Origin of the sequence: Mucilaginibacter sp. (assembly GCF_036568825.1) — a bacterium.
Classification (GTDB): Bacteria; Bacteroidota; Bacteroidia; order Sphingobacteriales; family Sphingobacteriaceae; genus Mucilaginibacter.
In genome coordinates this window covers 115344-173014 of the sequence record NZ_DATCRU010000026.1, presented here as the reverse complement: position 1 = coordinate 173014, position 57671 = coordinate 115344, and the positions used below count along the sequence as shown (strand labels likewise).

The window sequence follows — 57671 nt, the reverse complement described above, 5'->3', positions numbered from 1 at the left end:
TGACGCCTAAGACCACTATAGCCATAATGTCTGATGACATATGGTTAAACATCGTTACAAATGCCCCACCACTGTCTTGTAAATCCTTATTGTAATAGAGCCCTTCAAGCGCGTGCATAGATTGGGGTGGCTTTTTGCTTTCAACCACAAGAGTAAAAATCTTATCACCCTGGATACGAAGGAACCCCTCAGTCCCCCAGCGCCCAAGAGTAAAATAACTTAAGGCGTCCACATTGACACTCCGAAGATGCTCTACCACACCTGCCAGCATGATCTGCGGCATCAGGGCAATAGGAACAACCGTTAGCACTTTCTCCGTAGTGGTAAAATAAGCTGACAGGAAAAGCCCGAAGAGGGTTGCCGATGACGCGATGTAAAACATATAAGCTATATTCTGAGAGTAACTACCTAATGATTCATCACTATGAAACCGCAAGTGGATGATTGAAATAAAAATAACCACCTGCACAAGCGAAATGATCGACAACACTACCCACTTAGAGAGTATGTAAGTATGAATGTTCAGGTTGAACATACGCTCGCGTTTATAAATGGCAAACTCGCCGACGATCTCTTTGGATGAATTGCTCACGCCAAACCAAATAGCCGAGATCGCTATCAGCATCATCACCTGCACATTTAACCCATGAAATATCACGGCCACCAAACCAGCGATAATAAATGGCTGCGCCAGCAGCAGGTACATATTGTATTTATCGCTGATCTTGATTCTTAGGTATCGGAGTGTTAGCCAGTAAAATTGCAGCAACAGGTTATTTTGCTTATCTGCTGCGATCATTTTTTCAGGCTCGCGGCGGGTGATGGCGCCTCGCGGTGCTATGTAATAACCTTTCGGATCAAATTTTTTATCGTCACCGCATATTTTATATACTTCGAGGATATTAGATGCTTTAAATTTTTCCAGCAAACCATTTCTTTCGCCATAATAAACAAAGTACCCTTTAATGGCCATAAAGATGATTTTATCCGCATAAAGCAGATCTTCAGGCTTGTGGGTCACCATTACGATAGTTGTTCCGTTAGCGGCCAGTTCCTTTAAGGATTTAAGGAATTCATCGATACTTTCCGGATCGAGCGGAGAGGTTGGTTCATCCAAGAACAAAATAGTTGGGCGACTTAGCAGCTCTACCGCAATACAAACCCTTTTGCGCTGTCCACCTGAAAGTCCGCCTACTTCCTTATGCCGTATTTCATCATCAAAATTCAGGCTGGCCAGTACTTCGGTTATTCGTTTGCTGATCTCCGCATCACTGGTATCATCGGGCAGCCTAAGTTTGGCGGCCATGTACAGCGTTTCTTCTACTTTTAGCTCTTTATGGATGATATCATCCTGCGGCACATAACCGATCTTCCGCTTTAAAAGCTGGTAGTTCTCGCGCAGTGAAAGCCCATGGATATAGATATTACCCGAAGTAGCAGGGTTATCGCCATTAAGCGCCTTCAGCAAGGTAGATTTACCGCAGCCCGACGGTCCCATCAGCGCCACTATCTTTTTATAAGGTATCTCCACACTCATCGGGTTCAGGCCGACAAACTTGTTGGCATACACTTTTCCAATACCTTCAGCACGAATGGCAACTTCTTCACGCAAATCGCGGTAGCCATCTACCAGGCTGAAACAATGCAGGTGTATTAATACGATATCTTTATCTTCCAGTAGTTTAGGCTGATTTGATTCCAAACGGGTGTCATTCAGAAATGTGCCATTGGTTGAACCTAAATCTTTTACCCAATATCTGCCTCCCTCAAAATAGATCTCCGCATGTTTGCGAGACACAGTCCGGTCATCCGGTGCCTTGTCGGGCAGTACAATATCATTGTCATCCGCGCGACCGATCTTTATCGGCAATTTCAAATTCAGCAGGCTGTCAAACTTTTTATTCAAATCCTCTGCTCCTTGCTTCTTTTCCTGTGGCTTTGGTTCGGGTTTGGGTTGTGGTTTAGGCTCGGGCCTGGGTTCAACTAACTCAGATTCTTTTGCATCTCCGAATTTCAGATGATAACTCATTATACTCACTTGGTCGCCGTTGGCAATGGCATACCATTGCTCAGGTGCGATCTTGTTCCCGTTAATCAATACCCCATTGGTACTTTTAGTGTCCATGATATGGACATTCCGGCCTTCCAGTTTAACCTGTGCGTGCTTACGAGAGATACTTTGATCGTCGATCTCCAAATCTGCACCGGCACCTTTTCTGCCGATAGAAATGGTTTGCCCATCGTTCAGTTCGTAATTAATGCCTGTATGATCTACTTTGATTATCATGTCCGGTTTATTATTTTTTGCCGATCATTTTATTTAAACATGCCCTGCGGTGAGCCGATGTTGGATGGGTAGAAGTAAAGCGTGCCAATAGTTGTTTCTTCTCCAGTCTTTCAAACTTTTGGAACAAGCCATTGAAAGCAGTTTCGTCATAACCTGCCTTTTTTGTCAGGGTTACTGCACCACGGTCGGCATCGTATTCGTCTATCTGGTCAAAAGGAGCAGATAATGTCAGGTTAAGATTTAGTGCTATTTGCTGAAACTGCTGCATGTTCAGCTTTTGTCCTGCATAAGCCAGCATGGCCATTTTCTTTATTTTGCGAACCACATGCTGATTGATAATATGAGTAAGCTCGTGCCCTAACACAAATGCCATTTCGTCATCCGAATCCACATAATCGAACAAAGCGGTAGTCACATAAATATACCCGCCGATAGTTGAAAAGGCATTGATCTCATTCGACTGAATAAGGTAAACATGATACTGACGATCAGGGAACCGTGACTGAGCAACCAGTTTGGTAACAATTTCTTTGATCTTTTGCAGATCACGCGGCCGGTTGGCAACATGGGCCTCCATCTGGGCTTGAAATTCCCGCTGCCCCAAATCATCCTGCTGTTGCGGGGTGATCGGCATTACATGATCCAGGAAATGGTTTTCGGTTTCCTTATAAACATAAACGGGACCATCAACCGGACTGCCACAGGTTTCAAAGGTCATAAACCTCTTGATACCATTTTTGTACGCCATGAGGATTTTGGATTCGCTGACCTGCGAAAAAGCTTTTGAAAAGCTTAGCAAAGCCACGGTCAGAATGAAGAATGATTTCGTTTTCATATCCTTTTTTATGGATGTATCGGACAATTTTTCCGATGTCATCTGTTTTTTTAAAAAATTTTTTTTGACTAGTTATCCGGGTATAGAAATGCTGCCGGAAGAATCAATACATCGCGCAATGTAGTTCCGGTTAGCTTTTAGTTCGGCAGGCCCGATGATACCTTAAAGATGGATTGCAGGATAAACGTTCCTCAAATCTGCACTACTTCAACTGCTAATATTTAACGAACTGTATATAAGGCACAAGGGGTACATAAAAATAAAGCAATAAAATTTGAATGCCCAACTTTTACAGGCGTTTTTTAAGTAAAGATTTTATTAAGATGTGCTGTTGCAAGGCCCGTAGCAGATGGCGCTAAAAGATGTATTGAAATGACGTGAAATTTTTTTTTATTTTTTTAGATGACGTCTGAAAATCCCTCCGATATAACTACAAAAAGCATTAAACATTCACACTTTAAAAACAACGTTATGAAAAAGTTTCTTTTTGTTATCGGAATGCTGATCGCATTTGCTTCAGCTTCACACGCACAGGGTTATGCTTATTCTTACATCAGGAATTATGCACAGGGCATGGGTTACGGCATCGGCCAGGAATGGAACTGCGGTCTTGAACAGGGCCAGGCTTTTACTAAAACCTTTACATTTAATGCTGGCGTAACCTATGACATTATCGCATTATCTGATGATGGCAATGTATTGGATGTAGACGTGGAAATATTAACCCCATCAGGTTATTTGTACGACAGAAACAGCCGCACCGGCAAATTTGCCGAAGTAGTTTTCACCCCAACTTACGATAGCACGCTCACTATTAAAGTAAAAAACACCAGCTCTGAAACGCCTTATTACGCATCTAAGGTTTATTTTATGATAGCCTATAAATGAGCATCGATAATGGTTCGTCAATAAAAAACCTGCTTGCAAACTAAGCGGGTTTTTTATTGCACTATAATTCCTATATTTCGATACTTATGTTTTTTACAATTCAAGAGCTTTTGGGATCCAAATACTTCATAATTATCCTGGGATTAGCACTTTTTTATTGTATGTACAGGCTGGCTAATTGCAAGCGGCGGTATTTTTTAAAACACGGTTATCCTGCAGTAGCAACTGTACTTTCTATTTACAAAACTGGTTTTAGTAAGGGTAATTATGACAAGATCTATGAAATCAAGCTTCAAATTGACAATGAGGATAAAACAACACGAGTTGTAACTACAACTAATAGTTATGACACCCGCTTTGATGAAATACCACAACCAGGCGACCAAATCAATATTTTGGTAGATTCTAAAAATCCTGACAGAGTAATGGTAACACCAAAGTGGTACAAAGCTCACCAGGATAGCTAAAAATAAGGCCTTTAGTCAAGAAATATTTATCTCCTCATTTTAATAAATATATCAGTTTTAAATTGATATATTAGATGTGTAAAGCCCTGATTTTCTGGTAGTACATCTTGTCTTTTGTGTTGTCACTAATAGGGGCGCATACTTCATTTTTTAATCATTCACAATTAAAAACCTAACAAAAATGACAAGGATCAGAAAAGTTCTTCAACTCCTGCCTGCATTGCTTATTGCGGCAGCTCTTGTTTCATGCGGAGGCTCGGCAAACAAGAGTACCGGCGACACCACTAAAACGGCTGACACTACCAAAAAAGCCGATACTGCAAAAAAGGCTATGCAATCTGCATTGACACCGCCATTTGATATGGTGGAAGTTGTACACGACGTAAAAGATTATAGCAAATGGAGGTCACTTTTCAATGCCGATTCAACCAATCGCAAAGGCGCGGGGCTGATGGATCTTGCAGTAGGCAGAGGCGCTGACAATCCTAACCATATCGCAATCTTCTTCAAGGTTTCGGATATGGCCAAGGGAAAAGCATTTGCTGCTGATCCGAAGTTGAAAGAAACAATGGACAAAGCCGGGGTGGTTTCAAAACCGGAAATGACTTACTATCATGTACTCAGGGTTAACACGGAATCGAAAGAAAAACAATGGTTTGTTGTTACTCATAAGGTAAAGGATTTTGATGCCTGGCTGAAAGTGTATGATGGAGAAGGTAAAGATAAAAGGGCAAGCGAAGGCTATGTAGATGTGGCTCTGTCACGCGGCATCGACGACCCTAACCTGGTACAGCTGGTATTCGACATCACTGATATGGCAAAAGCAAAAGCTGCAATTACCTCGGACGCAAAGAAAAAGCTGATGGAAAGCGGCGGTGTAATAGGCAAACCTTCTATCGAATTTTATACAACGGGCGAATGATTTATTAACGTTAATCCGGAACCCGCTTGTGTGCCAAGCGGGTTTCTTTTTTTTAATGAGTTCCGTCTGCAAACTGCAAACCCTTAACTGCCAACTGAATCACGCAGCTACGTTCCTATACTTAAGCGGCGTAGTCTGATAGCGGTTACGGAACAAACGAATAAAGGAACTAGTGCATTTAAACCCTACCATATTAACAATTTCATACACGGGGTATTCTGTTTTAGCTAATAACAACTGGGCCCTTTGCAAACGTATCTGAATAAGATATTGATGCGGCGACTGGTTATATGCCAGCTTAAATGTCCGGAGCAAATGATTTACTGAAAGACAAGCATAATTAGCCAGGCTTTCCAGGCTTACATTCTTATCGTAATTGGCATATAAATATTCTTTGGCCAGATTAAGTCGACGCAATATCTCTACGCGGGTATTTATATTCAAAAAGTTAAGTTTTTTGGCCTTCAGCGATATTTCCTCGTTATAAATGCGGCAGCAGTTTTGGAGGCAACGCTGTAATAATTCATTTATCTGTACTTCATCTGGATTCTCATCTTCTATCAGGCTTTTCAATCTGCTGATAGTCAGTTTCAGATCAGCCTTAAGCAGATAGATTGTTTCCCGAAGCTGGTAAGCCAGGTGCTCGGTATCAAATAAACCACCTTTCTTGCCTTTGAAAAACTTCTCACTAAATTCACTCAAAAACTCTTCATCAAACTCAACATACAGCACATTTACAGGCAAACGTGGATCGCTGCTGCTGGTAAATTGCGTCCCTTTATTCAGCATAATAAATGAATCGGTATGTAGCGATAACTGACGTCTGCCGATTGAGCAGGTTTCTGTTCCGCTAAAAACGAACCTGATGCTGAAATTCGCGGCCGTTTCTGAATATGACCGGTGATCGGAGGTGGTACTGGTTATTTTGTTTTTATTTTTTAGTATCCTCAGGTATTCCATATCGCACTGGCTAAAACCATTTTATGTTATGTATAAAGATACAATGGTGATTTTAGCACATTATCACCCCTATAGGGTGATTTATGAAATAATGGAGCTGACCACTACAGAATCATAAAGCCCCTCTCCCTTGGAGAGGGGTTGGGGTGAGGCTACTGCTGTTCGTTCACAACGCCGTGAACGCTCGTGAACGCCGACATAAAACACCATGTTACTGGCAAAACACTGTCACCACATTATTCAGTTAGGCATTATATATTTGTATATATGCATCACTGCATATTTATTTATTGTATGTATCAAATAACTTTTACACAATTTTAGCTAATTTGCCCTATCTAAGCCTAAATTGCTAAATGACCATATCTCAGTACGTAAGTCAGGTAAATAAACTTTACAAAACAGGGCTCTCAAGCGAACACAGTTATAGAGGTGATTTAAGAACATTACTTGAAAGCATCGTTCCTTCAGTTATAGTTACTAATGAGCCAAAACGTATCGCTTGTGGTGCGCCTGACTACATTATCACATTAAATGAAATCCCTGTTGGTTATATCGAGGCTAAAGACATCGGTAAAGACTTAGCCAGCAAGGACCACAAAGAACAATTCGAAAGGTATCGGAAGTCGCTCAATAACTTAATAATAACCGACTACCTTGATTTCTGGCTTTACATTGATGGTGAGCTAAAAACGCAATTAAAAATAGCCAAAATCGCAGGTCATGAAATAGTGCCTGTCGCTGAAAATTTCGATCAATTTACAGCGCTGATAAAAAGCTTTTGCACCCATGTGGGGCAAACCATTAAGTCGGCGTCTAAGCTGTCTGTCATGATGGCGGATAAAGCGAAATTGCTTGCCGAAATCCTTGAAAGGGCATTAAATAGTGATGAAGAAAATGAACAGGACAGCCCACTTAAAGACCAAATGCAGGCTTTCAAGGATATTTTAATACATGATATTAAACCGAAAGAGTTTGCAGATATATATGCTCAAACTATTGCTTACGGGATGTTCGCTGCACGTTTGCACGACACTACGCTTAACACTTTTACCCGGCAGGAGGCTGCCGAGTTAATACCAAAGACAAACCCATTTCTGCGCAGGCTATTTCAGCACATAGCCGCGTTTGATTTGGACGAACGAATAGCTTGGGTAGTAGATGCTTTGGCCGATATTTTCAGGGCGACGGATGTAGCGGCTATTCTGCAAAATTTCGGAAAAACCACTCAGGCAAATGATCCGATCATTCACTTCTACGAAACATTTTTGGCTGAATATGATCCCGCTTTGCGGAAGGCAAGAGGCGTTTGGTACACGCCCGAGCCGGTTGTTAATTTCATAGTTCGCGCAGTTGATGATATTCTAAAAACTGAGTTCAATTTGCCCAACGGCTTAGCGGACAATAGCAAAATAAAGATCAGGAAAAAGAGTGTTACCAAAGCGACTGCTGATCAACGGTCAAAGCTAAAAGAAATTGAAACCGAAATAGAGGTCCATAAAGTGCAGATACTAGACCCGGCGACCGGCACCGGAACATTTCTGGCTGAAGTAGTAAAGCAAGTTTACAGCAAGTTTAAGGGGCAGCAAGGGATTTGGAGTAACTACGCAGAAAATCATTTGATACCCCGTTTAAATGGCTTTGAATTATTAATGGCAAGCTATGCCATGGCTCATTTAAAACTGGACATGCTTTTAACGGAAACGGGGTTTAAATCAACAAAGAATCAACGTTTCCGGGTTTATCTGACAAACTCGTTAGAGGAGCACCACCCGGATACAGGCACCTTGTTTGCCAGTTGGCTGAGTGGGGAAGCTAATGAGGCGAATCATATAAAACGTGATACGCCGGTGATGGTCGTAATGGGAAATCCGCCCTATAGTGGCGAAAGTGCTAATAAAGGCGAGTGGATTATGGGCTTGATGGAAGATTACAAAAAGGAACCTAATTCATTAAAAAAATTGAATGAAAAAAATTCAAAATTTATTAATGATGATTATGTTAAATTTTTAAGATACGGTCAACACTTTATAGAGAAAAATGGTGAAGGTGCTTTAGCATTCATCAATCCACACGGCTACCTTGATAATCCTACATTTAGAGGCATGCGTTGGAACTTGCTTAAAACCTATGAAAAAATATATACGATTGATCTACACGGGAATAGTACAAAAAAAGAAATATCACCCGATGGAACTGCTGATGTGAATGTATTTGATATAAAGCAGGGAGTAAGTATCAATTTATTTGTTAGAACGGGAAAAAAGAGAGCGGGCGATCTGGCAAAAGTGTTTCATAAAGATGTGTATGGACAAAGAGAATTTAAGTACAATTTCTTGCTAAATAACAATTTAACAACAATAGACTTTCAGGAATTAAGTCCGATCGATCCTTATTATTTTTTCTCAAGAAAAGATCTGACCAAACCTAATGATTATGTATTAACATTTTCATTGCCTGAATTGTTCCCTGAAAACTCTTTGGGGGTGCTTTCTAAAAATGATGATCTTACAATCGCATTTGAAAAAACATCACTTTTCAATAGAATCAATTACTTAGTCGAAAATGAAGAATCGACCATAAGATCAAAATACAACATAAAAAATGACAGCCGAGATTGGGTACTATCAAAGGCCATTTCTGATTTAAAAAATAATTCCGGAACTGGAAACTTTAAGGAGATAGCCTATAGGCCTTTTGATAATCGACATACTTACTTTACAGGGGTGCCGAAAGGCTTTTTTGCCTATAGTCAAAAACGGATTATGTCAAATTTCAAGTCTCAAAATTGGGCTATCATATCTGGACGACAAGGCCAAGCAGTTGGAAGCATGACTTGGAATCTGGCGTTCATTACAAATACGATATCAGATCAAAATATTTTTTACAGAGGCGGTGGTTCGGTCTTTCCATTATACCTATACCGGCAAACAGACTCTCAATTAAGCACAGATTTAGGGCAGGTTAGGATTCCAAACTTAAAACCTTCAATACTGCAAAAAATTGCAAGTCTCTTAAATTTGGAATTTGTTAATGAAAAACAAGTTTCGAGTAAGACGTTTTCGCCAATAGATATAATGGATTATATATATGCTATTTTATATGCACCAGCATATCGGGAAGAATATAAAGAGTTTTTAAAAATTGATTTTCCACGCATACCCTATCCAAAAGACACCTCAACGTTTTGGGAATTAGTAAAATTAGGCGGTCAGCTTAGAAAATTGCACTTATTAGAAAGCGAAGAAGTAAACGATTACATAACCAGTTACCCGGAAGATGGCACCAATATAGTTTCCAGTATAAAATACGAAGCCGGACGGGTTTACATCAACGATACCCAATATTTTGATAGAGTGCCCTTAACAGCCTGGGAGTTCTATATCGGCGGCTATCAGCCTGCGCAAAAATGGCTTAAAGACCGTAAAGGCCGTGAGTTAAATTTTGATGATATTTTACATTATCAAAAAATGATAGTTGCACTGTTTGAAACTGATAGGATAATGAAAGAGATTGATTTGATTGATTTCTCTTAAAACATCCGGCAATCTTTATTTAATCAGCTTATTTTCTTTAGCCAGCCTGATCGCATCCGCACGGGAATTGACATCCAGTTTCAGGTAGATATTTTTGATATGGCTGCGTACAGTCTCCAGGTCGATAAACAGCTCTTTTGCTATCTGGCTGCGACTTTTGCCATCGGCTATTTGTTCCAGTATCTGGGTTTCGCGTTTTGATAATGGCGACTCCTGGTTACGCTGGAAAGATTTGATAACCATGCGGGCGATATTCACACTCATCGGACCACCGCCCTCCCGCACTTCTTTTATCGATTCGATAATTTTAAAAGCAGGCGTATTTTTAGTCAGATAGCCCGATGCCCCATTTGCCAGTGCTTCAAATATCTGTTTCTCTGATTCATAAACGGTCAATATCAGGATATGTGCACTGGGCAAAATTTTTTTGAGTTTAGGTATCGCAGCAATTCCATTGGTACCCGGCAATTCGATATCAAGCAATATCACATCCGGAGAATCCTCCCCTATGGTTTTAACGGCCTCATCAAAGGATGAATAGCTTCTCACTACGCTATATCCGTCAACCTGGCTGATTAGCAGGCTATATCCTTCCCTGATGATCTCATCATCCTCTATCATCACTATCCTGATATTGCGTTCCATATGCTATGATTTAATGTGTTAATGCTGGCTTTAGTTTGATCTTCAGGCCAACCACCGTACCCTTTCCCTTTTCAGAACTGATATCGATAGCTCCGTTGATCCGTTTTGTCCGCGTAATAATATTATTGATACCCTGCCCTTTGCGAATCTCATTTTCATCAAACCCACAGCCGTTATCTGTTAGTGTCAAGTGAATCCCGTTTTTATGAATTTCATCAAGACTGATATTCACTTTAGTAGCATGCGAGTGCTTTAGGATATTGTTCAGCAACTCTTTAAATATCATCGGGATATTGCGGCTGTATTCCATCGGCAGTTTTATTTCGTTCAGCGATTCATCAATGTTTTTAAATTCAAACTCAACCTGGGTGTCCAGAAACAGTTCTTTACCAAAATCGCTGATATGATTCAGTATTTCATACAGATTATCGCTTTGCGGATCAAGCGCCCAAAGAATATCCTTGGTTCCATTATATAATGATGCTGCATTTTGTTTGATCTGTTCCAGCAATTTCTTCTGATCGCATTGTGTGGTATCCATTTTGGTTCCCAATATTTCCGACAGCACCGTGATGCGTGTTAGCTTATTCCCCAGCTCATCATGAAAATCTTCGGCTGTTTGCTGGCGTATTTTCAGGCTTTCTTCGCGCTTAGTTGCTTCTATTATCCTTTGCCGGTTTATTTTCACCTGGTGGCGGTAGCTTTGTATGGAAACACCGATTAACACAAAAAATATGATAGCAAGGAAACGGAAGGTGCCCGTTTGATAAAACGGCGGTGTGATGGAAAAAGAGAAACTGGCGGTATTGGCTGAGGGAGTGCCGTCCATGCCGATTGCTTTTACTTCGAATGTATAATTGCCCGCAGGCAGCGAAGGGTAATCCACTACATTATTTTTTACAGGCATTGAATAAGCGGTGTCCAGCCCTTTTAATTTATAACGATAGGATACATTAGCCGGATCCTTCAGATTGATGCCTAAAAAGGCAATGGACAAATGCCTGTTGCTGAACGAAAGTTTTGTACCATTAGCGATTGTTGTAGTACCCTTTTCTCCGCTTTGGGGCAATAGTTTTACCGATTGAATAACAATATGCGGCGGCGTTTTTTGTGCAGGAACAATATTGGTATTGTAAACCACAACGCCTTTTGTGGTACCGATCCACACTTTACCATCATTATATAATACGGCATTTTGATTCGATTCGAGTATCGGATTTTTTGAACTACCGTTACCTCTTACCGTAAAAGTCTTATTCCTATCATCATATAAAAATCTATTCGCTCCGCGACCGGTTCCTACCCATATTGCGCCATGGTCGTCAGTTACCAAACTATAGATCGTATTTGAATTCAGGCCGTCTTTAGTGTTGTAGTTTTTAATGCTACCGGTTACTTTGTTCCAAACAAAAATGCCGCGATCATCTGTACCAATGATAAGCATTCCCTTAAAGTTCAGCATGCTGAATACGGTAGAGGTGCGCACCGCGTCCAACTTAAAACTCTTTACAATCTTTTGGTTGACTGCAAGCGTGACACCATCCTGTGTACCTATAATTACCGAGTCTTTCCCGGTGCTGATTATCGCTGATGAAAAGCCTGAAAACTGATCTAAACGTTTCAGCGCATTGTTCTCAACATAAAAACATCCACCCGGAGTCACCGTCCAGATTATACCATCACTATCCTGTGCTATGCCATTAATAGCGTAGTAATCGCTGCTTTTAATTATGATAAAGCGGTTGCCGTCGTATGTCCACAAACCAGCATTGGTACCTATCCATATCAGGCCATTCTTATCAGTATACAGGCATTGTATACCATTCAAGTCCGGGTGATCTTTTGGCAATGGTATGCTTCTTAATTTTTTGCCATCGTAACGGAATAAGCCTGCACCGTTGATCCCCAATAGCACATGTCCGCTTTTGTCTTTTGCAATGGCCCATACCACTTCGTTGTCCGGAAGCCCCTGCGTCCGGTCAAAGATCACATAGCGGTCGCCTTCATATTTGTACAAACCGTTACCCTGGCTGGCCAGCCATAAATTATTGTCAGCATCATTATAAATATCTGTGATCGCATTATCCGATAAACCATTTAAGCCGACAAAATGCGTGCTGTTTTGCTTCTTAAGGTCAAGATAATATGCCCCATTATTGGTACCCACCCATAAGTTGGCAGCGCTATCCTGCGCCATACTCAGGAACGATTCTTTAATACCTTTTACAAGGTGATTTTGATAGAGCTGCATTACCCCATCTTTCACTGCATAAATGCCGTTGAACGACAACAATAAAAGCCGGCTTTTATCTATCCGATCGAACAGCATTTTAATGACAAAAAGACCCTTGTCGTTTTTTGGATACGAAACAAAGTCGGTCCATTTCCCCTTATCCCGGTAATAGATACCCTTTTTATGAACCGACGCATACAATTTGCCTTCATGATCGACAGCCAGGCAAAGCAATGGCTCCTTAATAGTATCCTGTATCACTTCTTCTTTCCCGGAATTGCCCGATACTTTGAATAAACGATTATTCATGATGAACCAAACAGTGCCATCGCCGTCCTGAACAATACTGCGCACGCGGTTGTTTTTGAGCTTAACAGCCACCGGACAATTTACCAATTTGTTATTCACCAGCTTCATCAACCCGCTTTGGGTGCCGAACCAAACCACGTTGTCTTTATCTACAAAAACGTTATTGATAAAGTTGGTTGGCATACCATTTTGCCGGGTATATGACGTAAATTCCTTGCCATCAAAGCGACATGCTCCGCCCAAAGTGGTTATCCATAAACGATGTTGTTGATCAAGCGCGAGGTTATTCACCTGTGATTGGATCAGGCCGTCCTCAATATCATAGTGCGAAAAGGTGTATTTCTGGGCCTGAGTAGTTAGATGACAAAAGAGGATAAGAAACAAAACACAAAAAAGCCTGCATACAGCCGGTCTGGTTTTTATAATATGTTTTGTCAGAATTTTAAACGTCATTTGTAACAACACACCTTTTTCGTAAATCTACTATCAAATTACGTTTATTTGAGGTATAAAATAGTCACCCTAATAGGGTGATTAATCCGGCAAACCTAAGTAAATCTGCAACCATGCACAAATCGCACAATTATAGTTTAACCGTTAAATGGACCGGCAACCGCGGCACCGGCACCAGTGATTACCGCTCGTATGACCGCAATCATGTTATTCAATCTGAATTGAAGGCTGATATCGATGGTTCATCCGATCCGGCATTTCGGGGTGATAAAACGCGTTATAATCCGGAAGACTTAATAGTGGCTTCCCTTTCTGCATGCCATATGCTGGCTTATTTGCATTTATGCGCCGTTGGTGGGGTTGTGGTGACTGATTATGTCGACAATGCTTCAGGCATTATGGTAGAAACACCCGATGGAGGCGGTCATTTTACGGAAGTAATTTTAAAACCTGTAGTGACGGTAAAAGATAGTTCGATGATCGACAAGGCTAATGAATTGCATCATAAAGCAGGGGAGCTTTGCTTTATAGCCAGTTCGGTGAATTTTCCAGTGAAACATGAGCCGGTGGCGGTTGCTGAGAATAGCTAATTAATTATGTCATTTCGACGAACTCGGGATGGGCTGAGCGTCCGGGAGTGAGGAGAAATCTTATACGATTATCCCTCTCCGCCATGCAGAGTGGTATAAGTTTTCTCACCCGCCACATTACATGACCCTACCCTGCGGATTCGAAATGACATAGTTTAAAAAAATCGAAAAAAGTGCCCTATAAATCCACCGGCTTCATCTTCGAAACCAAAAAGTGCATAATACACCAGGCCAGCAAATAAGCACCGCCGCAAACAAAAAACATGATGTAATAAGCCACCTCGATGTGATGAATAGAACGGTAATGCACAAACAAGTTCTTCTGTACAAACAGTGATAAAAACACACCGCCCACAGAGCCAAACATACCGCCGATACCGGTTATGGAGCCTACTGCCTTCTTAGGAAACATATCCGAAACGGTAGTAAAAATATTGGCACTCCAGGCCTGGTGAGCTGATGCTGCCAAGCCTATAATAACAACCGCCAGCCACATATCGATGCTGCCCAATATCTGTGCGAAAATGATCGGCACCACTGCAAAGGCATAGATTAACATAGAAGTTTTTCGTGCCCTGAACACCGGCCAGTTTTTCTCGATCAGACTTTTAGGCAGATAGCCACCGTAAATACTCCCGAAAGTGGAAATAAGGTAAACTGTTGAAACAGGCATTACCAATGCATTGCCCTTTAATCCATATTGACTTTGCAAAAAGTCGGGCAACCAAAAAAGGTAAAACCACCAGATTGGATCAGTAAGAAATTTCCCTATTGAAAATGCCCAGGTTTGTTTGTATCTAAGTAGCTTACCCCAGGATATTTTTTCGCCTTCCTGTGTTTGAGCTGTGTGATCTGATTCATCAGCATCACTGTTTATGTAATCAAGCTCCGGTTTATTGAGACGCTTTTGCCGGGTTGGTATTTCATAAAAGATTAACCACAAAACCAGCCAGATAAGACCTATTGAACTAGTGATCACAAATGCCCAACGCCAGCCCCAGGCCGTATTTATGTAAAGAACAGTCGGGGCTAGTACAGCGCCGATGTTTGCTCCTGAGTTGAATATACCTGTTGCTAACGCACGTTCTTTTTTAGGAAACCATTCTGCAACAGTTTTAATTGCGGATGGGAAATTGCCAGCTTCACTCAATCCCAGTGCCGACCGGACCGCGATAAATCCAAAAGTACTGCTTACTAAGGCATGGAGTGCTGCAGATACACTCCACAACATAGTAGAAAAGAAGTAACCCATCTTTGTCCCTAGTCGGTCAATTAGTCGCCCGGCATATAATAAACCTATTGAATACGCTATTTTGAAGGCGATCTCGACATTGGCATAATCGCCGTCATCCCAACTTAAATCCTTGCTTATTGAAGCTTTTAACAGACTGATGACCGCCCTGTCGAGGTAATTAATAGTGGTGGCAAAAAATATGAGTGCACAGATTACCCACCTGTAATTTCCCGGTTTCTCATTCATATTTGCCTGGCCGATTGAATCAATTGTAAAGCATGAACAGTGTTGTTATACAACTCATCATAACGCTGGTTCCACAAAACATCTTTGGTGATCAACTTGCTGCCCATACCTACCGCACAAACACCGGCCTTAAACCAGCCATTGATATTTTCATAATTCAGGTCGACACCACCTGTAGGCATAAATAATTGTCCACGGAAAACATCTGATACGGCGCTAATAAAGCCCGGACCTACTACATTAGCCGGAAATATTTTTATTAGTGCCACCTTGTGTTGTTGGGCAAGGTGAATCTCAGTCGGGGTCATACATCCGGAAATATACAAGCCACCCAACTCATTTACCATATCCGCTATAGCGGGGTTAATTGTTGGAGCAACTATAAAATCGGCGCCCGCATTGATGTAACTATCTGCGTCCTCTACAGTCTTCACCGTACCGATTCCTAAAAACAGATCGGGCATCTCCGCTTCCTGTACCGACTTCAAAACCACAAAATTCTCGAAAGCTTCTTTAGCCCGGTTGGTATATTCCATCACGCGGACGCCCGCCCTGTACAGCGTGCGCATGATCTCCGCACTTACCGTTGCGTCTTCATAAAAATATAAAGGCAACATGCCCTGCTTTATAATGCTGTCCAGAACTGCTTGTTTTGCTTTCATTTTTTGTGTTTGTGATTATAAACCTAATCAACTAATCAACCACTTAACCATTCAACTTACTTAATATCTCCGTTGCCGGTATGTTAGTTGTATCGCTTTCAATAAATAACTTTTCAAAGGCCGCCGCTGTTGCAAATTCTAAAGTTCTCTGCGGATCGAAATCATTATAAAAGCCGTAGATCAATCCCGCCATAAAACAATCGCCGCTACCTACTTTATTAATGATCTCCGACGAGCAATATTCGTCAGAAGAATAGAGATCATCCCCTGTATACAGCGCAGCATAATAGCTTATTTCCTTTTTCGCATCAAACCTGAAGGTATTAGCTACCGCTTTGCATTTAGGATACTGTTTTATCAATTCTTGAGAAGTTTTTAAAGCTTCTTTCAGATAAATACTCTTTTGCCCTGATTCATGAATATCCGGCGTCACCGGGATACCCAGCATAGTTTCCGCCGCCCATACATTGCCCATGATCAGATCGCAATATTGCACCAGGCCGGGCATAATTTCTTCAGGCTTTTTGCCGTATTGCCAAAGTTTGGAGCGATAATTCAGATCCACAGAAACGATAATATTCTTTCGTGAAGCTGCCTCAAGGGCTTCTTTGCAAACATCAGCTACATTTTGATTAATAGCCGGGCAAATCGCGCTGAAATGAAACCAGCTTACTCCATCGAAATGTTTGTCCCAATCGATCATTCCGGGTTGTAATTCAGAAAATGATGAATGTGCCCGGTCGTAGATCAGTGCATCATTTTTCAGGTCTCTTCCTTTGGTCAGGAAATACAAGCCGAGCCTGTTGCCGTGGTAGTGAACATCAGAAAGGTCGATGCCTTGATTCTCCAGGAAATCCACAATTTGGTGAATCATACCATTATCTGGAAGCGCAGTAATATATTTTGATGGAACGCCCCAAAGCGCAAGAGCAGTAGCGACATTCAATTCAGCACCGGCAATAAAAAACGGGAATGAATTTTCTTTGAGCCAGTCGCCGCCTTCGTCAGGAGAAATACGTAACAGCAACTCTCCGAATGAAAGAATTTTACCCTGCTTTTGTATTTTCAAAGGTTCGCCCATAATTATTGATAAAGTGCGTTTTTGATACCCATTTCCAAACCCCTTAACTCGGCAAGTCCTTTAAGGCGACCAATAGCCGAATAACCGGGGAAAGTATCGTAGTTAAAATCGTCTAATAATTTATGACCATGATCGGGGCGCATGGGTATGGCAACATCATCGCGACCACTGTCAACCCTGTTTTTCTGTTCCTGTAAAACAGCCTTCATCACGGCATACATGTTTGTACTGCCATTTAAATGATCGGCTTCATAAAAGCTTCCGTCATTTTCGCGCTGAACATTACGCAGATGCAGGAAGTGGATATGTTTACCTAATCTGCCTATCATCGCAGGCAGATCATTATCCCCCCTTGCTCCTAGTGAACCTGTGCAAAACGTAATGCCATTGCTTACTGAAGGTGCGGCATTAACGACATCCGATAAATCGTTTTCAGTGGATACGACCCTAGGCAAACACAATATCGGAAATGGCGGATCATCCGGGTGGATACACATCCTGATGCCCAGTTTCTCAGCATCAGGAATAATGGTTTTTAAAAACCATGCTAGGTTCTGTTTTAATTGGTCAGCATCAATCCCTTTGTATTTTTCCAGGTGACCTTTAAACTGATCTATCGTCAACACATCTTTAGTGCCCGGTAAACCCGCCATAATATTGGTGACCAACTGCTTCCTTTGTTCATCAGTCAGGCTATCTAAATAAGTCTTAGCTTTTTGCTGCTGATCCGGGGTAAAATCTTTATAAGCTCCTTCACGTTCTAAAATATAAAGATCAAACGCAGCCAAAGCCGAAGCATGAAAACGCAATGCCGATGCACCGTTTGGCAAACGATAGTCGATATCTGTACGTGTCCAATCCAATACGGGCATAAAATTGTAGCATACCGTTTTTATACCAGCTTCCGACAAGCTCTTTAAAGTCTCAATATATTTTTCGGCATATTGCTCCCGGTCAGGGCTGGCTGTTTTAATGCTCTCGTGAATGTTCACACTCTCAACAACCGACCAGGTTAACCCGGCAGCCTCAATAAAGCTCTTGCGCTTTTCAATCTCTTCTTTTGACCACACTTCACCGCTCGGAATATGATGTAATGCGTTCACTACGCCACTAGCGCCGGTTTGCCTAACGGCTGTTAAAGTCACAGGGTCGGACGGTCCGTACCACCGGAAGGTTTGTTCGAGATCACTAAACATCAGGCAGATGGTTTATATATTCAGCGCTTAAAGATAAAATTTATTGCAGACAAATCTGATCTGCGCGGTAGATTACTTCCATAAAAAAATAGCGATGGTTATATGCCACCGCTATTCTATCACTTTTTGATTAAGTTTTCTTACCAGAAGATAGTATAAAGTGCAGTTAAAATGCCGCCAATAATAAGCGCGCCTACTGCAAAACTATTCGATACCTTAAACATTTTGGTATCTACTTCGAGGCCATGTGAACGGTCGCCGCGCGGGTTTTCAATGTTTGAAATGATCCACATGCCGATAACACATATCACGAATACGATACCCATACGATCCAGGAAAGGTATCTCGTATAGTTGAGTTTTTCCATCAGACTGGGTTACCAGTGTAGAGAAACCTATGCCCTTCAGGAACGCAAGATCCATGAACTTTGGTAGTACCTTAAATATTACTGACATTATAAAACCGCCAATGGTCGCGAATAAAGCCGCATTTGAAGTGGTCTTTTTCCAGAAAAATCCAAGGATGAACATGGCGAAAATACCAGGCGATACGAAACCGGTATATTCCTGTATAAATTGGAAACCACCTTTTTTATCAATGCCCAGGAATGGAGAAATAATGATACCTAATATCATAGCTACCACAACAGCTACCTTTCCGGTAACTACCAATTGATGGTCTGTAGCCTCAGGTTTGATTTTCTTTTTATAGATATCAAGCGTAAATATCGTTGCTATACTATTGGCCTTACCTGCCAGAGATGCCACAACAGCAGCAGTCAACGCAGCAAATGATAGGCCTTTAAACCATGGCGGTAACAGGTTTAGCAATGAAGGGTAAGCATTATCCGGGTTAACTTCTCCGTTCACCATCATTTGTGAATGGAACACATTTTCCTTATACAATATAAATGCTGCTATGCCCGGCAATACCACGATAACCGGCATTAATAATTTCAGGAAAGCTGCAAATAAAATACCACTGCGGGCAGTTTTCAGGTCGGCACCCAAAGCGCGCTGGGTAATGTATTGGTTACAGCCCCAGTAGTTCAGGTTGGTGATCCATAAGCCACCCAGCAATACTGTTAAACCTGGTAAATCAGCATAATGCTGGTTATCACGTTTAAATATCATTTCAAAGTGATCGGCAGCATGGCTTTGCATTAGTTTTAAACCATTTATAAGACCAGGAGAACCGAAATGTTCTGCTACTTGTGTCACGGCAATATAGGTAGTTACCAAGCCTCCAAGTATCAGGAAGAATACCTGGATAACGTCGGTATAACCAATCACCTTCATACCACCCAATGTGATGATAACGGCGAATATGGCCAATCCCCAAATACAAACCTGGAAGTTGATGCCTGAAATACCGTGGACAGCTATCGCACCGAGATACAGGATAGAGGTCAGGTTAACGATGATATAAAGTAATAACCAGAACACCGCCATAATCATTGCCACTGTGCCGTTATACCGCTGGCTAAGGAACTGCGGCATCGTAAATATCTTATTTTTAAGATATACAGGTATAAAGAATATGGCCACCAGTACCAGTGTGGCTGCTGCCATCCATTCGTAGGCTGATATAGCAAGTCCCATTGAAAATCCGGAGCCGCTCATCCCCACCATTTGCTCAGCAGAGATATTGGAGGCGATTAATGATGCACCAATTGCCCACCAGGTAAGGGAGCCTTCGGCTAGAAAATAGTCTTTTGAAGTGGCGTCGGCATTATGTTTACGTTTATATACCCAGTAGCCGTAGCAAGCAACGATTATAAAGTATATTACAAATACGATATAATCGCCAGTGGTTAAAGTGTGCATTTAATTCAGGTGTTTAGTTTAATTTGGTTTTATGTGTTAATTTAACAATTATAAATTATATATATCGGTTTATCAAATTTTCGAGATATTCCTGTCTGCCGCTCGACGTTTTAGGTTCTCCGTTAGCTACAGCATAATCTCTCAATTCTTCCAGGGTCACTTTTCCTTCTTCAAAAGATTTGCCTGTACCACTGTCGAATGATGCATAACGATCTTTTCTTACTTTCTTATAATCTGACTTTTGCAGTACCTGATCAGCAATAACAAGCGCCCTCGCAAATATGTCCATACCTCCAATGTGGGCGTAGAACAGATCAGCCGGATCAGTTGAGTTTCTGCGGATCTTTGCATCGAAGTTGATGCCACCACCAGCAAAGCCGCCTGCTTCGAGGATGATAAGCATGTATTCCACCACTTCGTTAATATTGTTCGGAAACTGGTCGGTATCCCATCCATTCTGTGCATCGCCGCGGTTAGCATCAATCGAGCCTAATAAACCTGCATCAGCAGCTACCTGCAGATCGTGCTGGAAGGTATGACCAGCCAAAGTAGCGTGGTTTACTTCCAGGTTTAATTTCATATCTTTCAGCAGATCGTATTTCTGTAAAAAGCCTAGTACGGTTGCTGCGTCGTAGTCATATTGGTGCTTGGTTGGCTCGCATGGTTTTGGTTCGATGAAGAACGTTCCTTTGAAGCCTTGCTTACGAGCATAGTTAATTGATGCATGTAAAAACTGCGCCAAATGTTCCTGCTCACGTTTCATGTCGGTATTCAGCAAGGTCATATAGCCTTCACGGCCTCCCCAGAATACGTAGTTCTCACCTCCTAATGCTATGGTAGCATCCAAAGCAGCCTTAACCTGGGCTGCGGCATGAGTCAGCACATGAAAATCCGGATTTGTTGCTGCACCGTTCATGTACCTGCGGTGAGAGAACAGGTTGGCTGTTCCCCAAAGCAGTTTTACACCGCTGGCAGCTTGTTTTTGCTTGGCGTAATCAACCATGGCTTGCAAGCGGCGATCATTCTCTTTTATATCGTTGGTATAATCCACCACATCCACGTCATGGAAGCAGTAATATGGCAGGTTCATTTTGGTGATGAACTCAAAAGCCGCATCCATTTTATCTTTTGCACGCTCAACAGCATCAGCTTTCTCATCCCAGTGGAACAGATGAGTAGGTCCGCCAAACGGGTCGGCGCCTGAACCGCAGAACGAATGCCAGTAAGCGCAGGCAAACCGCAGATGGTCCTTCATCGATTTCCCGGCTACTATCTTATCGGCATCATACCAGCGAAATGCCAGCGGGTTGTCGCTTTGCGGCCCTTCGTATTTTACCTGGCCTATTCCTTTAAAAAATTCTTGGTCTCCTGTAAGTATCATAATTATTCAATGAGTGAATTAGTGAGTTAGTGAATTAGTGAATTAGTGATTGATGTTTTGTAATTAAGACTTACGAAGTTTTTAAAACTTCGTAAGTCTGTTAGCTCGTTCCTGATAATTCTTTTTCTAACAGTTTTTTCCAATCGTGGTAAACGGGTTCAAACTTGTTTCCTGTTGGTTCTACTACCTTTAGTCTCTTCATTTGAGCGAACGCTTCTGCTGGTGACGCATAAATTTGCGAACCTATCCCAGCTCCTAACGCAGCTCCGGTGCTGCCATCATTATTATAAAGCTCAACGGGAACTCCGGTTGCGTTAACGAAGCAATGGGTGAATAATTCGCTAAGGAACAGATTGGCATTTCCTGCCCGGATCACTGAAGGGTTCATCCCATTGCTGCGCATAATATCCAATCCATATCTGAATGCGCAGGCAATGCCTTCATGAACAGCCCTTAAAATATGTGCCTGGCTGTGAATATTAAAATCGATATGGTGCATTTGCGAACCAATAGGTTTGTTGCAAAGCATACGTTCAGTACCGTTACCGAATGGCAGTATCCTCAAACCATAGCTCCCTAAAGGCGCATCCGCAGCTTTTTCATTCATTTGGGCATAACTTAAGGTTGAGCCGAAGACGCTTCTGATCCAGCTATATAGTCTGCCTGTGCCGTTGATGCAGAGCAATACGCCTAATCGCTTTTGCCGTTCTGTATAATTCACATGGGCAAAGGTGTTCACCCTTGATTGCGGATCATAAGCCAGTTTATCGCTTACGCCATAGATCACCCCCGAAGTTCCTGCTGTTGCTGCTACCTCACCCGGATTCAATACATTTAGTGAAAGCGCATTATTAGGTTGATCGCCTGCTTTATAGGTAATGGGGATGCCTGCCTTTAATCTTAATTTCTCTGCAACAGACCTGGATAAAGTGCCGTGATTGGAGAATACCGGCTTTATAACCGGGAACAGGCTTTTGCTGAATCCAAAATATTTAAGTACGTCAGGTGAAATACTATCGCTTATAAAATCGTAAAAAATACCTTCTGATAAGGCGGATACCGAAGTAGTGATATCGCCGGAAAGCTTCATGGCGATAAAGTCGCCGGGCAGCATGATCTTATCGATCTGATCGTAAATAGCAGGTTCATTTGCCTTTACCCAGGCCAGCTTGGATGCCGTAAAATTTCCGGGAGAATTGAGCAGATGCTTCAGGCTTTTCTTTTCACCAATGGCTTCGAAAGCCTTGTTGCCGATTTCCACAGCCCGGCTATCGCACCAGATGATGCTATCGCGAAGCACATGCTGATTTTTATCCACCAATACCAAACCGTGCATCTGGTAAGCTATACCAATAGCTGCAATATCATGCGGATTGTATTTGCCGCTGTTGTTGCATAACTGGATTGCATGCTGCAATTGCTGCCACCACATATCAGGCGATTGCTCGGCCCAACCAGGCTGATGCGCCAATATCGGGCTTTCGGTGTCCGGGTATTGCGCAGAGGCTATAGCAGTTTGCGTAGCCGAATCAACAACGGTTACCTTAACGGATGATGTTCCAATATCAATGCCCAACAAAAGCATACGGCGTAATCGTTTTTTTAGATGGTTTATAGAGCCAACTAATTTAAATTTTTTTTATTGCCTTGGTATTAATTTAATTCAGGTTTTCTGCGGTTATAAATGTATAAATTACACTTATAAATTATCAAATTTATTTTAAACAATAATCACGGACAGCTTAAAAACAAAAAAAGCCTCCTGTCCAGGGAAGCATTTTTCTCATTAATCAAGGTAACTATAGAGTCGTTTATTTTGGAACGTCGGTGATATGGATCAATTTTTTTCCTTTGATCAGCATTTTCATCCGGCGGCGTTTGAGCGATATTTGGGTGTTTGCAGTCTCATTTTCTTCTATATGATGCCTGTAGGCTGTCAATACATCCGGATAGGTTAGCATACCCATTATCTTACCGCCCTTTGCAGCTATAACAGGGAGTGCTTCGGTATGATGTTTCGCCATTATTTCTACCGCAGTACGCAAGCTGTCATTATTTTTCAGGAAGAAATGCACCGGTTTTAAGATGTCTTTTATGGTATGATCGCTTTTTACTCCGGGAGAGAACAGATCAGTCCGCTTCAAAATACCAGAATAAGAACCGTCATTATCTACCGTCATAAAGTAGTTGCTTTGATCGTGGCTTTCTTCCAGCCATTGTTTTACTTCCTTGATAGGGTTTTGCGAGGCTAGTACTACGTTGCTTTCGTTCATCAATTGCGCTACTGTTAAAGCCTGCAACAGATCTGGCTCGAAAGAATCCGGCGTAAAAACTCCGCGGCGGGCAATTTTTTCGGTCATGATGGTATTTTCCATCAGGAAGAATGAGATAAGGTAGGATGCTGTACATGCCCCCAATAAAGGTAACAATGCGTGCGATTGCATAGTAGCCTCAAGCGCAAAAGTGATACTGGTAAGGTAAGCTCTTGATGCACCTGCAAACATAGCCGACATACCGATCAATGCTGCCATGGGTATGCTGATCCCTACTTCCGGAAAGTTTTTTGAAACCACGATGCCTAGAATTGCGCCTGCTGCTCCGCCCATAGTTAACAATGGCGCAAGTGTACCACCTGAGGTTCCACTGCCCAATGCAATTGCCCATGAGATAAATTTAAAGAAGCACAAACTCAATATAATGGTTAGTGGAAAGCTACCGGATAAAAGATTGGTAATATTATCATAACCTACACCCAGCGTATGCGGCGCGAAATAACCTACAGCACCAACAGCCAAACCGCCAATTGCAGGCCACCACGCCCAGTGTATAGGTAATCGTTCAAATGCATCTTCAATCCAGTAAACGGCTTTTGTGAGCCACATCGCGAGGAAGCCAATAATGACACCCATAAAGCTGTAAATGGCCAGTGCAATATTGTTCGGAACCGCAACGTCCGGCATAGGGAATACTGGTCCTGATTCAAACAGCAGGTGGTGTCCCGCAGCGCCGGTAATACATGCCAAAGCAACCGGCAGAATAGCTTTAGGAGAAAATTCGAACAGCAACAATTCAATAGCAAGGAAAACCGCTGCAATCGGCGTACCGAATATAGCCGCCATACCTGCAGTTGCACCTGCTGCCAGAATGATCTTCCGCTCGTTAGAAGTTATTTTGAATAGCTGGCCAAGAGTTGAGCCTAATGCGCCCCCCGTTGCAATAATTGGACCTTCAGCACCAAACGGGCCACCGGTTCCGATTGCAATTGCTGATGATACTGGTTTTAGAAATGTGATTAAAGGTTTTATTTTACTCTGATTAACCAATATTTGTTCCATTGCCTCCGGTATGCCGTGCCCGCGTATTGCTTTTGAGCCATACAAAGCCATCAGGCCAACTACTATACCACCTATAGCAGGTATAATAAGCACCCACACACCCAAATGGTTATAGGCCGGACTTTGGAATTTTAAAGAGAAAGTTCCGTAAAAAGAGATGTTGGTGATCAGGTTGATCAGAGTAACCAAAAATTTGGCAATAAAGCTTATCGCCACGGCTACCGCTATACATAAGAGCGAGATAGTGATAAGCCGTTTCTTTAAAACAACACTTTTTTTGGCATCCTCTTTAGTCCCGGGCAAAGAATTTAATAAAGGCGAGATAGGAATGCCGTTTGCGTATCCTGTAATTTTCATTGCAATAATTTGCTTTTAGCGGTAATGAAGCTATCATGAGCAGTTTGATTTATCTTTTATATGGTGACTCATGATGGTTTCATCGTGTATTATAAAAGGAGAATTTACCGGCGGATAAAAAGTTTTGATGTCGCCGTGAAATTTGATGCAAAAGTAACAAAGAATTTTAGAACTGTCAAATTAAAACATTGTTTAATTAATATTTTATCAGCATAAATTACTTTTAATAAACATATTTATATTGTTTAAACAAGATTTATAATTGATTTATAAAACAGATTTTTAACCCATAATTTTCTTGGAGTAATGTAAAGTTTTCGTTATATTTGAATTAACAGTTTGTCAAAAACTTGTTACAAAGGAGATTTTACCATGAACGTGATCCACAGAATAGAGAAATGGGGCGATACTCACCACCCCCGTTTCCTGGATATTATCCGCATACTTTTAGGCGTATTTTTATTGTTAAAAGGGCTTGGCTTTATGGATAATACGGCCAACTTGCAATCGCTTATCGAAAGCCGAACAGACATTACAGTAGCTCCCTGGCTGCTTATGCTATTAGTCTATTACGTCACATTTGTGCATATGGTAGGCGGAACGCTAATTGCTATTGGAATACTCACGCGTTTCTCAGCAATAATGCAGATACCGGTAGTGTTCGGGGCAGTGTTCTTCATCAATATATTGCAGTCACCGTTTAATACCGACCTGGCATCATCAGTCGTTGCGTTGATATTGCTGGTTGTATTTGCCATCATAGGTTCAGGCCGATGGTCGATTGAAAGCTATCTGAAAAGCTGCAACGAATAATTTCATCCGAAAAATTTAATATTGTACCCGGGAAATGAAAAACAATAACGGGTGCGATCTGAAAAGCTGTTTTATGTGCCGTCTTTGCCTTAAAGACTGGCTTCCTGCCATTGCAGCACATAAGCAGAATGTCTCTGTTAAAAAAGGTCACGCAATTTTCCAGGAAGGTGAGCCTGTAAAAGGCATCTACTTTCTTTATTCGGGCAATGTGAAGGTGCATAAGAAGTGGGACAACGAAAAAGACCTGATCATTCGCTTTGCAAAAGCAGGTGAAATACTGGGTCATACTGGCTTGGGAGACGATTTAAACTACCTGGTTTCAGCCACCGCATTAGAGCCTGTGGTGGTTTGTTATATCGAGATGGCGTTTTTTGAATCAACCTTGCATGTAAACAACGACCTCACCTATAAACTGATGCGATTTATGGCCAATGAGCTGCAGGAATCGGAAAAGCGTGTCCGTAACCTGGTGCATATGCCTGTGAAAGGACGAATTGCTCAAGCGCTTATCAATCTCAAGAACCAATTCGGAATAAATACTGATGGTTCTATCGGCATCGAACTTACCCGGCAGGACCTCTCCTCCTATGCCGGGGCGTCTTATGAAACGCTTTTTAAAGTGATGAACGAGTTCGCAGATGAAAAGCTGGTAGAAGCAACAGGTAAAAATATCCGGATCATAAACGAACCTCAGCTAAAAAAACTGACCGATACCGTAAGTGGTTTGTAAAGCTCACCGAAAAAAGGCATTTTAAAGTAATATTTTGTTGGCTCAGCGTAGCGGCAAAGTAAATTGGGTTAAATTAGGGGATTCTAATTTTTCTCAATCTAACTATGAACACAGGGATCAGGTCAATGATAAGTGAAACTTCTTATAAAGCGGCACGTTTGGTATCGGGGGCAATCGAATCGCATTTTGCATTACAGATAGCCGAGGCCGGCAAACGCGGTGAAGACGGGGTAGCCTGCCAGCCAGATAAGCGCACCATAGAGGCGATTGTTGATACCGCATTCTGGACCAGCCTGAGAAAGGAAGAAGGCCGTTCGCCAAAAATATCACTGGCATTTCTTCCGCCAGCACAGTCATCTCACCCTTTGGTTTTTGAGCAACGCATTGCACTTACCACTGAAGCTTTAATCAAATTAGCACCTGCGGTAGAGCGGTCAGGTATTCACCTGGGCGTTTGGCAGGAAGATGGTAACTTATACATTTGGGGGACCACACACGACATTCCGGGATTTTGCTTTGTACTGGAGGTTGTTGAGCCGGGCTTACTGGTGATCAAACATCGTCGAATAGATGGGTTCGGTAAATTTGTAAACGTAGCTGTTTTAAAGGGTGACGAAGTAAAGGTTGTAGATGAGGAGAGTATTAATGTGCCCGATTGCCCTGCTCTGCTATCATCGTTGCTGGGCTTTTCATCGCAATTATCGTGGAATAATCCGGTGAATGTACATGTACAGCTGGCAGTATCTATGCGTGCACACGGTCACGGTGGGCTGTTATTAATTGTACCGTCCGATAGTGATAAATGGCGCGAATCGATCATTGATCCTATTTCTTACGCGATTTCACCTTCATTTAACGGCCTCTCCAGACTAATGACGCAAAATATAAACGACCGCAACCTGACCTTATGGAAGGAAGAGCTTTCGAAAGAAATCGATTGTGTTGCGGGACTAACAGCTGTTGACGGTGCAACCATTCTCAACGACCGCCACGAGCTTTTGGCATTTGGTGCAAAAATTACGCGTCCACACGGCAATGAGACCGTTAAAGAAATTATGGTGACCGAGCCTATCATCGACAGCGAGGCTCAATTAATGGCCCCGGGCCAGGATGGCGGCACTCGTCATTTCGCTGCTGCTCAATTTGTATACGATCAGCGTGATGCGTTTGCATTAGTTGCTTCGCAGGATGGCAGGTTTACGATCTTCTCCTGGTCACCTTGCGATAGTATTGTGCATGCGCACAGGGTGGATACACTATTGTTATAATCTAAAAAGGGTGTCACACTGAGGTACTCGAAGTGTAGTGCGTAAAGGCCTTTGTCCACCATGCTTCGAGTGCCTCAGCATAACACCTCGCACATAGTTCAGACCTACTCCTCCGGTATCTGCTGTATCAACCAGTGCGCCAGATCATTCACCGCCTTGTCATTATCAAAACCCTTCGGCAAACGACCATTGGTATACTCGTTATACACCCATGGATCGCCCACAGCCAGTACGGTACCTGCCCCGTAATGACAAACCGCAATAATTACCGCATTTCCATCCTTCAATACAGGCTCGGCGGGGAAACTGAGTGTAAGCGAGCATATATCCTTCATAAATATCTTTTTGGCACTTACCAGTACAGGGTTACCGGGATTGACCATTAAGGCGCCATCGTTAAAATGCGCATCATCTTTTACATGATTACGCAGATCGTCGTTAAAGTGGATCCCAAAGCGCTCAGCAAGTGTGTTAAAATGCTTTAATTCTACATTGGCACTGTCATTGGCCATCAGCAACAATACGCCACCTTGTTTCACCCAATTGCGGATCGTTTCTACATTATCCTGGTTAATGTATTTTGGATTAGGGCTTTCCTTTTTTGTATCCGGATCGACGATAATGTAAACATCAGCTGATGCCAAAACATCAGGATCGGGAGCACGATAAAGCATAGTTATTCCGCTGGCCCCGGCATTTTTAAAGGCCTCTTTAAAGATTGAAAAGCCATCATTGTCTATCTCGTTCCATTTGTAGTGATAGGATATGCTCCTGCCTGCGTCGTCTTTCTTATGCTCATTATTAAAGTAAGAATCCAGCAATACCTGTTTGCGCTGTGCGACAGCATGGCTTGCAATTAAGGCTAACAACACGAATAAGATAGATTGAAATAACTTCTTCATGCTCCAGGTGTTAGAATACAAAGCAATTTATTCAAAGATTATTGATTTTTAAGTATTTTGAGCCGATTTATGATACAGCCCCGCTTTTACCTGCCTTTACTGTTTATCCTGCTATGTTTTTCGTGTAAAAACTTCCGTCGTGCAGGCCTGCGGTTTGGGGATTTTAAGGACATTCATTTTGTCGAAGTAAAGCGAGTCTACACTAACGGTTTGCAGTTCAACAATCATGGCTACCAACTAGAGCCGCTCTGGAAGCTATCATTCGTTTCGGATGATTCAGTAAATGTGTTCAGCCCGAAAAATAAGCGGTACTATGGCTTTCATGTTTACTGGGATCACGATTCCATCTTTAATATGGTGGATGCCTGGTTCAAACTAAAAAAGCTGACTACAGACAGCATGGTAGTACAAGCTTTGCGGGTTGAAGAAAAAGTAATAAAAGATGACGACGAGGGCTCGAAGGTTATCCTGACTTTTTACTCAGATAAGTATATCAAATCTCAAGATCCTAAAAAAATACAAGCGATGGGCTTACCCGGCAAAAAGGATACCGCCTTTATCCGGAAAAGAATAGCTCAAACAAGTGTAAATCCCGATAGTTCATTTGCTGCCCGCGAACCGGCGATGCTCAAAAGTATTTCGCCACTGATAAAAGTGGAGAAGGTGCAACATGAGTCAACGCCAATTGAGAAGGTCGACCCATCTGAGGCATACATGGAGCCGGAATATAATATCACCATTCATAAAGCCTATGAAGCCTTCAGCTACATTATGTATGTTTATGTAGATGACAACGGGAAAATGGTCTTCCGAAATTCGGTAGTACCACTTGCGTCTGAACTTAAAGACAGCTATGAAAAGGTAATGCGCGGTATTGTGAATGGCTACCTGATGCACTACCTGGACATTACTCCCGGCAAAACGCTGGGCATTCCTCATACCACCTACATTCTGTTGAACGTAGAAGGTAAAGTTGACTAAAGTTAATTAACCGACTCCAGCATAGGAAAACGGCGTGTGTTACCTTGCTTTTTATTGATCAGGTCGATGATCATTTCTTTGGTCACCGGTTTCAGCATAAAAGCTTTTACAAACCAATATTTTCTTGCGCGTTCAACGTCGGATGCAAATTTGCTGGCGGATAATATATATATTTCAAGTGGCTTCGGGAAAGTGGGGTATAACCATTTTATCCTGTCAAGGAAATCCCAAACATTAATCTCAGGGTTATAAATATCCAGCACGATCATATCCGGCATGTTTTTGACGCTCAGACTACGGCTCGACAGCAGGCTCAAAACGGCGATACTGCTATCCGTACATTTCACTTCGCATGAAGTGCCGTAACGCGATAATACTTTTCTCAAAATGAATTGGTCTAAGGGGCAGGTTTCGATGTAAGTTAGCTTGCTCATAATGGTACGGGTTAATGAATAACCAAAATTATATCGTTACCATGGCTCTGCCATTAGTATCTCTACGGGATTGTATGCGTAATTTTACGGATTTGCAAAGGGGCGTTTTCACGTGTTGTGGGAGATAAGATTTGACAACTTTTTGAAAGTTGTCAAATCTGTGTACAAGGTGCATATCAGCATTTTTGATAACTTTGCCGCCTTATACTATTCATCATGCCGGTAAAAAAAGTCGTTTTATATTTCATTCTATTAACCTCATTACTTTATTCATGTAGCCACAAAAAGGTAATTGAAGGCTCTATCACTTATGAACTTGAATACAAATTACCTGACAGCTTGAAACGGTTCGCGATCTATCTGCCCAAAACTGCCAAAGTGTATTTCAAAGGCGATTCCACAGTAAGCATTCAGCAGATGAATGAAGAATCGACAACCATCATCACCCATAAGCCTACCAATTTTATGCGGGTTTTGCTAACCTCGCGCGATAAGAAAATCGTTATAGACTACAGTAAAGCTGACCAGGATGAAGAGTCGCCTGCAAAGCTGGGTTATAGCTATGTTGCCAGTGTTGATACGCAAACCATCGCTCATCACAAAGCACTAAAATATGTGCTGACCAACAAGGTAACCGGAGAAACCGACGAGGCATGGTTTACCAAAGAGATACATCTTATCCCGAACTCGTTGACAATGACCCTTGATACTGCTAAGGGATTTCCACTTTCATTTACTACCAGCACCAATGGCTTGCTGACCAAAACTATTGTAAAGGAGATTAAATTCGAACCGGTGCCGCCGGGCATATTCTCTACTCCTGCCGGTTATGAAAAAATGACGCCAAAGCAATTGCGCGAAATGCCCGTAGAAAACTAATTTTTATAAATTAGCATAATGCGCATAGAAGGAAAAACAACAATAGTCGCATTATGCACAGCTATAATATTGCTGGCGATCACTGCATTTATAATTCCAAAGAAAAAAGGCATAACCTGGCAAGGCTTTAAATTTACCCTGACGCCAACCAAAAGATTTGTCTTCAATTCCTTTGTGGATTGCAATATGTCAGAAGTTTGGGTGGCCGATACCTTCCGCATTTTTCCCGGAAAATATGGTGAAGACCCGCTTTGGGGGCCGTCAAACAATTTAAAATTTGCCGATGGCAGTCATATCGATGAAGCTTTCAATCATAAAGAGGACGAATTCACCGCTCCAAAAATGCCGCCTAACACTCCACCGGGAACTCCCGGTTTGCATGGCGCTGTTTGGTTTGAGTCAATTTACCAGGACAGCACCGATCAAAGCGGAAAAACACTTTTTGCGCTTTACCATAATGAAAATTATCCGGCTACTTTACCTTACGATACAAAAACAGGTAAGGGTTATAAAAATGTAAAGTGGCCGCAGGGACTTAAAGGTCCATCATCTCCATCGGCAGTGTGCCGAATAGGTATTATGAAATCTGTTGATGGTGGCAGAAGCTGGAAAAACAACGGGATATTTATTGAGGACGAACAGCCACGGCTAATCCTGCACCCTGATAACACCGCGGCTAACTTTGCAGGTGGTACTGGTGATCCCTCTGCTGTGGCCAACGGCAAATACCTGTACCTGTTTTATGGAGAATATGGTTATCCGGGAATATATAAACGGTCGACTTATGACCCTAAAAAAGAATGGGCCGGGCAGTGCATCAGTATTGCACGAATTCCATTAAGCGATCTGGATGATCCGCAGGGAAAAGGTAAACGATGGGATGGTAAAGGATTTAACGCAACATACAATGGAATCGGCAAACCGATCTCCTCTATACAAATACCGTTAACATCAGGCGGCGGACCGGCATCATCGCCAAAAGGAAAATACTTCTGGGGGCCATCCGTTAGCTGGAATACTTACCTGCATGCCTGGGTGATGCTGATGGCGAAAGCCGAAGGGCCGTCATGGAAAGGCAGCAGCATCTATATTTCGTTCAATAAAAATGCAGACCTGGGAACCGAAAATAACTCCCAACAATGGAGCACACCAAAATTGCTTTTAAATAAGCCGGGGCACATCATCTGGTATCCTTCTTTGCAGCCTATTGATTCCTCAGCCAATCCGAAAAACAAATATTCATCGGTAAAGCTTGGTCAGGAAGCCCGGTTGTTTTTTAAAGATATGTACGGTGATAAAAGCGACTATATATCAGAATACACTGTTGATTTCGCAAAGAATTAGTCAATCTCAAGCCGTGAGCCTGCTCATACCTTCCGAGCCAAATTCACGCATAAAATTCTTTCGGTAATTGAGTGGGCTCTGATGCATTTTATGCTTAAACATTTTATAAAAATGGGACACATCGCCAAATCCGCTGTCGAATGATATTTGCGATATCGGTTTATCAGTTTGCACCAATTGCTGGGTGGCATAGTTAAGCCGGTATTCGATCACTGTTTCCATAAAAGTTTTACGGGTGATCTTTTTAAAGTATTTGCAGAAGGCATTCGGCGTCATATGTGCGATGTACGAAGCCTGTTCGAGGGAGATGTCTCCCCTGAAATTCTCTACCAGGTAAGCGAAAACCGGGTTAATACGCTCCTGCTCGGCTCTTGATTGCTCGGCAACGCTTCTGTGCTGATCCAATAATTTATAGTCGGTTGAAACAGCCAGACGCTGCAACACTTCAAGCAATTGGATGAGCATTTTGAAGTTATTCTTCTCTCCTGATAAATGTGCCAGTGCCCGGTTGATAATAGGGCGAGTGGCACCGTTAAAACAAATGCCGCTGGCACTTTCCTTCAGAAGCTTTTTAATACCCTTCAGCTCATCCTTATTCAAAAAATCCTCACCTAAAAAGTTATTGCTAAACTGGATCACTATAGCACAGGCATCTTCATGATTGGTGCCGTCGGCTTCCAGTTTCCAGCAATGGGGCAGGCAGGCGCCAAGCAATACCAGGTCGCCGCTTGAAAAGTCTTCCATGTGGCTGCCTACATAGCGTTTGCCATGGCCGTGCACGATATAGGTGAGTTCGTATTCTTCGTGAAAATGATAAGGAGCATCGAACGCTGTCTTTCCGAAGGTCCGGATCAGGAACGAATGCCCGCTGGAGGGCTGAAGAACTTCGTAAGAAGCTTTTATCATAGGTTATTTTGGTTTAATAATTGAGAGAATGCAATATAATGATAATATACACCACCTTTCAACCATTGTTGTCATTTTTTTTAGTTTTCTACCCGGTTAAATTTGATTACAAACCTCAATCCCATGAGTATTACCTCTCAATTACCCCGACTGGACAACCTAAAGCCTGTAAATCAGGTCAATATCAATGAATTTCAGGAGAAAGGCCACACTCTCGTTCATGGGGTATTATCAGCTGATGAAATAGCTTTTTACCGCCCCATCATAGTAAACGCCGCCGAAAAGTACAATACTGAAAAGCGCAAAATGGCCGACAGGGACACCTACGGCAAAGCTTTTTTGCAGATCATGAACTTGTGGTTGTGTGATGAAGGGGTAAGAGAATTTGTTTTATCAAAACGATTGGGAAAAATTGCAGCCGATTTGATGGGAGTTGAGAATGTGCGTATCTACCACGATCAGGCACTATTTAAAGAAGCGGGTGGTGGCCCCACCCCATGGCACCAGGACCAATACTACTGGCCCATCGATACCAATAATACAATCACGCTTTGGATGCCATTAGTTGATATTGATGTGGATATGGGGATGCTCACCTTTGCATCAGGCTCTTTTAAAAATGGCGCTGTATTTGATTTTGAGATATCTGATGAGTCGGAATCGGCTTTTGATGATTATGTGCAAAAAGAAAAATTCCCGATAACCCGGGCACAAACCATGAAGGCCGGCGATGCTACTTTTCATAGAGGCTTTACTATTCATAATGCTCCGGGGAATAAGTCGGATAAAATGCGCGAGGTGATGACGATAATTTATGTAGCCGATGGTGCACGGGTATCAGAACCTAAACATAGCTGGCAGCGAAATGATCATCAAAAATGGCTGATGGGAAAACCAGTGGGTGAATTGATTGATTCTGAATTGAACCCGAAGGTATTGTAATTATAAAACGTTATCAATTTCGACGAACAAAGGGGAAAGTAGTGGTGGAGTGAGGAGAAAACTTATACAACATGCACAGTTCGCTATGCATATTGTATAAGTTTTCTCACCCGCACCTTCGCACAACCAAACCATGCGGGTTCGAAATGACATTTTTTTATTATTACTCCGCCATCCAGATCGCATCCAAAAACCAGTTTTTGTTATCGAAAAATAAGTCGACAGGTTTAAACCCTGCTTTTTCGGCCATCTGTGCGGTTTGTAATACGGTAAACTTTTGAGATATCTCCATAAAGATATATTCATCCTTTTGGAAATGAATATGCTTGCGACCAATGCTTACGATCTGGTCTTCCTGGCTAACCAGGTAACTTTTGCAGGCGCCTGTTTCCGGATCATAAGTTGGATAGTGCTCAAATTTTGTCAGATCGAAATCTCCGCCCAGTTCGCGATTTATGCGTTCCAGCAAATTGAGGTTGAAGCGTTTGGTAATGCCACCCTTATCATTATAAGCAGCTAAAACAGTCGCCGGATTCTTTTTCAGATCAAAGCCAATCAAAGCCATATCGCCATCATTCAGGTGACTGCGTAATTCTTTACAGAAACCGACTGCATCCGGTACCGGCATATTACCAATATTGGAACCTAAAAACAAAATCACTTTCCTCCTGTCAGATGCAACTGCAGCCTGTTTTAGCATATCAAAATATTCGCCGTTAAGCCCATGGATATTTATGCCGGGCAAGGTTACAGGCAGGGTTACATTCAGATAAGAGATCACATTATCTGAAATATCAATCGGCATATAAGTAAAATCTGCATTCTGCTCCAGCAAATATTTGAGCAGATAAGACGACTTCATAGCATCACCTGCACCTAGTTCAATCAGATCAAATGGACTTCCATCGGCCATGATAGCTGTACATACCTCAGCTGTTTTAGTCGAAAATATTTCCAGCTCGCAATTAGTTGGATAGTATTCCTCGCAATTCATGAGATCCTGGAACAGCTTATCACCAACAGCGTCATAAAAATATTTTGAGCTGAGGCGCTTTGGGTTCGACCTTAATCCATTAATGACGTCATCAAAAAACTGGTCGGTTTTCAGATTGTCCGGGGTATTGAGTAGTGATTGCAGCATATAAATAGCCATGTTTTTCAGGTTTTTATGTTATTTTATTTAGCAAGACGTATGCCAGTAAATTGCCATTGTAAATTTGTCTGAAAGAAATTGCGATATGTGACGCGCCCGTGACCAGGAGATGTCACTTCTGATGCTCCACGCAAGACCTGCTGGTTCACCATAAACTTGCCGTTGTACTCGCCAATAGCGCCCGGTGCTTTTACAAAGCCTGGATAAGGCAGGTAGGCACTTTCGGTCCACTCCCAGCGATAACCCCAATCAAACTTACCGGCTGCTGCCTCCCATTCAAATTCTGTAGGCAGACGCAAGCTTTTCCATGCAGCATAGGCATAAGCCTCAAAATAGCTGATATGTGTCAGTACATCCTTCGGATTCAGCAGTTGCAACCCGTTGTAGGTATAATTATACCAGGTGCCATTGATCTGGTGCCAGTATAACGGCGATACCACGTGGTTTTTATTCACCCAATCCCAACCTTCCGCATGCCAGTGCCGAAAGTTTTGGTAACCGCCGTCGTTTATAAACTCCAGGTATTCCTGGTTAGTGACCAGCACCGGACTTATTTCATAGGCATTCAAATAAACTTTATGTCGCCCCAACTCATTATCGAAACAAAAGCCGTCACCCTGGTGACCAATCTCATAAATACCTTCTTCCACTTTTATGAAGGTTGTATTGACTGGTTCAGATGGTTTTGGTGAAATATAATCTTTAGAATAAGCCGGGAACAAAGGATTATGCCCCAGTATATACTTGATATCAGTATATAAAAGCTCCTGGTGCTGTTCCTCGTGGTTGAGGCCCAGTATCAATAGCTCTCTTACATCATCTGATATTTCGCCGCACAGAAATTTGTCCATTGCCTCATCTACGTATTCGCGATACTTATAGATTTCGATAACGGTAGGTCTGCTTAAATTTCCCCGGTCGGTACGGATCACTCTTGTTCCAACAGTCTCATAATAACTATTGAAAACAAAATTGTACTGATCGTCAAACTCCTGGTAGCCCATAAAATAAGGCTTCAGTATGAAAGTCTCAAAGAACCACGAGGTATGCCCCAAATGCCATTTAGGCGGACTCACATCCACGATAGGTTGCACCACATAATCTTCCGTTTGCAGGGGGGCGCAAATCTGTTCGGTACGTTTCCGCACCGCTCTGTATTTGTCGGAAAGTTTTATCATTGGTTGCTCTCCAAATACCTTTTCAGGTCTGAAATTGTTTTAATATGTAACTGTTTTGCCTGTTTTTCGCGCATCATCAGCGCATAGGCGTTGTTAAAGCCGATCGGCTTAAGCCACTTAATGCCATATTTCTTCTCAAACTCGCTGGCTACGTAATCATAGGTTTTATTCTTATCGGCAGTTAACGAATCTATTGTTTTTGATGAGGGTTGCAATATTGCTAGCAAACCTGTTCCGGTATATTCAGGATACAGGTCAATCTGGTTATTATTCAAAGCATCAAAACATATTTTGGTGCCGCCAAGACCGGTTTTAGTTGATACATCATAATCGGTATAACCCTTGATCAGCATGGTATACATGCTTGCCAGTATATACTGCTCTCCAAAAATCTTTGAGCCGATGCGTACAATACCATTGCTACCGTTTCGGGAAGGCTTTAAAAGGCCATGCGACTTTAAGAAATCTCCAGCCACTTTTTCAGGACTTTGATGCAGATAATCTGTTCGGTAGTTTAGATCAGACATAATTGAATCCATGATCTTACCCGATAAAAGATTAAGCGTTTTCTCCAAATCAGGAAATCGTTTTAAAGCATCTTCCCGAACTATGGGCGCTGCGTAATAAGGTGGGAAGATTTTTTTATCATCATCCAAAACGATCAAATCATATGCCTTTAACCGGCCGTCGGTAGAGTATCCGCTAATCACATCCAACTGTTTTTCATATGCGGCTTTGTACATTACTGCATCGCTGATCACAATGGGGTGAACCTTTAACCCATACTTGCTTTCCAGTCCCAGGTTACCATCCTGGCGTCCCATGAATTCGGGGGTAAAACCTGCTGTTAATTTACCACCATATGCAGAAGGGATAAAGTAAAAGGACGCCAGGATTAAGAGTAGCAGTGGTAGAGTTGCAGTGGCAGTCTTTATTTTCCTTAGATTGAGATACTGTAGCCGCGACAGCAAAAAATCAAATATGATAGCCAGCAAGGCAGCGGGTATGGCTCCGGCCAATATCATATTGGTGTTGTTTAGCGAGATACCGCCGAAAATAAATTCGCCCAAACCACCTGCTGCAATGTAAGAGGCTAATGTAGCTACTCCGACATTTATAACTGTTGCGGTACGTATACCGGCTAATATAACGGGCATAGCTAAAGGCAATTCTACTTTAAACAGTATTTGCCATTTATCCATCCCCATTGCCAGGGCAGCCTCTTTTACGGCGACATCAACACCGGTTATCCCTGTATAGGTATTGCGAATGATGGGCAAAAGCGCATACAATAATAAAGCAACGATGGCGGGCTTTGCACCGATGCCCAGCAATGGGATCATAAAACCCAAAAGCGCAATGCTGGGGATGGTTTGCAAAACCCCGGCTATGCCCAAAACAATTCCTGAAAAGGATTTTCTTCGTGTTATCCAAATACCCAAAGGCAGACCGATCACAACAGCGATGATCAGTGAAATAAAAGTGAGGCCGATATGCTGCAGAGTTTGCATCAGCAGCTTATCGCTTTGCTGCCGCATAAACTCCCATAAAGTTTGCTGATGCTCATTCATGCTTGCGGCCGTTTTGGTATTTGTAAAATGCGGTTACCAACTGCTCAAAGCCTACCGCTCGTGTTTCGTCTTCATAAGTAATATTCAGGTGATCGGCCTGCTTCAATTTAAAACTCTCCATCCCCGACCATACGGATATATCAGCATACAGATTAGTATCTCCTGCTTTCCTGGTATGTGGCAGCAAACTCCAGATATCTTTAATGCGGACTGCCTTGAACTCCAGTTGCAGTCGTTGCTCTTTTAAAAATGATTCGACAAAATGATTAGCCGGTTTGTATAACAACTCGGTAGGTGTACCGATCTGCACGATCTTTCCTTTATCCATCAGGCAAATGCGGTCGCCCAGTTCAAAAGCTTCCTGCACATCGTGGGTCACCATGATGATTGTTTTTCGTTTCAGTTCATCTAAAGCCTTAAACTCAGCATGGATTTTTGAGCGGGTCACATTATCCAGTGCGCCAAAGGGCTCATCCATCAATAACACAGGTGGATCGGCAACCAATGCCCTCGCCAAACCAACGCGCTGCTGCTGACCACCACTTAATTCATTCGGATACGCTTTAAGCTGGTCTTTTGACAGATGGAGTTTTTCTATCAATTCAGCAATTCGATTGTCAATGCGCTTTTCATCCCATTTCAATAATTGAGGTACGATGGCAATATTTTCAGCAACTGTATAATGCGGAAATAAACCGTTATTCTGTAGTACATAACCAATACTTCGCCTTAAAATTTCAGGGGATTGATCATGGATATTCTTGCCATCAATGAATATACTGCCTGATGTGGGTTCGATCAGCCGGTTGATCATTTTCAGGGTAGTTGTCTTCCCGCAGCCGCTTGTTCCAAGCAGGATCAGTTTTTCATGATCGTTTACCCCGAAAGAGATATCATCGACGGCCTTAATGCTGCCAAAATGTTTGCTCAGTTGCTCAACCTTTATCATGGCGGCCTACTCCTCGATGGTGATAAAAAGGTTATTTAATGATTCGGCATACAGCGGATGGGCAAATATGAAGTAGCGTATCTGCTCATAAGTGATGCCGCCCTCCATCGCCATTTGCAGTATGGTCATGATCTCGCCGCCTTCCTGCCCCAACACCGTTGCACCCAATATTTTTTTCGTTTGCGAATCAACAACGGCTTTCATAAACCCGCGGGTATCACCTGTTTCAATCGCCCGGGCCACATGATCCATTGGCAATTTGGCAACTTTAACATTCAGGCCTCGTTTCTTCGCCTCTGTTTCATCCAATCCTATCCTTCCCAATTGCGGATCGGTGAACATACAATAAGGCACAAGCCGGTCTTTAATACTCAGATTTTCGCCCTTCACCAGGTTACGGTATATGATGGTAAAATCATTATAAGAAATATGCGTAAACGCGGGGCCGCCTTTTACATCGCCTAAAGCATAAATGCCCCCCACATTGGTTTCAAGCTTATCATTAACTTTGATAAAGCCATGCTCATCTGTTTCTACGCCAGTTTTTTCAAGTGCAAGAACCTCGGTATTGGGTTTTCTGCCTATGGCAATGAGCACATGCGTGCATTTTATCTTCTGCTCTTTCCCATTAGTTTTAATTGTAGCTGATACATTTCCCTTTCCTGTTTCTTTAAATTTTACAGCTTCAGAATTGGCAATTATTTTGATCTTTTCTTCTTCAAGAATGCTGGTTAATTTCTCTGATACGTCTTCATCTTCACGGGATACAATTCTTGCTGATTTTTCTACTATCGTGACCTTGCTCCCAAACCGTCTGAACATCTGCCCAAACTCCAGTCCGATATAATTTCCGCCAATAACAAGCAGATGCTCCGGGATTTTGGTCAATTCCAATATGGAGGTCGAAGTAAGATAACCAGTATCCTTTAATCCTTCTATCTCAGGTATAATTGGGCGGCAACCAGTATTCATGAAGATCAGGTCAGCCTTCATTTCTTCTGTTTTCCCGTCATTCAGTTTTACCAAAATAGTTTTTGGACCAGTAAATGTGGCCTCGCCAAATATCAGGCTCAATCCTTTTGTGGCCTCAATGCCTTTCTGACTTCCGTTACGAAACAGTGATACCACATCATCCTTTCGCTTCTGGAGTTGACCCATGTTAACCTTAAAGCCTTTAATTTCGATGCCAAGATCATGACTTTTTGAGGCCGTATAAGCCGCTTTGGCCGAAGCTACCCAGGTTTTAGTAGGTGTACATCCGTCGTTTACGCAGGTTCCACCTACGTATCTTCGTTCTATTAAGGCAGTTTTTTTGCCGGACAGGGCTAATTTTTTGGCTAAAGGCCCACCTGCCTGACCGGATCCTATTACAATTGCGTCGAAGGTTTTCATGTCACCTGGTTATTATCAAGTGGTTAATACGGTTTTATAAATTATTGAATGGCTGAATTTTAGTCGTGGCAGATAAAAAACCTTACAATTTTTTATTGATTCAACATAAATGTATAACAATTGGCTCTAAGAATTACAATGGATAAGCCGTCAAATTGTTTTTATGACTTAATTATCACACTGTTATAAAGGGCTAAAATATTTTTTAAAAAATTATTTTAAAACTTGTCTTAAAGCTATATCTTTGCCATCCCGAAACGAAAGATTCTAAATGGAGTTTTTTGAATCGACAAGGCCCGTTCGTCTAGGGGTTAGGACGCAAGATTTTCATTCTTGAAACAGGGGTTCGATTCCCCTACGGGCTACTGAAATTAAATAATAAACACCTGTAATTTAATAAGTTACAGGTGTTTTTGTTTTACTGAGTAACAAATAAGTAACAAAACACCTGCAAACAAAAGAAATTAAAGGAAATCTTACACACATTCCTTGCTCGGTTAACCATCCGTTAGACCGGAGTACTTAGCTAAAAAGTCTTCTTTCTTTACTACCTGTAAATAAAACAGCGGAAAAGGTTCTTGTGTTCTTCTTTTGATCCAGTATAACAATTCATCGCCAAAGTCAAGGAAGACAGGTGCCCTACAGTTGAGCCAAGCTCTATGTTTGTGCTTCCAGTTAAAAAGGTAGTATAGTTGTGGGCTTTTAGAGTGTTCTTCCGCTACTAACTGCAATTCACGGTCATCAAGGCTATACATCCTCGCCGCTCTCCGAGGGTCATAACCGCGAGATCCCTCCTTTAAATAAAAATGAACAAAATTAGTAAAGCCATTAGGGTCAACCGAAAAATTATAATCTGCTAATAAAGGAGATTGAGGATTTGGCGTAGAATTAGTTATGTATAAGCCCTTAATCGGTTTTGCGTTTACTACCCAGATCAGCTTTTTGTAAAATGCATTACGACTTTCGAGTTCTTTCAGTGATATAGGGGAGTGTTGAAATTCTATGGTAACACCTTGTGGCGTTTGAATATCAGCCCTGTGAAACTCTCCCGATTCCTTATCCTGAAAAATTACCTCGCGCCATGTCGGTGCGAAATTGTTTTGCCAGTCCAAATGCCATTGAGTAATTGGCTCCCACCAAGGATCGCAGTCCAAGTTTTGCTTATGCGCCCAATGATGGATTTTTATCGAGCCACATTTGGCAATAAGTAAATTTCCGCAGCCAGGGCATATGCCTTTTGATCCCGGAGTCGGTTCTTTTAATTGTCCGTCAACCTTTGCATATCGTATCATCAGATACAGTGTTAATTGTAGGATTCGCGCTATATGGAACTCAGGATTTTTCCTTTGTGATTTTGTCTATTTAGGTTAATAAGGTCTTACACTAATGTACATAAAAATAATAAACCCCCATTTGTCTCGCACATTGGGGGTTTTTACCTAAACCTTATCACAATAGCAACCGAAGCGTTGCTAAGTGTTTAAAGCTACTATTTTATATAGATAGTTACAACTGGGAGTTTAACCATGTTAAACCGTGGCCTGTGTGTCAAAAATAAGATGTTTGAGTTTTATATCTATTAACCTATTTAACCTCATCAACGACTATGCTGTTTATACCATCATTCAGAAAATTTCCAAATTCATATTTTACAATATACTTCCCGTTTGGCTTGCTCTCAATTTTATCCGCTATTAAGGATTCAAGTTTTGGTAATGGAGGAAACCGCAAGTATGATATTTTACCCTTTTTAATATTCACCACTGTTATGCCCCTTACCATATCAATACTTAAATCTTTAAAAAATGCCGATTCGTGTTGAGCATCAACTTTTTTAAGTTCATATAGAGCTTGAAACTTTACAGGTATTTCAATAATTGGCAATTGTAAATGAAGTTGTTCAAATAATTTATCACTTTCGGGACCTTCAAGTAACTCGGCGTTCTCTTGAGTTTCTTCCTCATTCATGCCCGGATAATTTTCTACCAAGTGATAATTATAGACAACCTTATATTCATAATAACCTTTGAATGATTTACTAAATTCTTTAACCGATTTGTAATCGGGGAATAATATGCTATTAAAAACTACCTTTTTAAATTGCTGATCAATTGTACCCATTGATGGAAAATCTTTCACATAATTGTTATCTATTCTGCCTTTAACGGCACTTTTCAATTTAGAGTAAAATTGCTCGTATAAGTTTTGATAGTTTATTAGGTCGTAGTTTTTTGAAAGAATTGTGTCAAGTGTTTTTTGTTCCTTTATTTTAAGTGCTTCGGCTCTTTCTTGTTCTTGTTTTTCTTTATTGGTTAGCACCGGCGCTTCTTGTTTGATAGGGTAATTGGCTATAATATAATCTGTAATTACCCGTGCATTTACGGCCGTTAAACCCAGATTCTTCAAATTAAGAAACAAATAATCGCGGTCACCTCGCGTAAGGTCATAGAATGCTTGAAAAACTATTTGTCGGCTTTTTAAATCCGTTGCTACCGTTTCAAGGTAGGTTTCAGCATCTGCAATTCCGCAAACTTGCCTTTGTATAATTAGCGAAACCAAAGGTGCTTTTGCATCTGAAGGCGTCCAATATTTAAACCACCATGCTAACTGCTTTGTCGCTATAAATAATGGTTGATTAGTAGCGATTTTTCTTGTTTGGGCAGCAACCCCTAAACTATGAAAGATTAGAATTGCGATTAGTAATTTTTTGTACATACCTATTATCAGTTAATTTTTAAATAAATCTCAACCTTAAACAGAAATTGGCAACAAGAACAATAGTGAATATTAAAGTCCTCGAATTGGAAGAACTGTGATTTGGTTTAAACAAACATATAAAATTTACTACTAATTAGTATGAATTTATTAATGGTAATATAAGCAACGGGCATTACTTTATTTTACTTCATGGCAGAAGATGATAAAGGCGATAAATTGCAAGCTACACAGGAAGAATTGAAAAAGCTTGGTGATAGAATTAAAGCTTTAAGAATCAAAGCTGGATTTAGTAATTACGAATATTTTGCCTACAAACATGAAATCCCACGTGCGCAATTCGGCAGATACGAACGAGGTGAAGATTTAAGATACACAAGTCTTTTAAAGGTTATTAAAGCCTTTAATATTTCTTTACGCGAGTTTTTTAGTGAAGGGTTTGATTAAAAGATCGAATCACCCTATCTTAACAAAAGCTTCAACCAATTTTAACGGCGTTAATTCCATTATTTTAATTTCAGATCGAAAACATCGCTTTTAATAAACCAATTGAATACAACTGTTTAAAAACGTCTTTATTGGAGCCTAATATGTCAGAAGCCGAGACCGTATCCTATTAGTTGTTCGAGCCAGCGATCTTTTGTATGTTCGTTTTTGTTGGTGATGTAGATATAGTCATTCTTTAATATATCCACCATCTGGGCACTTATAGACACTAAATATAGTTGATGCCAGTGAGGACAATTCTCTTTTAAACCACACCACGCATCATCAATATTAAGATATGTAGTAGACTTTTCGGTTGCTTCACTGAAAAATTCCGAGCTCTTAATTTTAAATAAAAAAACACCATGTAATAAAACTCTTTGTAATATGATAGACCCCCCATCGCATCCTATATCTAATAATTTATCTTCCATGATTTGAATTTATTTCGAAGGTCTAACAAATTGTTAAAACATCCCCCGGTTTTTCAGCTAATGATCTTAGTAATTATTAACAAGTAAGGGATACTAATTAACATTGATGTTTAAAATATTAGGTGCTGTGTTTAGAAAACTCAAATACTCGTGATCTCTTTTCCCTTTAACTTGCACCAAAATAAATGGTATGGTATATTTAAATAGCTATCAAAAATTAAAACAGTACGCTGAAGAGCACCACACTACGGTTATTAATAAAGCTGTGGAGTTTGAAAATTTAATTACTGAGAAGGAGGGTTATATTTTTTTAGGCAACTTCGTCGGCGTTAGTACAAGTGGTTTTTCAACTTCCTCTCACAAAGACAGAGAGAGGTTTATAAACAGTTATAAATGTACTCCTGAGGTACTTGATTTTATTATTAACGCAAATATTCTCAGAGATGAATCACCTTTGAGCCTGATTACTACGCATATCTTTGGGAAGACGGAAAAAGCCATTGTTAATGATGTTTTAATCGCCCAATATGATTATGTCAAAGCCGAGTACAATTTAGTTTAGATACGTTTCGTTAAACACTTATTTCAAACCTGGGGTCATCAAATTTCTGATTGGATTTTGAAAATAATACCCGAGCTAATTGAACTTACTTCTCGATAAACAGGTCTATCTATGAAATAAATTTTCATTGTATAACTTGAGGATTCATATCAATTGCTATAGTAAATATTGTCGAGTTACCTATAGATTGTATTGGCTGAAATCCTTTACCAAATTGTTTTGTACGTCCATCGAAAACAATTAAAAATCCGACATTGGTACCGACATTATCTAAATAGTGAATTAATTGATCTTTCCCACTTAATGCATAAGTTGATGAATAACCAGCGCCCCCACATATTTTAAGTTCAACTACTACTTTAGACCCACCTCTCAATGTTATATATAAATCAATGATCCCTGCACCTGCTATTCTTTCTTGAGAAATATCTATACCATCTTTGCCAAACTTCATTTCAAGGGCATTAATTAATAGCTGTTTTCCTTCTTCCTCTGGATGTGATTTCCATTTGTATTTTCCATTTATATTTTGCCAAAAATGCATTCGGCTATTAGAAGAAACAGATTTAGAAAAATGCTCCAATGCAAATTGAAAATCTTCGAGTAAAATAGGAGAAACGAGTGTGTCATTTTGTGGTTTGGGCATATTTAATTTAAGGTTTGTATCCTTATTTAAACATAAATCGATAAAATGCTTTATATCAACATTTTTAATTTGTCCATGCTGGGCTTTTCTAAAATAATCAAATGCTTGTTGATAATCTCCACATTCAAAAAATGAACGACCATAGGCATAACACAATACAGGTGTTTCACCCAAAGCATCGATTCTATCTTTAAAAAAAGTCAGAGATTTAGTCCACAATTTTTCTTTCCACATTATCGCACCACAATTTTGAATTGCGTGATGATAATAAGGGTTGTAACTAAGACACTTTTCATAATTTAATATAGCTTCGTTAGTTTGTTTATTTTCCAAATAAGTGTCGCCAATGACCGAGTACAGTAATGCATAGTGAGAATTGTCAAATATCTTGTCATTCAAAATTGCGTTGGCCTTATCCAACCATTCAATTTTTGCTATAAATGGTATAGTATTGATTTTCCCGTTATGAAGATATATACTAAATAAAAAAAGTTCGTTGCCCGAATTAGTGACCTGTTGTAAAAGTTCACCATCAATGATTAAATTCGTATTTATATATGATAATATTTTTTGCTGTAACTTAAATTCTTCACTGGTTATTAGAGGTGTAATATTGTCAAGCAATTTTTCATAGTAAGCAGATTTAACTTTATATTTAAGTTTATCGGCAATTGTTTTTGCCAAGAAAAAGCAAGAATGTTTTTCATGTTCGTTACCTACTAAATTGATTCTCAATTTGCAAGCAATTTCAATGGCAGTAAAAGCGTCCTTTAAACTATTTAAAGAGTGTAAATACAGGGCTTTTCTGTGATATAAACCTGCAGAAACTTCTTTATTTATACCATTGCCACCATTATATATTCCGATTGCCCTATCGATCAATCTTAGTGCTTCATGTGGATTACTCTTTTCATACGTACTTGAAACATACATAATATCTTTAATCGCTTCATTTTTATTCCCAGCCTCCAAGAATTTATCCGCAGCTTGTAAGTGATTAAAAATCTCATCATCAGGGTACGCAGAAATTAAACTAAGTCCTCGGAATGCGAAAGCTATATCGATAACTTCGGTATGATTTGAAAGTGTAATTTGTTTATAGTATGTATTGGCGACATTAAACTTTTTGTTTTGAGCAGCGGCATTTGCTTTTGCTAAAAGTAACCCCTGTTTAAAAGCCGGCTCTAATTCACTTTCATATTCTAAAATAAATTGATCAATTTTATGTTCAATTTTTCCTATGACACTCTCCTGATGAGCAACAACTATTAAAATTTCCCAATACTGCTTCCTTTGTTCCCGATTTAGAACGTCATCATTTAGTAATAATAGATCATTTATTAACGGACTCTTATTAATAAGTATCGAATTCGAATGTTTTATTAACAACTCAAATGCCTCCAGATATTTTCCAGGGATTATTAATTGTTTGAATTCCTGTATCCAGCTAACGGAATTTAATAAAGCTTGCTTAATCGAATTACTGATTTTAACATTGACTGCATTAATTTCATCATTGAAAGCATCCTCTTTTGTTGTAACACCTACAACATTTGAGCTAATCAGATCTATCTCAAATTTTATCTTGTTTTTTTTCCCCATTTGAAAGGAATTTAGATACATTTATTTTTTATAGACTTTCATCATTTTTTTTGTAGATCGGCGTTTATAACTGATTTAAACATTTTCTTACTGATGATAAGCCCTTTTTTAAGGTATGTTACAAATTATGAGATCGCTGTTTTGATTTGTCTCTCGCTTCCCCAATTGTTTCCGAGGTTAATAGAAGGTCGAGCATTGCCCACACACGCATACTGCGCGTAACTTGCTTCCCTGTTTTAACTACCTTATTCGGCCTAATTGCCTGACCTAAAGTGTAGAGGTAATGAGGTGACCAGTTCGCGTCTGGAATCTCTTTAAAATGTGCATTAGGATTAGTCATTACTTCATAATTATCGATGTGATGAATACTTTGCAATCTACCGTTGTACCTAAAAGCAATATAATTCGGGGGTTCTTTAGGCCATCCACCCTTTGTACCACCTACAGGATGGAAATATCTACTGTATTTGGTCACAACGTCCTGCCAATTGAACTTCCATTGAGGCGGGGGTACATTACCTAATGACACAACATATACCCAGTTACTATCTACTTTTTGCATTGTACTAATTTTATCTAAGTAATCAATTAGTTGATTTAAAAGGTACTTTTCATTTAGCTTTCGAGTGTTTAGCGCCTGTTTTGCAATATGAGCTAAACTCCTCCACGAAATCACTGTGATATTCTCCCCTGAACTTATAATAGGTTTAAAATGAGATCTCACATAAGCAAGAGTGCTTTCATTGAATACAACAATTTGCCTATAATGAGCTAATGATTTAGAGTAACTTAGTCTACCAGCATATTTGTTTAACTGATAATCTGTCGGAAAATTCCAACCTCGCTTAGCTTCAACAATAATGTGAAATTTGCCTTCCTGTACTATTTCAAAATCAGTGAAACCGCTTTTATGCTCATGTTGTTGAAGTCTAATTTTAGTCAGATTCGGTTGAAAATCGATGTCATTATTAAGCTCCTTGAGAAAGAGCTTTAAAAACGTTTCACACCTACTAAATAAAAATCCAACAGCGTAGGAAATATCATTCTCTTTTTGACCTAATAATTCAAATACGCTGCTAACATTTTGATTATAAATTGATAGTTCAGGCATTTCCGAAGATAACATTATTTGAGCACTTGACAAGGCTCAGTTTTTAATACTTGTTTTATTGGATCTAAGCGAAGAAAGCCACCTTACGGCAGCTTTCCTTCATTTTTCATCGATCGACGCTTATAACCGATCTAAATACCCAATCTCACCAAGTCCAAAACTTTCGTGTTAATCTCGTCGATAAAGGGGTTCACGAGTTGTCTGCTTTTGATTCTACCCAGACTACGAACCTTACGTCTGATAGAAAGGTATTGCTGAGTAGTATGGAACACCTTACGCAACCTGGCCTGTTTAACTAAAGACATTACAGCTGCTTGACCACCCAATGCCTGCACACCTTTGTAGGTAATTTGATCGCAGAATTGTTTAGGGTTACGGTAAACGTCATCGTCGAACACGGGAACAGCATCATACTTATCAATCTTATCATACTCAGCGGCCCACGTGGACACTAAACTCCGATACGCGGCAGGTTCACATAACTTACCTAATGTCACTTCTGCCATTTGGTATCGTTTGCAGATATTCTTATGCCCGTAGTCCCTAACCTCAAATCGCAGTAAGTTATTTGATATAAGATTAACAGGAAGAGTTTCAAGATTATCAATCACGTCTTTGGTCTTATCGTAGAATACACGTTCACTGGTTGTATTCCGATAATAAAGGCCATAACCTTGTTCCAATCGATGCATGTACTTCCGTTCACCATAATAATCAAAATATGAACTTGGAGAATGTTCTACGCTTATATTCTGGGCTAAGTCCAGTCGGTTGATTTTTGCCTCGCAAAATGGCAGTCCGGTTATTTCACATAATTCAGTGACCGCCAAATTGAAGGTCTCGTGAGTCAACGACTGAATATTGTTACCAAAGTAGAATTTTGATAGACTACCGCAAATTTTTATTCGGTGCTCACTTACTGTTAGTAACATATTCCTGATTCCACCCTTGAACGTGGTCTTACCAGTATTGAAGTTTGTGTGCTTACTCTGCATTGTTTCCAGAAAGGATTGCAGTTTATTTAGGTAGTTATTATTGATGTATAATGTTGCGTTAATTGTATCTAACATAATGTTGCTTTATTAAAAAGGTTACCATTTTGATTACTTTTTCCCATTTATATATATCTAAACCTGAGAGGTAGTCTTTAGGAGTTTGGACATACTGATCACTAAACAAGAAATCTTCAAGCTGCTCTCCCCTTTATTGTACTTCTCCCAATATTCCAGCATGTGTTCAGGGGTCCCTTCGTAAATGTAGATCTGAAAGGATCTTTCTCTTGAGACGATAAAGTAATTAAGGTTGGTATAGTTTATAATTCCAACGAAATATTTAGTATGGCCTTTGGGGTAAAGATCAAATTCCCTGCTCTTCCCAGTATCTTCGTTAGTAGCTGTGATCGAATAATAGTTCCACCATTGCTTTCTGTACTTGCGCCACACCGTCTTTATATACCAACGCTTGTTTAAGGTGATCATTTCATCAAAAATTGTTTGTTCACCGGCTCTTTCGACCACAACACACTCTTCCAATTTATTCTCAAAATTGACGCGTTTGATGTTATAATATGCTACGGGCCTTACATCGTACTCGTAAGGCTTTGGTGTTAGCACCTCCTTTTTTTGTTGCTCAATCATAACATACCTCCTATCCTACTGGGCCTTAAGGTCACGTAATTAGCAGCTGCAATATCGATTTCATCATCAGTTGACACCGGATTACTCAGAAGCCACTTATCAATAGCAGCTTTATCGAAGAATAGTGTTTTCCCGTTTGGACAGCTAAAGGGAATTTTTCGAGAACTGGTTAACTTGTACAAGCAGCTCTTACTTAAACCTGTGTACCGGCTTAGTTCAGCCAGTGTGAGGACGGATTTTTGGGCACCATACAGGTCCTCTATCCTTTCTAATAATGTTTTAAATTCTGACATCTTAATTTTTTAAGTTAATAGGCCGTCGACTGCCCGTTCCTTGTGAATCACGATGCCAAAAGTCGGTAGAGTGCTAAATCTACGAAGTATGGATACAGTATGGATATAGTACGGGAATACTATTTAAGATTATGAACATCTTTTAATAATTGTATTAATTCTTCGGTTCCGCGATTAACCTCCGATTTCAGATTTTTTTTATTGTTTTCGACCCGTTTGGGATCAAAAGTTTGGCCGTCTTCGTCTAAAAAATTATCACAAATCATTTTTACAGCACTACCGTTGGTTTTTATACGAAGCAATTTCGGTTCTTCATCAAATTTGAGTGGAATCTCCTTCCCTTTGAATAAGATTAACAAACCAACAGCCGATTTTCGCCATCGCAGTTTTTCAGGCGGCGGTTCAGATGTAAAATATTTTGAAAATTTGTCGAGGGAAATGTCTTCAATATAGATTTTATTCAATGCATCATGCATCATTTTTATTACTTCATCATTTTTATCGCCGTAGTCAAGTATCATATATTCTCTATGTGATGATGATATTTTCGAAAACCGTTCATATGACAGAGACACTTGTTCAAATTTATCATATTTCAAAAGTTGTGGATCGTAAAACGGGTATAGCCAATAAAACTGTTCTTCCAACCACTTGAATACTTGAATAAATTCAAATAATATCGCTTTGTAAAATTCTGCATCTGATAATGTCGCTGGGCGGTGGGTCAAATCTTCTACTAAAGCCTGGGCTTCCTCAACATCATCAAAATATTCATCAATTTCTTTTGGAAATTGCGAGTTTAAATATCTAAAGCATTTAAAAAAAACAGCCTTAGCATATTCAAAATATCCCATGTGATTGTTTACCGAATTATATTTAATTTCAGTATCAAATTCACCGATCTCATAGTGATTTAAAACCTTATCGGTTAATCGTGAAATCGGAAGCTCTAACCATCGGCCTGCATTCCAGCTATCCCGCAGTTTAAGAAATTGGGTATTATCGTCTGTCAAACCTGAATAAATCGAGGAAACATTGGTGATAATATTTTGGTGAAGTTTGAAATCGGTTTCAATACTCTCAAGAAATGAGATAACAGGCTTACTCAAGGATTATGATTATTAGCCCCTAATATAAACAACAGAAATTAGTTGGAAGTAAAATATCACAGGTGTATTTCAGGCAGATTATTAATAGCTTGTTCTTTTCTTGAATTAGCTATGTGCAGATACCTTTCAGTATACTTCATACTGGTATGACCTAATAATCCTGATGCAGTTTTTGCATCAGTCCCATAATATAGGAGGTTAGACCCAAACGAGTGTCGGGCACAGTGCCAGGTTATCTTCTTAGTAATCTTCGCATCATTAACCCAATTTCTTAAATGTTTCAAGCAAGCTGTGTGAGAAGGAAGACTAAATACCAAATCTTTATTGAGAGCCCTCGTACCTAAAAGCCTAATTGCGGTACTATTAAGGTTAATTAAAGCAGGGACATTTGTTTTTTGTTGAGTTATTTTCATCATGTCACCATGAATATTTTCCCATTTCAAGTTTGAAATATCGCAGAACCTTAATCCAGTTACACAAGAAAATAAAAAGGCCTTTTTTACTTCTGGATTTGAACAGTCTGTGTTTGCAAGAACTTGTATCTCCTCTGCAGTCAGTATATCTTTTTTGATATTGTCGTTCTTTTTATTGACTATATACAAAGCGGGGTTATCGATGAATACCTTTTCTTTATGAGCCTGCCGGATCACTTTTTTTAATTTACTGAAATAGTTTGCTGGTGTCTCTCCCTTTAATCTACTTTCTAAAAACTCTTTGAATTTGAGCAACAAATCTTCGGTTACTTCTGCAGGTTTCAAATATTCGACGTTTACAAATTCCTTAAAATATTTGAAAGCACCCTGAACTAATCTGAAATCCTTTTTAGTATAGTTTTTTGCAAAAGTTTCGAAATACAATAAGAAGTTAACTTTTTGTTTATGACGCGGCACGTAATCACTCCCACTACTATTGATCTGTATTTCCCTTTTTGCTCTGATAGTTTCAGCAAGCTTTAAATTGTCTTTATTTAACTGTGTCTCTAATGGGGTGCGTGGCTTTTTAAAAATATGAATCTTAAGAAAGTCATATATTCTTTCTGAATTTTCGTAGATGTCCAAATACAGACTGTACTTGTTACCTGATATACTTTTCTTTCTAAGCTTTACACTCATTGCGAATTTTTAGTAAAAGTAATTAAAAAAAATATCGGGTAACAAATAAGTAACAAAAAAATATAAAACAAAGGAAACAAAGATTATCGAAAATGCTGCCTTTTGGCTATTTATAAGGCATTTTATTTGCCGATGATTGCCGATATTTTCATGTTGTGTTCCCCTACGGGCTACCATAAGGGAAAGGTCATCGAAAGATGGCCTTTTTTCGTTTTGAAGCTCCTATAAGTCCTTGTTTAAATGTAAAAGTTGAACAAATTGATAGATCAAAAATCTTTTCAATCATTTAAATAAATATAATAGGTGTTATTTATCACATTTATTGATGACTTACATCATTCTTATTTACATCCTATTTTGCCAGTTTTAAAAAAAATTCACATCGAATTTAAAGCTGGCTATGAGAACGATACTTGTATTTAACGACGGCTCAACGGAAGCTGCAAATGCAGAACAATTTGCTGTGGCAATTGCCCAAAGGGGCAAAGCCGATTTATTAGTTTTGAACCTTGTTAAAAAAGAAAAACTCAAAACTTCAAAAAATCTGGTTACAGCCGGGGCTAAAGTAAATGCAAGCATAAATTTTCATGAAATCTCTGCAGCAGCGCCTGTTAATTTAAACGACGACTTTAAACCGGTACGATGGTACGTCGATGCCAGCAACTACTCGGAAAAGGACATCAGAGAATTAGTGATTAGAAAAGATATTTGGTTAATGATTAAGGGAATCGAAACGCATATTACCCATGAATTGCTATGTGAAGTAAACATTCAATCAATTATTAATCACGTGGGTTGTCCATTATTGTTAGTACCAGATAATTATAAAAAGAGGAGTTTTGAAAACATAGCTTATGCTGTAGATATGCGCTATTGCAGAAAAGCTATGCTGAAATTCCTTATTGAATTTGCAAGGAACTACAGCGCTAACCTCATCATGGAGCATCTTTCAGCAAAAGACCTGCCACCTTTGGATGATAAATATGCGATGTCACTATTTGAGAATGAACTATCCACTCAGGCCAGGTATCAAAGAATTTACTTCAACAATATAAAAGAGCGTAATGTAAATGTTGCAATTGGGGTTATAATCAATAATCTAAAGGCAGATTTATTAGCTTTGGCTAATCACCGGTTTCATTTTGAGGAAATATTCGGCAGATCGATCAAAACCTGTATGCCCGAACAGGTTCCGGTGCCTGTCATGGTGTTTCCTTCATAATATATTTCGTTTTGAATAATTTAAAAATTGACGACTTATCACACTTCTGGCACTTGTCTGTCGATGATGCTTTGCATAGATTATCTTGCTGTCTTAATGGCCTTACCGATAAAGAGGCAAATGAACGCCTAAAGCAATATGGTCCCAATACTATTAAATCGAAAAAGAGGGTTTCGACAGTAGTACTTTTCTTATCGCAATTTAAAAGCCCTATCACATTATTGCTTATTGCTGCTGCTTTGTTATCGGCTGCGTTAGGTGATGTCACAGACACCGTCATCATCCTGGTTATCGTGCTGATCAGCAGCATGCTCAGCTTCTGGCAGGAAAAAGGCGCTGCTAATGCGGTTGATGAATTACTGAAACTTGTTCAACTCAATTGTACCGTTTTGCGCGATAGCGGAAAGAAAGAAATACCAATGGAGCAAATCGTCCCCGGTGACATCGTTTACCTCACTGCCGGCGACATTATTCCTGGTGATAGCCTGATCATCGAGTCGCAGGAAATATTTGTTGATGAAGCAGCTTTTACCGGCGAAACCTACCCGGTTGAGAAAAGTAGTTGCATACTGCCTGCCGACCTACAGCTTTCCAAACGCAGTAATTCGCTGTTTATGGGGTCGCATGTTATAAGTGGCAAAGCCACTGCGCTGGTTATAAAAACAGGACGGCAAACCGAATTTGGTAAAATATCTTCCGACCTGCAGCATAAAGCGCCCGAAACTGATTTTGAGCGGGGCATACGGAAATTTGGTTATATGTTGATGGAAGTGACGCTGCTACTGGTCTTCGTCATATTTGCTGTAAATGTTTATTTGCACAAGCCTGTTTTAGATTCATTCCTTTTCTCGCTGGCATTAGCTGTTGGCCTCACACCCCAGCTTTTACCTGCCATTATCAGCGTGAATCTTTCGACAGGAGCCAGACGGATGGCCCGTAAGCAGGTAATTGTAAAACGGCTGTCATCGATAGAAAATTTCGGGAGCATGAATATCCTGTGTTCGGATAAAACAGGAACAATCACCGAGGGGAAAGTCAAACTAAAAGATGCACTTGATATTGATGGAAATCATAATGATAAAGTATTACAATACGCCTGGCTGAACGCCTCATTACAGCAGGGATTTCATAACCCGATAGATGCAGCCATTTGTCAATCTCACCAGCAGAAATCAGGAACGTTTATAGCTATCACTGAAGTACCATATGACTTTAATCGCAAGTGCCTCACGGTTCAGGTAACTAATGGCATCGAAACTATAGCCATCACAAAGGGGGCTTTAAATGCGATATTGAACATCTGCAATAAAATTGAGACCTCAAAAGGTATAAAGAATTTAGCTGACTATAATAAGCAAATCGACGAACAATACCAGCAGTTGAGCAGTTCTGGATTCCGCACACTCGGCGTGGCTTATAAGAATACAGATAAAGAATACAAGGTTACAAGAGAAGATGAACAAAATATGATATTCCTTGGCTTTATTGCTATGTTTGATCCACCCAAAGCCGAAATTGATGCCACGATTGTGAAACTGAATGAATTAGGCGTCAGCTTAAAAATCATTACAGGTGATAATGCCCTAGTTGCTAAAAGCCTGGCTTTGCACGTTGGGTTGATTGACCCTAATATCCTCACCGGTACCCAACTGCATAAAATGAGTAATGTGGCGCTAATTCATAAAGCGAAGAGTGTTGACATATTTGCAGAAGTGGAGCCTGATCAAAAGGAGCGCATCATCGCTATTTTGAAAAGATCTGGTTGTGTGGTGGGTTTTATGGGTGATGGAATTAATGACGCACCTGCCCTGCATATAGCTGATGTCGGTATCTCAGTTAACACAGCAGTCGATGTTGCAAAAGAAGCTGCTGATATCGTTCTATTGAGCAATAGTCTTGATGTGCTGGTAGATGGAATCGTGGAAGGCCGAAAAACTTTTACTAACACCATGAAGTATATTTTTATGGCTACAAGCGCCAATTTTGGCAACATGTTCAGCATGGCCGGCGCATCACTGTTGATGCCATTCTTACCGTTGCTACCAAAGCAAATATTACTCACCAATCTGCTGACCGATTTCCCCGAAATGGCTATTGCTACTGATAAGGTCGACGATATTAACGTGCAGTCCCCCCAACGATGGGATTTGAGTTTTATTCGACGGTTTATGGTGATCTTTGGTCTGCTGAGTTCTGTATTTGATTATCTCACTTTCGGCCTGTTGTTGTTTATCATGCATTCAAAAGAGAAAGCTTTTCAAACCGGATGGTTTACCGAATCGGTTATCTCTGCTATCCTGATCGTGCTGGTGGTGCGTACCCGGCTGCCATTTTTCAAAAGTCTCCCGGGCAAATTATTATCCGTTGCTACTATCTTAGTGCTTGTATTTGTTCTGCTTATTCCCGCATTGCCGCTGGCAAACTGGCTAGGCTTTACCTCTCTCCCATTACAATATTATTGGTGGATGCTGCTCATCGTAGCTCTTTATCTTTTCTCAGCTGAACTGGCCAAAAGATGGTTCTACCACAGTCTTAAAAAGAGGGCAAGAAAGTGACCAAAAGCATTTTTTGTATTGTCTGCCGTCATTCGCCCGGTTTGTTAATTCCCTGAGTTTTGTGAAGCGAAGATCAAAAGATATTCGCCTGCAAAAATTCAAACATGAAACGTCAGGAGAAATTTATTCTAACCTTAAACTGCGGTTCTTCCAGTTTAAAATTTAGCTTATACGATGCAGATTCCCTTGCCCTTGAACTCTCGGGTGCAATAACTCATATAGCCACAACGGTAGGAACATTCAGGATAAAGGACAAAAATGACAAGCTTCTGAAGAATGACCTGAAATTTTACAACAGCGCATGTGCCGCTGTTAAAGAGGTTTTAAATTGGCTGAAAATCAATCAGCCTAAATATCCTCTGGCCGCCATCGGGCATAGATTGGTGCTTGGTGGACCGCATAGACATGATACAGAGATTGTTACTAACGAGCTCATTACAGAGTTAAACAATTATATCTACCTGGCACCCAATCATCTGCCTGAACAGATAACTGCAATAAAATTATTTAGAGATGCCTTTGATGGGTTACCCCATGTAGTTTGCTACGATACCGCTTTTCATGCAGATATGCCCAACTGTGCTAAATATTACCCTTTGCCTTTGATCTACAAAAAGGAAGGTTTGATGCGTTACGGATTTCACGGCCTATCATACGAGTATGTTTTGAGTAAGCTTACTGATGTTCAGGCGGATAAGAAAAAGATCATTATCGCACACCTGGGGAGTGGGTCGAGCATGGCAGCTGTAAAGAATGGTAAAAGCGTAGATACCACAATGGGCGTAAGCACAATGGGTGGCCTGGTAATGAGCACCAGGTCGGGCGATCTGGATCCGGGGGTGGTACTTTTTCTTTTAAAACACACTAACATGTGCGTGTCTGATATGGATGAATTATTGAGCCGGCATGCAGGGCTTAAGGCTATTGCCGGCACGGGCGATATGCAGGAATTGCTGAGGAACGAACCAACAGACGCAAAAGCAACTGAAGCTATCGATCTTTTTTGCTACCAGGCTAAAAAGTATATCGGCGCTTTTGCTGCCGCTATGGGTGGATTGGACATGTTGATATTCACTGGTGGTATTGGTGAAAATTCGGCAGCCATACGCGAACGCATTTGTGAGGGATTAGAATTCCTGGGTATATTCATCTACGACAAGTCGAACCATGAGAATAACCGGGTAATATCAGCCATCGACAGCAGGGTAACTGTAGAAGTGATCCCTACGAATGAAGAATGGATGATAGCAAGCCATACGCAACAACTTATCAGTAAAGAACTTATCCTTCAAGATCATGAAA

The 57671-nt window shown here is 40.7% G+C and carries 49 protein-coding genes and 1 tRNA gene (3 of these 50 running past the window's edge); 19 read left to right on the top strand and 31 right to left on the bottom strand.

The features are described from left to right. Together VIM89_RS05810 and VIM89_RS05805 are read right to left on the bottom strand one after the other, a co-directional pair. Positions 1-2287: the 5' portion of an FHA domain-containing protein gene (locus VIM89_RS05810; RefSeq protein WP_488155193.1), read on the bottom strand. Its footprint begins 50 nt before the window's first position; the window shows 2287 of its 2337 coding nt (coding positions 1-2287); its start codon is at positions 2285-2287; its stop codon lies off the left edge, out of view. Between the two features lie 10 nt (positions 2288-2297). Next, positions 2298-3122, bottom strand: coding sequence for a M48 family metallopeptidase (locus VIM89_RS05805; protein ID WP_488155192.1), 825 nt, complete (start codon positions 3120-3122; stop codon positions 2298-2300). Positions 3123-3593: 471 nt separating this feature from the next. Here VIM89_RS05805 and VIM89_RS05800 point away from each other — a divergent pair, with 471 nt between their 5' ends. From VIM89_RS05800 to VIM89_RS05790, 3 genes are all read left to right on the top strand, one after another. Then, positions 3594-4010 carry a hypothetical protein gene (locus tag VIM89_RS05800; RefSeq protein WP_488155191.1) on the top strand — a complete coding sequence of 139 codons (417 nt, stop codon included), beginning with the start codon at positions 3594-3596 and terminating at the stop codon, positions 4008-4010. Between the two features lie 161 nt (positions 4011-4171). Further along, positions 4172-4477 (top strand): hypothetical protein, encoded by a 306-nt coding sequence (locus VIM89_RS05795; protein WP_488155190.1) that lies wholly within the window; start codon positions 4172-4174, stop codon positions 4475-4477. A gap of 181 nt (positions 4478-4658) precedes the next feature. Next, positions 4659-5399 (top strand): hypothetical protein, encoded by a 741-nt coding sequence (locus VIM89_RS05790; protein ID WP_488155189.1) that lies wholly within the window; start codon positions 4659-4661, stop codon positions 5397-5399. A 99-nt stretch (positions 5400-5498) separates the two neighbouring features. On the opposite strand, the gene VIM89_RS05785 is transcribed toward VIM89_RS05790, so the two are convergent. Further along, complete coding sequence (locus tag VIM89_RS05785) at positions 5499-6359, bottom strand: helix-turn-helix transcriptional regulator (protein WP_488155188.1); 861 nt, start codon at positions 6357-6359, stop codon at positions 5499-5501. A 356-nt stretch (positions 6360-6715) separates the two neighbouring features. Here VIM89_RS05785 and VIM89_RS05780 point away from each other — a divergent pair, with 356 nt between their 5' ends. After that, positions 6716-9895, top strand: coding sequence for a type ISP restriction/modification enzyme (locus tag VIM89_RS05780; RefSeq protein ID WP_488155187.1), 3180 nt, complete (start codon positions 6716-6718; stop codon positions 9893-9895). Between the two features lie 15 nt (positions 9896-9910). Here the strand turns inward: VIM89_RS05780 and VIM89_RS05775 are convergent, their stop codons facing one another. Both VIM89_RS05775 and VIM89_RS05770 read right to left on the bottom strand, forming a co-directional pair. Further along, positions 9911-10540 (bottom strand): response regulator transcription factor, encoded by a 630-nt coding sequence (locus tag VIM89_RS05775; RefSeq protein WP_488155186.1) that lies wholly within the window; start codon positions 10538-10540, stop codon positions 9911-9913. Between the two features lie 10 nt (positions 10541-10550). Next, a complete protein-coding gene (locus VIM89_RS05770) occupies positions 10551-13466 on the bottom strand; it encodes a ligand-binding sensor domain-containing protein (RefSeq protein ID WP_488155185.1) in 2916 nt (971 codons plus the stop codon). A gap of 182 nt (positions 13467-13648) precedes the next feature. Here VIM89_RS05770 and VIM89_RS05765 point away from each other — a divergent pair, with 182 nt between their 5' ends. After that, a complete protein-coding gene (locus VIM89_RS05765; protein WP_488155184.1) occupies positions 13649-14125 on the top strand; it encodes an OsmC family protein in 477 nt (158 codons plus the stop codon). A gap of 178 nt (positions 14126-14303) precedes the next feature. Here VIM89_RS05765 and VIM89_RS05760 read toward each other — a convergent pair whose 3' ends face one another. The 8 genes from VIM89_RS05760 to VIM89_RS05725 form a co-directional block, all read right to left on the bottom strand. Beyond that, positions 14304-15605, bottom strand: coding sequence for an MFS transporter (locus VIM89_RS05760; protein WP_488155183.1), 1302 nt, complete (start codon positions 15603-15605; stop codon positions 14304-14306). Continuing rightward, a complete protein-coding gene (locus VIM89_RS05755) occupies positions 15602-16267 on the bottom strand; it encodes a beta/alpha barrel domain-containing protein (RefSeq protein WP_488155182.1) in 666 nt (221 codons plus the stop codon). Before VIM89_RS05755 ends, VIM89_RS05760 begins: the two co-directional genes overlap by 4 nt. Positions 16268-16310: 43 nt before the next feature. Then, the gene (locus VIM89_RS05750) at positions 16311-17348 is read right to left on the bottom strand and encodes a PfkB family carbohydrate kinase (protein WP_488155181.1); all 1038 of its coding nucleotides are present in this window, start codon (positions 17346-17348) and stop codon (positions 16311-16313) included. 2 nt (positions 17349-17350) lie between these two features. Further along, positions 17351-18544 carry a mannonate dehydratase gene (gene uxuA / locus VIM89_RS05745; protein WP_488155180.1) on the bottom strand — a complete coding sequence of 398 codons (1194 nt, stop codon included), beginning with the start codon at positions 18542-18544 and terminating at the stop codon, positions 17351-17353. A gap of 140 nt (positions 18545-18684) precedes the next feature. Beyond that, complete coding sequence (locus tag VIM89_RS05740; protein ID WP_488155179.1) at positions 18685-20370, bottom strand: sodium/sugar symporter; 1686 nt, start codon at positions 20368-20370, stop codon at positions 18685-18687. A gap of 55 nt (positions 20371-20425) precedes the next feature. Beyond that, positions 20426-21751 (bottom strand): xylose isomerase, encoded by a 1326-nt coding sequence (xylA, locus tag VIM89_RS05735; RefSeq protein WP_488155178.1) that lies wholly within the window; start codon positions 21749-21751, stop codon positions 20426-20428. 100 nt (positions 21752-21851) lie between these two features. Beyond that, positions 21852-23336 (bottom strand): xylulokinase, encoded by a 1485-nt coding sequence (locus tag VIM89_RS05730; RefSeq protein ID WP_488155177.1) that lies wholly within the window; start codon positions 23334-23336, stop codon positions 21852-21854. Positions 23337-23562: 226 nt separating this feature from the next. Beyond that, positions 23563-25443, bottom strand: coding sequence for a chloride channel protein (locus tag VIM89_RS05725; RefSeq protein ID WP_488155176.1), 1881 nt, complete (start codon positions 25441-25443; stop codon positions 23563-23565). Positions 25444-25782: 339 nt separating this feature from the next. On the opposite strand from VIM89_RS05725, the gene VIM89_RS05720 reads away from it, so the two are divergent. The 3 genes from VIM89_RS05720 (at position 25783) to VIM89_RS05710 (ending at position 28254) form a co-directional block, all read left to right on the top strand. Further along, positions 25783-26256 carry a DoxX family protein gene (locus VIM89_RS05720; protein WP_488155175.1) on the top strand — a complete coding sequence of 158 codons (474 nt, stop codon included), beginning with the start codon at positions 25783-25785 and terminating at the stop codon, positions 26254-26256. Between the two features lie 34 nt (positions 26257-26290). After that, a complete protein-coding gene (locus VIM89_RS05715) occupies positions 26291-26986 on the top strand; it encodes a Crp/Fnr family transcriptional regulator (RefSeq protein ID WP_488155174.1) in 696 nt (231 codons plus the stop codon). 125 nt (positions 26987-27111) lie between these two features. Then, entirely contained in the window at positions 27112-28254 is a 1143-nt protein-coding gene (locus VIM89_RS05710) for a putative sensor domain DACNV-containing protein (protein WP_488155173.1), read from the top strand. A 104-nt stretch (positions 28255-28358) separates the two neighbouring features. Here the strand turns inward: VIM89_RS05710 and VIM89_RS05705 are convergent, their stop codons facing one another. Further along, the gene (locus VIM89_RS05705) at positions 28359-29156 is read right to left on the bottom strand and encodes a DUF4350 domain-containing protein (RefSeq protein ID WP_488155172.1); all 798 of its coding nucleotides are present in this window, start codon (positions 29154-29156) and stop codon (positions 28359-28361) included. Positions 29157-29225: 69 nt separating this feature from the next. On the opposite strand from VIM89_RS05705, the gene VIM89_RS05700 reads away from it, so the two are divergent. Then, positions 29226-30137 carry a hypothetical protein gene (locus VIM89_RS05700; RefSeq protein WP_488155171.1) on the top strand — a complete coding sequence of 304 codons (912 nt, stop codon included), beginning with the start codon at positions 29226-29228 and terminating at the stop codon, positions 30135-30137. A 2-nt stretch (positions 30138-30139) separates the two neighbouring features. Here the strand turns inward: VIM89_RS05700 and VIM89_RS05695 are convergent, their stop codons facing one another. Further along, entirely contained in the window at positions 30140-30571 is a 432-nt protein-coding gene (locus VIM89_RS05695; RefSeq protein ID WP_488155170.1) for a response regulator, read from the bottom strand. A 216-nt stretch (positions 30572-30787) separates the two neighbouring features. Here VIM89_RS05695 and VIM89_RS05690 point away from each other — a divergent pair, with 216 nt between their 5' ends. Both VIM89_RS05690 and VIM89_RS05685 read left to right on the top strand, forming a co-directional pair. Beyond that, a complete protein-coding gene (locus tag VIM89_RS05690; RefSeq protein WP_488155169.1) occupies positions 30788-31450 on the top strand; it encodes a hypothetical protein in 663 nt (220 codons plus the stop codon). A gap of 18 nt (positions 31451-31468) precedes the next feature. Next, positions 31469-32794 carry a hypothetical protein gene (locus VIM89_RS05685; RefSeq protein WP_488155168.1) on the top strand — a complete coding sequence of 442 codons (1326 nt, stop codon included), beginning with the start codon at positions 31469-31471 and terminating at the stop codon, positions 32792-32794. A 6-nt stretch (positions 32795-32800) separates the two neighbouring features. On the opposite strand, the gene VIM89_RS05680 is transcribed toward VIM89_RS05685, so the two are convergent. Next, positions 32801-33700 carry an AraC family transcriptional regulator gene (locus VIM89_RS05680; RefSeq protein ID WP_488155167.1) on the bottom strand — a complete coding sequence of 300 codons (900 nt, stop codon included), beginning with the start codon at positions 33698-33700 and terminating at the stop codon, positions 32801-32803. 123 nt (positions 33701-33823) lie between these two features. On the opposite strand from VIM89_RS05680, the gene VIM89_RS05675 reads away from it, so the two are divergent. Next, positions 33824-34642: a phytanoyl-CoA dioxygenase family protein gene (locus tag VIM89_RS05675; RefSeq protein WP_488155166.1), complete on the top strand. Its 819-nt coding sequence runs from the start codon at positions 33824-33826 to the stop codon at positions 34640-34642. Between the two features lie 163 nt (positions 34643-34805). Here the strand turns inward: VIM89_RS05675 and VIM89_RS05670 are convergent, their stop codons facing one another. Genes VIM89_RS05670 through VIM89_RS05650 form a run of 5 tightly spaced genes read right to left on the bottom strand, consistent with a single transcriptional unit; the run spans position 34806 to position 40885 of the window. Next, complete coding sequence (locus tag VIM89_RS05670) at positions 34806-35795, bottom strand: L-histidine N(alpha)-methyltransferase (protein ID WP_488155165.1); 990 nt, start codon at positions 35793-35795, stop codon at positions 34806-34808. 23 nt (positions 35796-35818) lie between these two features. Then, positions 35819-36973, bottom strand: coding sequence for an ergothioneine biosynthesis protein EgtB (egtB, locus tag VIM89_RS05665; RefSeq protein ID WP_488155164.1), 1155 nt, complete (start codon positions 36971-36973; stop codon positions 35819-35821). Continuing rightward, a complete protein-coding gene (locus VIM89_RS05660; RefSeq protein ID WP_488155163.1) occupies positions 36970-38544 on the bottom strand; it encodes an ABC transporter permease/substrate-binding protein in 1575 nt (524 codons plus the stop codon). Before VIM89_RS05660 ends, egtB begins: the two co-directional genes overlap by 4 nt. After that, positions 38537-39493: an ABC transporter ATP-binding protein gene (locus tag VIM89_RS05655; protein WP_488155162.1), complete on the bottom strand. Its 957-nt coding sequence runs from the start codon at positions 39491-39493 to the stop codon at positions 38537-38539. The genes VIM89_RS05660 and VIM89_RS05655 overlap by 8 nt, the downstream gene beginning before the upstream one ends. 6 nt (positions 39494-39499) lie before the next feature. Next, positions 39500-40885, bottom strand: coding sequence for a mercuric reductase (locus VIM89_RS05650; RefSeq protein WP_488155161.1), 1386 nt, complete (start codon positions 40883-40885; stop codon positions 39500-39502). 293 nt (positions 40886-41178) lie between these two features. On the opposite strand from VIM89_RS05650, the gene VIM89_RS05645 reads away from it, so the two are divergent. Next, a tRNA-Glu gene (locus VIM89_RS05645) sits at positions 41179-41250 on the top strand. 132 nt (positions 41251-41382) lie between these two features. Here the strand turns inward: VIM89_RS05645 and VIM89_RS05640 are convergent. Together VIM89_RS05640 and VIM89_RS05635 are read right to left on the bottom strand one after the other, a co-directional pair. Next, complete coding sequence (locus tag VIM89_RS05640) at positions 41383-42177, bottom strand: competence protein CoiA (protein WP_488155160.1); 795 nt, start codon at positions 42175-42177, stop codon at positions 41383-41385. Positions 42178-42469: 292 nt separating this feature from the next. Then, entirely contained in the window at positions 42470-43600 is a 1131-nt protein-coding gene (locus VIM89_RS05635; protein ID WP_488155159.1) for a hypothetical protein, read from the bottom strand. Between the two features lie 192 nt (positions 43601-43792). Between VIM89_RS05635 and VIM89_RS05630 the strand changes: the two genes are divergently transcribed. Next, a complete protein-coding gene (locus VIM89_RS05630; protein ID WP_488155158.1) occupies positions 43793-44047 on the top strand; it encodes a helix-turn-helix domain-containing protein in 255 nt (84 codons plus the stop codon). Positions 44048-44193: 146 nt separating this feature from the next. Here VIM89_RS05630 and VIM89_RS05625 read toward each other — a convergent pair whose 3' ends face one another. Then, entirely contained in the window at positions 44194-44520 is a 327-nt protein-coding gene (locus VIM89_RS05625) for a hypothetical protein (RefSeq protein ID WP_488155157.1), read from the bottom strand. A gap of 190 nt (positions 44521-44710) precedes the next feature. Here VIM89_RS05625 and VIM89_RS05620 point away from each other — a divergent pair, with 190 nt between their 5' ends. Continuing rightward, entirely contained in the window at positions 44711-45082 is a 372-nt protein-coding gene (locus tag VIM89_RS05620) for a hypothetical protein (RefSeq protein WP_488155156.1), read from the top strand. Between the two features lie 124 nt (positions 45083-45206). On the opposite strand, the gene VIM89_RS05615 is transcribed toward VIM89_RS05620, so the two are convergent. From VIM89_RS05615 to VIM89_RS05585, 7 genes are all read right to left on the bottom strand, one after another. Beyond that, entirely contained in the window at positions 45207-47330 is a 2124-nt protein-coding gene (locus tag VIM89_RS05615; protein WP_488155155.1) for a tetratricopeptide repeat protein, read from the bottom strand. Between the two features lie 118 nt (positions 47331-47448). Then, positions 47449-48441 (bottom strand): PDDEXK-like family protein, encoded by a 993-nt coding sequence (locus tag VIM89_RS05610; protein WP_488155154.1) that lies wholly within the window; start codon positions 48439-48441, stop codon positions 47449-47451. Between the two features lie 131 nt (positions 48442-48572). Next, positions 48573-49511, bottom strand: a complete 939-nt coding sequence (locus tag VIM89_RS05605) for a phage/plasmid replication domain-containing protein (RefSeq protein WP_488155153.1) — start codon at positions 49509-49511, stop codon at positions 48573-48575. Positions 49512-49568: 57 nt separating this feature from the next. Then, positions 49569-50078, bottom strand: coding sequence for a hypothetical protein (locus VIM89_RS05600; RefSeq protein WP_488155152.1), 510 nt, complete (start codon positions 50076-50078; stop codon positions 49569-49571). After that, positions 50075-50371 (bottom strand): helix-turn-helix domain-containing protein, encoded by a 297-nt coding sequence (locus VIM89_RS05595; RefSeq protein ID WP_488155151.1) that lies wholly within the window; start codon positions 50369-50371, stop codon positions 50075-50077. Before VIM89_RS05595 ends, VIM89_RS05600 begins: the two co-directional genes overlap by 4 nt. 119 nt (positions 50372-50490) lie before the next feature. Next, positions 50491-51480: a hypothetical protein gene (locus VIM89_RS05590; RefSeq protein ID WP_488155150.1), complete on the bottom strand. Its 990-nt coding sequence runs from the start codon at positions 51478-51480 to the stop codon at positions 50491-50493. A 56-nt stretch (positions 51481-51536) separates the two neighbouring features. After that, positions 51537-52592: a tyrosine-type recombinase/integrase gene (locus VIM89_RS05585; RefSeq protein WP_488155149.1), complete on the bottom strand. Its 1056-nt coding sequence runs from the start codon at positions 52590-52592 to the stop codon at positions 51537-51539. Between the two features lie 400 nt (positions 52593-52992). Between VIM89_RS05585 and VIM89_RS05580 the strand changes: the two genes are divergently transcribed. Then, positions 52993-53814 (top strand): hypothetical protein, encoded by an 822-nt coding sequence (locus VIM89_RS05580; RefSeq protein ID WP_488155148.1) that lies wholly within the window; start codon positions 52993-52995, stop codon positions 53812-53814. An 11-nt stretch (positions 53815-53825) separates the two neighbouring features. Continuing rightward, a complete protein-coding gene (gene mgtA, locus VIM89_RS05575) occupies positions 53826-56369 on the top strand; it encodes a magnesium-translocating P-type ATPase (protein WP_488155147.1) in 2544 nt (847 codons plus the stop codon). A gap of 104 nt (positions 56370-56473) precedes the next feature. After that, on the top strand, positions 56474-57671 hold the 5' portion of the coding sequence (locus VIM89_RS05570; protein ID WP_488155146.1) for an acetate/propionate family kinase. The gene runs 11 nt beyond the window's last position; only the first 1198 of its 1209 coding nucleotides appear in the window; it begins with the start codon at positions 56474-56476; its stop codon lies off the right edge, out of view. Then, positions 57666-57671 carry the 5' portion of a phosphoketolase family protein gene (locus VIM89_RS05565; RefSeq protein WP_488155145.1) on the top strand. 2418 nt of this gene lie beyond the right edge of the window, so 6 of the gene's 2424 nt are visible here — the first part of the coding sequence; its start codon is at positions 57666-57668; the stop codon falls past the right edge of the window. The genes VIM89_RS05570 and VIM89_RS05565 overlap by 17 nt, the downstream gene beginning before the upstream one ends.

Excerpts from the sequence above, each read along its gene's own strand:
- VIM89_RS05805 (WP_488155192.1), bottom strand. The coding sequence starts at position 3,122 with ATGAAAACGAAATCATTCTTCATTCTGACCGTGGCTTTGCTAAGCTTT.
- VIM89_RS05800 (WP_488155191.1), top strand. The coding sequence starts at position 3,594 with ATGAAAAAGTTTCTTTTTGTTATCGGAATGCTGATCGCATTTGCTTCA.
- VIM89_RS05795 (WP_488155190.1), top strand. The coding sequence starts at position 4,172 with ATGTACAGGCTGGCTAATTGCAAGCGGCGGTATTTTTTAAAACACGGT.
- VIM89_RS05790 (WP_488155189.1), top strand. The coding sequence starts at position 4,659 with ATGACAAGGATCAGAAAAGTTCTTCAACTCCTGCCTGCATTGCTTATT.
- VIM89_RS05785 (WP_488155188.1), bottom strand. The coding sequence starts at position 6,359 with ATGGAATACCTGAGGATACTAAAAAATAAAAACAAAATAACCAGTACC.
- VIM89_RS05780 (WP_488155187.1), top strand. The coding sequence starts at position 6,716 with ATGACCATATCTCAGTACGTAAGTCAGGTAAATAAACTTTACAAAACA.
- VIM89_RS05775 (WP_488155186.1), bottom strand. The coding sequence starts at position 10,540 with ATGGAACGCAATATCAGGATAGTGATGATAGAGGATGATGAGATCATC.
- VIM89_RS05765 (WP_488155184.1), top strand. The coding sequence starts at position 13,649 with ATGCACAAATCGCACAATTATAGTTTAACCGTTAAATGGACCGGCAAC.
- VIM89_RS05760 (WP_488155183.1), bottom strand. The coding sequence starts at position 15,605 with ATGAATGAGAAACCGGGAAATTACAGGTGGGTAATCTGTGCACTCATA.
- VIM89_RS05755 (WP_488155182.1), bottom strand. The coding sequence starts at position 16,267 with ATGAAAGCAAAACAAGCAGTTCTGGACAGCATTATAAAGCAGGGCATG.
- VIM89_RS05750 (WP_488155181.1), bottom strand. The coding sequence starts at position 17,348 with ATGGGCGAACCTTTGAAAATACAAAAGCAGGGTAAAATTCTTTCATTC.
- uxuA (WP_488155180.1), bottom strand. The coding sequence starts at position 18,544 with ATGTTTAGTGATCTCGAACAAACCTTCCGGTGGTACGGACCGTCCGAC.
- VIM89_RS05740 (WP_488155179.1), bottom strand. The coding sequence starts at position 20,370 with ATGCACACTTTAACCACTGGCGATTATATCGTATTTGTAATATACTTT.
- xylA (WP_488155178.1), bottom strand. The coding sequence starts at position 21,751 with ATGATACTTACAGGAGACCAAGAATTTTTTAAAGGAATAGGCCAGGTA.
- VIM89_RS05730 (WP_488155177.1), bottom strand. The coding sequence starts at position 23,336 with ATGCTTTTGTTGGGCATTGATATTGGAACATCATCCGTTAAGGTAACC.
- VIM89_RS05725 (WP_488155176.1), bottom strand. The coding sequence starts at position 25,443 with ATGAAAATTACAGGATACGCAAACGGCATTCCTATCTCGCCTTTATTA.
- VIM89_RS05715 (WP_488155174.1), top strand. The coding sequence starts at position 26,291 with ATGAAAAACAATAACGGGTGCGATCTGAAAAGCTGTTTTATGTGCCGT.
- VIM89_RS05710 (WP_488155173.1), top strand. The coding sequence starts at position 27,112 with ATGATAAGTGAAACTTCTTATAAAGCGGCACGTTTGGTATCGGGGGCA.
- VIM89_RS05705 (WP_488155172.1), bottom strand. The coding sequence starts at position 29,156 with ATGAAGAAGTTATTTCAATCTATCTTATTCGTGTTGTTAGCCTTAATT.
- VIM89_RS05700 (WP_488155171.1), top strand. The coding sequence starts at position 29,226 with ATGATACAGCCCCGCTTTTACCTGCCTTTACTGTTTATCCTGCTATGT.
- VIM89_RS05695 (WP_488155170.1), bottom strand. The coding sequence starts at position 30,571 with ATGAGCAAGCTAACTTACATCGAAACCTGCCCCTTAGACCAATTCATT.
- VIM89_RS05690 (WP_488155169.1), top strand. The coding sequence starts at position 30,788 with ATGCCGGTAAAAAAAGTCGTTTTATATTTCATTCTATTAACCTCATTA.
- VIM89_RS05685 (WP_488155168.1), top strand. The coding sequence starts at position 31,469 with ATGCGCATAGAAGGAAAAACAACAATAGTCGCATTATGCACAGCTATA.
- VIM89_RS05680 (WP_488155167.1), bottom strand. The coding sequence starts at position 33,700 with ATGATAAAAGCTTCTTACGAAGTTCTTCAGCCCTCCAGCGGGCATTCG.
- VIM89_RS05675 (WP_488155166.1), top strand. The coding sequence starts at position 33,824 with ATGAGTATTACCTCTCAATTACCCCGACTGGACAACCTAAAGCCTGTA.
- VIM89_RS05670 (WP_488155165.1), bottom strand. The coding sequence starts at position 35,795 with ATGGCTATTTATATGCTGCAATCACTACTCAATACCCCGGACAATCTG.
- egtB (WP_488155164.1), bottom strand. The coding sequence starts at position 36,973 with ATGATAAAACTTTCCGACAAATACAGAGCGGTGCGGAAACGTACCGAA.
- VIM89_RS05660 (WP_488155163.1), bottom strand. The coding sequence starts at position 38,544 with ATGAATGAGCATCAGCAAACTTTATGGGAGTTTATGCGGCAGCAAAGC.
- VIM89_RS05655 (WP_488155162.1), bottom strand. The coding sequence starts at position 39,493 with ATGATAAAGGTTGAGCAACTGAGCAAACATTTTGGCAGCATTAAGGCC.
- VIM89_RS05650 (WP_488155161.1), bottom strand. The coding sequence starts at position 40,885 with ATGAAAACCTTCGACGCAATTGTAATAGGATCCGGTCAGGCAGGTGGG.
- VIM89_RS05640 (WP_488155160.1), bottom strand. The coding sequence starts at position 42,177 with ATGATACGATATGCAAAGGTTGACGGACAATTAAAAGAACCGACTCCG.
- VIM89_RS05635 (WP_488155159.1), bottom strand. The coding sequence starts at position 43,600 with ATGTACAAAAAATTACTAATCGCAATTCTAATCTTTCATAGTTTAGGG.
- VIM89_RS05630 (WP_488155158.1), top strand. The coding sequence starts at position 43,793 with ATGGCAGAAGATGATAAAGGCGATAAATTGCAAGCTACACAGGAAGAA.
- VIM89_RS05625 (WP_488155157.1), bottom strand. The coding sequence starts at position 44,520 with ATGGAAGATAAATTATTAGATATAGGATGCGATGGGGGGTCTATCATA.
- VIM89_RS05620 (WP_488155156.1), top strand. The coding sequence starts at position 44,711 with ATGGTATATTTAAATAGCTATCAAAAATTAAAACAGTACGCTGAAGAG.
- VIM89_RS05615 (WP_488155155.1), bottom strand. The coding sequence starts at position 47,330 with ATGGGGAAAAAAAACAAGATAAAATTTGAGATAGATCTGATTAGCTCA.
- VIM89_RS05610 (WP_488155154.1), bottom strand. The coding sequence starts at position 48,441 with ATGCCTGAACTATCAATTTATAATCAAAATGTTAGCAGCGTATTTGAA.
- VIM89_RS05605 (WP_488155153.1), bottom strand. The coding sequence starts at position 49,511 with ATGTTAGATACAATTAACGCAACATTATACATCAATAATAACTACCTA.
- VIM89_RS05600 (WP_488155152.1), bottom strand. The coding sequence starts at position 50,078 with ATGATTGAGCAACAAAAAAAGGAGGTGCTAACACCAAAGCCTTACGAG.
- VIM89_RS05595 (WP_488155151.1), bottom strand. The coding sequence starts at position 50,371 with ATGTCAGAATTTAAAACATTATTAGAAAGGATAGAGGACCTGTATGGT.
- VIM89_RS05585 (WP_488155149.1), bottom strand. The coding sequence starts at position 52,592 with ATGAGTGTAAAGCTTAGAAAGAAAAGTATATCAGGTAACAAGTACAGT.
- VIM89_RS05580 (WP_488155148.1), top strand. The coding sequence starts at position 52,993 with ATGAGAACGATACTTGTATTTAACGACGGCTCAACGGAAGCTGCAAAT.